Source organism: Draconibacterium orientale (genome assembly GCF_900111425.1).
Classification (GTDB): domain Bacteria; phylum Bacteroidota; class Bacteroidia; order Bacteroidales; family Prolixibacteraceae; genus Draconibacterium; species Draconibacterium orientale.
The window spans coordinates 115173-172843 of record NZ_FOHT01000004.1 but is presented as its reverse complement, the minus strand read 5'-3'; the positions used below and the strand labels follow the sequence as shown (position 1 = coordinate 172843).

The 57671-nt window shown below is 41.9% G+C and carries 46 protein-coding genes (1 of these 46 only partly in view); 24 read left to right on the top strand and 22 right to left on the bottom strand.

The window, feature by feature from the left end:
* Positions 1-1093, top strand: the 3' portion of a protein-coding gene (locus BMW53_RS04235; protein ID WP_038564704.1) for a UxaA family hydrolase. It extends 395 nt beyond the left edge of the window; only the last 1093 of its 1488 coding nucleotides appear in the window; its start codon lies beyond the left edge, outside the window; it ends in the stop codon at positions 1091-1093.
* A 216-nt stretch (positions 1094-1309) separates the two neighbouring features.
* Here the strand turns inward: BMW53_RS04235 and BMW53_RS04230 are convergent, their stop codons facing one another.
* Positions 1310-2977, bottom strand: coding sequence for an FAD-dependent oxidoreductase (locus BMW53_RS04230; RefSeq protein ID WP_038558690.1), 1668 nt, complete (start codon positions 2975-2977; stop codon positions 1310-1312).
* A gap of 327 nt (positions 2978-3304) precedes the next feature.
* On the opposite strand from BMW53_RS04230, the gene BMW53_RS04225 reads away from it, so the two are divergent.
* A complete protein-coding gene (locus tag BMW53_RS04225; protein ID WP_038558694.1) occupies positions 3305-5632 on the top strand; it encodes a sodium-translocating pyrophosphatase in 2328 nt (775 codons plus the stop codon).
* Between the two features lie 452 nt (positions 5633-6084).
* Entirely contained in the window at positions 6085-7098 is a 1014-nt protein-coding gene (locus BMW53_RS04215; RefSeq protein ID WP_038558703.1) for a dihydroorotate dehydrogenase-like protein, read from the top strand.
* Positions 7099-7171: 73 nt separating this feature from the next.
* Here BMW53_RS04215 and BMW53_RS04210 read toward each other — a convergent pair whose 3' ends face one another.
* Complete coding sequence (locus BMW53_RS04210; protein ID WP_038558706.1) at positions 7172-8491, bottom strand: TldD/PmbA family protein; 1320 nt, start codon at positions 8489-8491, stop codon at positions 7172-7174.
* Positions 8492-8568: 77 nt separating this feature from the next.
* On the bottom strand, positions 8569-10095 hold the full coding sequence (locus BMW53_RS04205) for a TldD/PmbA family protein (protein WP_038564706.1): 1527 nt from the start codon (positions 10093-10095) through the stop codon (positions 8569-8571).
* Between the two features lie 407 nt (positions 10096-10502).
* Here BMW53_RS04205 and BMW53_RS04200 point away from each other — a divergent pair, with 407 nt between their 5' ends.
* Both BMW53_RS04200 and BMW53_RS04195 read left to right on the top strand, forming a co-directional pair.
* Positions 10503-11516, top strand: a complete 1014-nt coding sequence (locus BMW53_RS04200) for a glutamine synthetase beta-grasp domain-containing protein (protein ID WP_217642882.1) — start codon at positions 10503-10505, stop codon at positions 11514-11516.
* 101 nt (positions 11517-11617) lie between these two features.
* Complete coding sequence (locus BMW53_RS04195) at positions 11618-12742, top strand: pyridoxal phosphate-dependent aminotransferase (protein ID WP_038558712.1); 1125 nt, start codon at positions 11618-11620, stop codon at positions 12740-12742.
* A 302-nt stretch (positions 12743-13044) separates the two neighbouring features.
* Here the strand turns inward: BMW53_RS04195 and BMW53_RS04190 are convergent, their stop codons facing one another.
* Genes BMW53_RS04190 through BMW53_RS04180 form a run of 3 tightly spaced genes read right to left on the bottom strand, consistent with a single transcriptional unit; the run spans position 13045 to position 16377 of the window.
* Positions 13045-13902: an HAD-IIA family hydrolase gene (locus BMW53_RS04190; protein WP_038558715.1), complete on the bottom strand. Its 858-nt coding sequence runs from the start codon at positions 13900-13902 to the stop codon at positions 13045-13047.
* A 12-nt stretch (positions 13903-13914) separates the two neighbouring features.
* A complete protein-coding gene (locus tag BMW53_RS04185) occupies positions 13915-14982 on the bottom strand; it encodes an aminoglycoside phosphotransferase/kinase family protein (RefSeq protein ID WP_217642881.1) in 1068 nt (355 codons plus the stop codon).
* Between the two features lie 36 nt (positions 14983-15018).
* Complete coding sequence (locus BMW53_RS04180; RefSeq protein WP_038558721.1) at positions 15019-16377, bottom strand: glutamine synthetase family protein; 1359 nt, start codon at positions 16375-16377, stop codon at positions 15019-15021.
* Between the two features lie 445 nt (positions 16378-16822).
* Between BMW53_RS04180 and BMW53_RS04175 the strand changes: the two genes are divergently transcribed.
* Positions 16823-19012, top strand: a complete 2190-nt coding sequence (locus BMW53_RS04175) for a glutamine synthetase III family protein (protein ID WP_038558724.1) — start codon at positions 16823-16825, stop codon at positions 19010-19012.
* Positions 19013-19177: 165 nt separating this feature from the next.
* A complete protein-coding gene (gene porE / locus BMW53_RS04170) occupies positions 19178-21169 on the top strand; it encodes a PorE family type IX secretion system protein (RefSeq protein ID WP_038564709.1) in 1992 nt (663 codons plus the stop codon).
* Here the strand turns inward: porE and BMW53_RS04165 are convergent.
* From BMW53_RS04165 to BMW53_RS04140, 6 genes are all read right to left on the bottom strand, one after another.
* Positions 21166-21801: a hypothetical protein gene (locus tag BMW53_RS04165; RefSeq protein WP_038558727.1), complete on the bottom strand. Its 636-nt coding sequence runs from the start codon at positions 21799-21801 to the stop codon at positions 21166-21168. The genes porE and BMW53_RS04165 overlap by 4 nt on opposite strands.
* Positions 21802-21900: 99 nt before the next feature.
* Positions 21901-22845 carry a sensor histidine kinase gene (locus BMW53_RS04160; protein ID WP_051567846.1) on the bottom strand — a complete coding sequence of 315 codons (945 nt, stop codon included), beginning with the start codon at positions 22843-22845 and terminating at the stop codon, positions 21901-21903.
* Positions 22846-23014: 169 nt separating this feature from the next.
* Entirely contained in the window at positions 23015-24064 is a 1050-nt protein-coding gene (locus BMW53_RS04155; protein ID WP_051567847.1) for a potassium channel family protein, read from the bottom strand.
* 16 nt (positions 24065-24080) lie between these two features.
* A complete protein-coding gene (locus tag BMW53_RS04150; RefSeq protein ID WP_081804835.1) occupies positions 24081-25373 on the bottom strand; it encodes a DUF2851 family protein in 1293 nt (430 codons plus the stop codon).
* 187 nt (positions 25374-25560) lie between these two features.
* Positions 25561-26091 carry an RNA methyltransferase gene (locus BMW53_RS04145; RefSeq protein ID WP_038558730.1) on the bottom strand — a complete coding sequence of 177 codons (531 nt, stop codon included), beginning with the start codon at positions 26089-26091 and terminating at the stop codon, positions 25561-25563.
* 24 nt (positions 26092-26115) lie between these two features.
* The gene (locus BMW53_RS04140) at positions 26116-27375 is read right to left on the bottom strand and encodes an arginine deiminase (RefSeq protein ID WP_038558733.1); all 1260 of its coding nucleotides are present in this window, start codon (positions 27373-27375) and stop codon (positions 26116-26118) included.
* A gap of 107 nt (positions 27376-27482) precedes the next feature.
* On the opposite strand from BMW53_RS04140, the gene BMW53_RS04135 reads away from it, so the two are divergent.
* Together BMW53_RS04135 and thpR are read left to right on the top strand one after the other, a co-directional pair.
* A complete protein-coding gene (locus BMW53_RS04135; protein ID WP_074780233.1) occupies positions 27483-28067 on the top strand; it encodes a DUF4294 domain-containing protein in 585 nt (194 codons plus the stop codon).
* Position 28068: 1 nt separating this feature from the next.
* A complete protein-coding gene (gene thpR / locus BMW53_RS04130; RefSeq protein WP_038558736.1) occupies positions 28069-28635 on the top strand; it encodes an RNA 2',3'-cyclic phosphodiesterase in 567 nt (188 codons plus the stop codon).
* Between the two features lie 112 nt (positions 28636-28747).
* On the opposite strand, the gene BMW53_RS04125 is transcribed toward thpR, so the two are convergent.
* Complete coding sequence (locus BMW53_RS04125; protein ID WP_038558739.1) at positions 28748-30166, bottom strand: sugar transferase; 1419 nt, start codon at positions 30164-30166, stop codon at positions 28748-28750.
* 91 nt (positions 30167-30257) lie between these two features.
* Positions 30258-31070, bottom strand: a complete 813-nt coding sequence (locus BMW53_RS04120) for a Gfo/Idh/MocA family oxidoreductase (protein ID WP_157470809.1) — start codon at positions 31068-31070, stop codon at positions 30258-30260.
* 216 nt (positions 31071-31286) lie between these two features.
* On the opposite strand from BMW53_RS04120, the gene BMW53_RS04115 reads away from it, so the two are divergent.
* From BMW53_RS04115 to BMW53_RS04090, 6 genes are all read left to right on the top strand, one after another.
* Positions 31287-31937: a protein-L-isoaspartate(D-aspartate) O-methyltransferase gene (locus tag BMW53_RS04115; protein WP_038558745.1), complete on the top strand. Its 651-nt coding sequence runs from the start codon at positions 31287-31289 to the stop codon at positions 31935-31937.
* A gap of 3 nt (positions 31938-31940) precedes the next feature.
* Positions 31941-32582 carry an MBL fold metallo-hydrolase gene (locus BMW53_RS04110; RefSeq protein WP_038558748.1) on the top strand — a complete coding sequence of 214 codons (642 nt, stop codon included), beginning with the start codon at positions 31941-31943 and terminating at the stop codon, positions 32580-32582.
* Positions 32583-32674: 92 nt separating this feature from the next.
* The gene (gcvP, locus tag BMW53_RS04105) at positions 32675-35551 is read left to right on the top strand and encodes an aminomethyl-transferring glycine dehydrogenase (RefSeq protein ID WP_038558751.1); all 2877 of its coding nucleotides are present in this window, start codon (positions 32675-32677) and stop codon (positions 35549-35551) included.
* A gap of 96 nt (positions 35552-35647) precedes the next feature.
* The gene (locus BMW53_RS04100) at positions 35648-35962 is read left to right on the top strand and encodes a hypothetical protein (RefSeq protein WP_139178018.1); all 315 of its coding nucleotides are present in this window, start codon (positions 35648-35650) and stop codon (positions 35960-35962) included.
* Positions 35959-36762 (top strand): 4-(cytidine 5'-diphospho)-2-C-methyl-D-erythritol kinase, encoded by an 804-nt coding sequence (ispE, locus tag BMW53_RS04095; protein WP_038558757.1) that lies wholly within the window; start codon positions 35959-35961, stop codon positions 36760-36762. Before BMW53_RS04100 ends, ispE begins: the two co-directional genes overlap by 4 nt.
* A gap of 181 nt (positions 36763-36943) precedes the next feature.
* A complete protein-coding gene (locus BMW53_RS04090; protein WP_139178017.1) occupies positions 36944-37360 on the top strand; it encodes a hypothetical protein in 417 nt (138 codons plus the stop codon).
* Between the two features lie 136 nt (positions 37361-37496).
* On the opposite strand, the gene BMW53_RS04085 is transcribed toward BMW53_RS04090, so the two are convergent.
* The 4 genes from BMW53_RS04085 to tgt all read right to left on the bottom strand — a co-directional run bounded on the left by BMW53_RS04085 (position 37497) and on the right by tgt (position 41865).
* Positions 37497-37823: a biotin/lipoyl-containing protein gene (locus BMW53_RS04085; protein WP_038558763.1), complete on the bottom strand. Its 327-nt coding sequence runs from the start codon at positions 37821-37823 to the stop codon at positions 37497-37499.
* A 20-nt stretch (positions 37824-37843) separates the two neighbouring features.
* Positions 37844-39388 (bottom strand): acyl-CoA carboxylase subunit beta, encoded by a 1545-nt coding sequence (locus BMW53_RS04080; RefSeq protein WP_038558766.1) that lies wholly within the window; start codon positions 39386-39388, stop codon positions 37844-37846.
* Positions 39389-39651: 263 nt separating this feature from the next.
* A complete protein-coding gene (locus tag BMW53_RS04075; RefSeq protein WP_038558769.1) occupies positions 39652-40731 on the bottom strand; it encodes an LptF/LptG family permease in 1080 nt (359 codons plus the stop codon).
* 6 nt (positions 40732-40737) lie between these two features.
* Positions 40738-41865 carry a tRNA guanosine(34) transglycosylase Tgt gene (tgt, locus tag BMW53_RS04070; RefSeq protein ID WP_038558772.1) on the bottom strand — a complete coding sequence of 376 codons (1128 nt, stop codon included), beginning with the start codon at positions 41863-41865 and terminating at the stop codon, positions 40738-40740.
* A gap of 177 nt (positions 41866-42042) precedes the next feature.
* Here tgt and BMW53_RS04065 point away from each other — a divergent pair, with 177 nt between their 5' ends.
* From BMW53_RS04065 to rsmG, 3 genes are read left to right on the top strand one after another with little or no spacing between them, the layout of a single operon-like run.
* A complete protein-coding gene (locus BMW53_RS04065) occupies positions 42043-43200 on the top strand; it encodes a glycosyltransferase (protein WP_038558775.1) in 1158 nt (385 codons plus the stop codon).
* A complete protein-coding gene (locus BMW53_RS04060) occupies positions 43182-43790 on the top strand; it encodes an RNA polymerase sigma factor (protein WP_038558778.1) in 609 nt (202 codons plus the stop codon). Before BMW53_RS04065 ends, BMW53_RS04060 begins: the two co-directional genes overlap by 19 nt.
* Positions 43791-43797: 7 nt before the next feature.
* Complete coding sequence (gene rsmG / locus BMW53_RS04055; RefSeq protein WP_038558780.1) at positions 43798-44418, top strand: 16S rRNA (guanine(527)-N(7))-methyltransferase RsmG; 621 nt, start codon at positions 43798-43800, stop codon at positions 44416-44418.
* 85 nt (positions 44419-44503) lie between these two features.
* Here rsmG and BMW53_RS04050 read toward each other — a convergent pair whose 3' ends face one another.
* Positions 44504-45550, bottom strand: coding sequence for an ATP-dependent 6-phosphofructokinase (locus tag BMW53_RS04050; protein WP_038558783.1), 1047 nt, complete (start codon positions 45548-45550; stop codon positions 44504-44506).
* Positions 45551-45754: 204 nt separating this feature from the next.
* Here BMW53_RS04050 and BMW53_RS04045 point away from each other — a divergent pair, with 204 nt between their 5' ends.
* Entirely contained in the window at positions 45755-46516 is a 762-nt protein-coding gene (locus BMW53_RS04045) for a 3-keto-disaccharide hydrolase (RefSeq protein ID WP_038558798.1), read from the top strand.
* Between the two features lie 337 nt (positions 46517-46853).
* On the opposite strand, the gene gldB is transcribed toward BMW53_RS04045, so the two are convergent.
* A complete protein-coding gene (gene gldB, locus BMW53_RS04040; protein WP_038558814.1) occupies positions 46854-47870 on the bottom strand; it encodes a gliding motility lipoprotein GldB in 1017 nt (338 codons plus the stop codon).
* Between the two features lie 149 nt (positions 47871-48019).
* Here gldB and BMW53_RS04035 point away from each other — a divergent pair, with 149 nt between their 5' ends.
* Both BMW53_RS04035 and BMW53_RS04030 read left to right on the top strand, forming a co-directional pair.
* Positions 48020-49663: an NAD+ synthase gene (locus BMW53_RS04035; RefSeq protein WP_038558817.1), complete on the top strand. Its 1644-nt coding sequence runs from the start codon at positions 48020-48022 to the stop codon at positions 49661-49663.
* Between the two features lie 140 nt (positions 49664-49803).
* Positions 49804-50505: a Crp/Fnr family transcriptional regulator gene (locus BMW53_RS04030; RefSeq protein ID WP_038558820.1), complete on the top strand. Its 702-nt coding sequence runs from the start codon at positions 49804-49806 to the stop codon at positions 50503-50505.
* A gap of 573 nt (positions 50506-51078) precedes the next feature.
* Here BMW53_RS04030 and BMW53_RS04025 read toward each other — a convergent pair.
* Both BMW53_RS04025 and BMW53_RS04020 read right to left on the bottom strand, forming a co-directional pair.
* A complete protein-coding gene (locus BMW53_RS04025; RefSeq protein ID WP_051567850.1) occupies positions 51079-53547 on the bottom strand; it encodes a bifunctional UDP-N-acetylmuramoyl-tripeptide:D-alanyl-D-alanine ligase/alanine racemase in 2469 nt (822 codons plus the stop codon).
* On the bottom strand, positions 53544-54125 hold the full coding sequence (locus BMW53_RS04020; protein WP_038558823.1) for a thymidine kinase: 582 nt from the start codon (positions 54123-54125) through the stop codon (positions 53544-53546). Before BMW53_RS04020 ends, BMW53_RS04025 begins: the two co-directional genes overlap by 4 nt.
* A 138-nt stretch (positions 54126-54263) precedes the next feature.
* Here BMW53_RS04020 and BMW53_RS04015 point away from each other — a divergent pair, with 138 nt between their 5' ends.
* Genes BMW53_RS04015 through BMW53_RS04005 form a run of 3 tightly spaced genes read left to right on the top strand, consistent with a single transcriptional unit; the run spans position 54264 to position 56572 of the window.
* Positions 54264-55160 (top strand): DUF8457 domain-containing protein, encoded by an 897-nt coding sequence (locus BMW53_RS04015; protein ID WP_038558826.1) that lies wholly within the window; start codon positions 54264-54266, stop codon positions 55158-55160.
* Positions 55153-55836 carry a 16S rRNA (cytidine(1402)-2'-O)-methyltransferase gene (gene rsmI / locus BMW53_RS04010; RefSeq protein WP_038558829.1) on the top strand — a complete coding sequence of 228 codons (684 nt, stop codon included), beginning with the start codon at positions 55153-55155 and terminating at the stop codon, positions 55834-55836. Before BMW53_RS04015 ends, rsmI begins: the two co-directional genes overlap by 8 nt.
* A 34-nt stretch (positions 55837-55870) precedes the next feature.
* On the top strand, positions 55871-56572 hold the full coding sequence (locus tag BMW53_RS04005) for a YjjG family noncanonical pyrimidine nucleotidase (RefSeq protein WP_038558832.1): 702 nt from the start codon (positions 55871-55873) through the stop codon (positions 56570-56572).
* Positions 56573-57671: the final 1099 nt, after the last annotated feature.

The following is a 57671-nucleotide window of genomic DNA, read 5'->3' as shown; positions in this document are numbered from 1 at the left end:
TTGTGTAAACGGACAGGCGCAGCAGATCATCGATTTGTTTAAGCAGGAAGTAAATCCTACCGATATTGATGCGGTAGAAGTATTTAAACACAGCTATGGTTGCTCGCAGTTGGGCGACGACCATGTAAATACCCAAAAAGCATTGGCTGATGTGATCAATCACCCGAATGCCGGTGGTGTTTTTGTGATGGGTTTGGGTTGCGAAAATAACCAGATCGATCACCTAAAAAAATTCATTGGCGATTACGACGAAAGCCGGGTGCGCTTTTTAGCATCGCAGGATGTTGAAGATGAGGTTGAAACCGGACTGGAGATTTTGAAAGAGATCTATGACGTGATGCACACTGACCAACGCGAAGCTGTTCCGTTATCGGAGTTGAATATCGGATTAAAATGTGGTGGCTCGGATGGTTTTTCAGGAATTACTGCCAATCCGCTGGTGGGTGCTTTCTCCGATTTTTTGGTGGCGCAGGGCGGAACAACAATTCTTACCGAAGTGCCCGAAATGTTTGGTGCTGAAACCTTGCTGATGGAGCGTGCTGAAAACAAAGAAGTGTTTGATAAAACGGTGAGCCTGATCAACGATTTTAAGGCTTATTACCTGCAACATAATTTGCCGGTGTACGAAAATCCGTCGCCGGGAAATAAAAAAGGAGGAATTTCTACCCTCGAAGACAAATCGCTGGGGTGCACGCAAAAAGGCGGAACTGCAACGGTAGTTGACGTGTTGAAATATGCCGAGCCTTTAAAAACAAAAGGTTTGAATTTATTGTCGGCACCGGGAAATGATTTGGTGGCTGCATCGGCACTGGGTTTTAGCGGTTGCCAGATGGTATTGTTTACAACAGGGCGCGGAACGCCGTTTGGCAGTTTTGTACCCACCATGAAAATTTCTACCAATTCCGATTTATTCAACAAAAAGAAAAACTGGATAGATTTTAACGCCGGCACTTTGCTCGAGGGCAAAACCATGGACGAGCTTTTGGAAGATTTTGTTCAGTTTATCATTGAAGTTGCCAGTGGCAAAAAGTTAAACCACGAAAAAACCGGGTTTAAAGAAATTGCCATTTTTAAAACAGGCGTAACACTTTAGCTACCATAATTGAGAAGTATTATTTTTAGTCCCTGCAGCCATTGATTGTGGGGATTTTTATTCAGTGAAACCCAAATAACAGGAGAGAAACGAACTATAATTTGATGGTCGAGCGAATCCCGATAGCGGAGCGTATCGGGATAAATCAAATTATACTCCGACGCTTTTTCTTAACTAAATTACTATTGATACCTCGTTCGCTTGCTAAGAGGTAGTTCATTCAATTTCCTGATGTTCCAGCACCTGTCCCGCAGCTTCAAGTTTTGTTTTTATTTCCTCATACTGAAGTTGATGTATCGGGGTTTCTTCTTCCAATGCCATTCCCGCTAAAAGGGCTGCACTTTGCCCAAGTATCATAAAAACCGGCTCCATCCGTATCGATCCAAAAGCAATGTGCGAACTCGAAACAGTCACCGGAACCAGTAAGTTTTTACATTCTTCCTGTTTTGGAAGTATCGATCCCAGTGCAATTTGATAAGGCTGATGCGGGTGAACACCAATGTCGCCTTCGTTTTGTACAAAACCTTCGGGTGTAATGAATCGTTGAGTATTGTGCGAGTCCATAGTGTATGACCCCATCCCAATAGAGTAGGGAACCTGCGATTTTCCCAGCACCTCATTTTCGGTCATTACAAATTCGCCAATCATACGTCGGGCTTCGCGCACATAAATCTGGTGAGGCCAGTTTCCGTTATCGGTGAATTCATCTTTTGCCAGGCCCCATTGTTGCATTTCAGTTTGTATTTCGGCAGGAATTCGCGGATCGGTTGCATAAAAATAGAGCAATCCTTTCTGGTAGTTTTCGTGTTCGCGAATAATCTCGGCCCGGCGCTCGTAAGTAGCTTCCGGATAGTCGTAGTTCATGCCAATATTATCGAAACTAAATGGCCCGTGGTTGTTTACATCGGTTTTGTGGTTCGGAATCGGATCGAATTTATTAAATGTTTCGCGCCATCCGTGGTTTAACACCCTAACCAGCAGTTCGTATTGTGCGGGATCGTAATTTTCAGGCTGCTCGATAGGAACACGGTTATCCGGAACTTTTGTTAGGCACATTCTGAAACAATAGGCCTGGATACGTTCATCGCCATCTCCTTTTTTCCCCGGATCGTCGGTTGAAATACGGGGCAAAACGCCACTCGCCGGATCACCGGGCACAACATAAGGACTAATATTCATACTGCCAAAATGATGCCCGTGATGAAGTACGCCTGTTTGTATGCCATTCCATTGTTCGTTATACACTTCATTGGCTTCGCGGCCAACATGGTAATTTATCCCCGCTGCAGCCATTAAATCACCTTCGTAGGTGGCATCGATAAATAGTTTTGCCTTGTACGTTTCGCCGTTCAACATGGTAATGAAAACGATTTTGCCGTTTTGTTTTTCCACGCCATTTTCACGGTCGAGCCAGCGATCTCTGAAAACACTGATGTTGTTCTCGCTGATAAAATCCTCGAAAACCTGCTCGGCCACATGAGGTTCAAAAATCCACATGGTGCGTTTGTCGCCGTCAATTGCCGGTGTGCCTTGCCCTGTATTGCCATATTCTTCGCGCTTTTCCCAAAGCCAGGCTTCCTCGGTTTGGTAATGCGAATACACGCGCTGGTAAAATCCCCGTGCCAGTCCGCCAATCACACTTTTATTTCCGGTGTCGGTAAAACCAAGTCCGCCCGATGTTAGTCCTCCAGGATGTTTATCAGGGCAAACAATTACAACCGATTTATTCATTTTTGCCAATTGAACAGCAGCTGTTACTGCCGCCGAGGTGCCACCGTATATTACAACATCGGCATTTGTTAGGGAAACCTCTTGTTTGTTTTGGCAACTAAAAAACAAAAATATAAAGCTTGCGAAAAAGGTGACGAGACGTTTAGTTTTCATTGTTAATTAGGTTTAGTTTAAAGCAGCAAACGGATGTAAATTTTTAATCTTTGGTAATACAATCCGTTTTACAGGTTGAATTTAAGTTTTGATTTTGAGGGAACAAAATGTTTAGAATAAAATATGAAATAGTCTGAATTTCAGATGTTAAAAAATATTCAACCTGTTGTCAAATACATAAGCTAAAATTCCTCATCTCGTTTAGAAATTTATCTTTGTCTATTGCAAAATCTTTTTTTTGTAAAACTGAACTTGAAACCGAAGGAAAAACAATTTTCAAATTAATACTAAACCGTAGCCAAAAGCTACACTAAAATTTATCAATTTATGAGCAGTATTTTTATCATAGTGCCAATTGCCTCTGTTTTGGCATTGGTATTTGCCTGGTTTTTCTTCAAATCAATGATGAAGAATTCAGAAGGTACTGACCGCATGAAAGAAATTGCACAATACGTTCGCGAAGGTGCAATGGCTTATCTGAAAAGACAGTACAAGGTTGTAGGAATTGTTTTTGTAATACTCTTTATCCTACTAACAATTATGGCATATTTTGGTGTTCAAAACCCATTTGTGCCCATCGCATTTCTTACTGGAGGATTTTTCTCCGGCCTTTGCGGATTTTTAGGAATGAAAACGGCAACATTTGCTTCAGCGCGTACAGCACACGGAGCATCTAAATCGTTGAACAAAGGTTTACAGGTTGCTTTCCGAAGCGGCGCAGTGATGGGGTTAATCGTTGTGGGATTTGCATTGTTAGATATTGCAGCCTGGTACTTTTTTCTAAGTGAAGTTGTATTTACGCCCGAGCACATGGCGAATGGTGCTGAATTCTTAGGGCTTCATTTTGTTCACGGAAGTGCAGATTACGTAACTAATGGTGTAATCAACGATGCAGGCCAACGAGTAAAATTAATTGAGATAACAGTTACCATGTTAACCTTTGGTATGGGTGCTTCTACACAAGCATTATTTGCTCGTGTTGGTGGCGGTATTTATACCAAAGCTGCTGATGTAGGTGCTGACCTTGTAGGCAAAGTGGAAGCCGGTATTCCGGAAGACGATCCGCGTAACCCTGCAACTATTGCCGATAACGTTGGTGATAATGTTGGTGACGTTGCCGGTATGGGAGCCGACCTTTACGAATCATACGCAGGCTCTATTTTGGCAACCGCTGCTCTTGGTGCCGCTCTTCCTGTAGTAGTTCTTTCTGATACAGGTATCGATCCTGTTAAAGCTGTTACAGCTCCTATGATTGTTGCTGCCATTGGAATTATTCTTTCCATCGTTGGAATCTTCATGGTTCGGACCAAAGAATCTGCGACACAGAAAAATTTATTAAATGCGCTATTAATTGGTACTGGAGGAAGTTCAGTATTGATTCTTATCGCAATGGCCGGAATGGCTTACCTTGGTTGGGTAACCTGGGGTGTTTTCTGGGCTGTTATTATTGGATTGGCTGCCGGTGTTATCATTGGTCAGGCTACTGAATATTTTACTTCTGATGAATATAAACCTACAAAAGGTATTGCTGAGCAAGCGCAACAAGGACCTGCAACTACTATTATTGACGGTTTAGCTGTTGGTATGTACTCAACCTGGATTCCGGTTGTAACCATTGTACTTGGTATTATGGGGTCTTTCTGGGCTGCAGGTGGTGCAGAACACTTTGCTATGGGTGTTTACGGAATTGGTTTTGCTGCAGTAGGTATGCTATCTACACTGGGAATTACATTGGCTACCGATGCATTCGGACCTATTGCTGATAACGCAGGTGGTAACGCCGAAATGGCTGAACTTCCACCGGAAGTGCGCGAAAGAACAGATGCGTTGGATATGCTCGGAAACACTACGGCCGCAACCGGTAAAGGATTTGCAATTGGTTCTGCCGCTTTAACAGCAATGGCGCTTATTTCTGCCTATATGGAAGAAATCAGATTGTGGTTTGGAAAAATAGCAACAGCCGGTGAAGGATTTGTTACCAAAGGATCATATATCTTTTATAATGATATTGCTCCGGCAGCACAGGATGGAATGCAGGCCATTAAGATTTCAACTGCTTCTGTAAAAGATTTTACGGCTGCTTACGACGTTACTCTTTTTAATCCCCTGTTTTTAGGTGGTCTATTCTTAGGTTCAATGATGGCATTTTTGTTTAGTGCGATGACGATGAAAGCTGTTGGTCGCGCAGCGGGTGCAATGGTTGATGAAGTTCGCCGCCAGTTCCGCGACATTAAGGGAATCCTTGAAGGAACAGCTACTCCTGAATATGCCAAATGTGTTGAAATTTCAACAAAAGGTGCACAGAAAGAAATGTTGGTGCCTTCATTGGTAGCAATTATAGTTCCTGTTATTGTTGGAGCAACAATGGGGGTTGCCGGTGTTATTGGTCTGTTGGCTGGTGGTTTAACTGCCGGTTTTACATTAGCCGTGTTTATGAATAATGCAGGTGGTGCCTGGGATAACGCTAAAAAGTACATCGAAAAAGGAAACTACGGTGGAAAAGGAAGTGAAGCGCACCACGCCGGTGTTGTTGGCGATACGGTTGGCGATCCTTTCAAAGATACTTCAGGTCCTTCGTTGAATATTTTGATTAAACTGATGACTATGGTATCGGTGGTAATGGCCGGTTTAACTGTAACATTGAGTTTGCTTTAAAATACTCACTCCTCTAAAGGGAAAGGAATACCATAAAGGGATATTTTACTATAAGGAAACCATCTGTCGGTAGGCAGGTGGTTTTTTTGTGTTTTGATTGGTTTGGAACGCAGACAACGCAGATTGTAGCTGAGCCTTTTCAGCTTGTGGAAGATGGAAAAATTTTAAATTGTTGCTATTGTGAAATTGTAAGTTTTTATCTTAAAGTCCCGCCCCCTAAAGGCTGTAATTCACAAGTGTCAGTAAAAAATCTCAGAAATCAGGTTTGCAATTCGGTAATTTTTCAGTTTAACAATTAATTTCAATCTCCATCAATTTTCTCATCCTCGCAGAGCTCATCGTCTTATTCCCTTTATCGCACATAAACAAAATTTAACTTCGTAATTGAACAAATTATTTGTAAATTCAGTTACACTTAAAAAACGTAAATTCTAATCATTAAAAATACTACCATGGCAAATCTTACCACAACTTATATGGGTGTAGAGCTAAAAAATCCACTCATACTGGGAGCAAGTAACTTAGTATCGAAACCCGAAGTAATTAAACAAATTGAAGAAGCCGGAATTGGGGCGATTGTGTATCGTTCGCTTTTCGAGGAACAAATTCAGCTGGAGAGTCTGCAAATGGACGAATTGCTCAGCGAATATGAAGAACGTAACGCAGAGATGACCGATCTTTTTCCGGGCTTAAAACATGCCGGGCCAAAAGAGCATTTATACAATGTGGAGAAACTGGTTAAAAGTGTTGATGTTCCTGTATTTGCCAGTTTAAACGCTATTTACGAACCAACCTGGGTTGAATATGCACAGGAGCTGGAGAAAACCGGTGTGGCAGGTTTGGAAATAAACCTTTATGCAGTGCCGGGTTATTTTGAAGTTACCGGCGAATCGATTGAAGACAAGCAGGTACAAATTGTAAAAGCCATTAAGCAAGTGGTTAAGATACCTGTAAGTGTAAAAATGAGTTTGTTTTACACCAATCCGTTGAACTTTATTAAAAAGGTTGATGAGGCCGGTGCCGATGGCTACGTGCTGTTTAACCGTTTTTTCCAACCTGAAATAGATATTGAAAAAGAAGAATATTTCTATCCCTGGGAATTAAGCAATCCAAAAGACCACATGGTCGGTTTACGTTATGCAGGTTTGTTGTATGGCAATGTGGAGGGAAGTGTTTGTATTAGTCGTGGTATTTACGATGCCAACGATGTAATTAAAATGCTGCTTGCCGGAGCCGATGTGGTTCAGATGGTAAGCACCATTTACCGTAATTCGCCATCAGTAGTTTCTGATATACTTATGGACATTAATAAGTGGATGGATGATAAAGGATACAAATCGCTTGATGATTTCAGAGGAAAACTGTCGCGTAAAAGCATGAAAGACCCGTTTGCATATCAGCGGGCACAATATGTTGATATACTTACGAAATCGGAGGATATTTTCAAAAAATATCCGATGGTTTAACAGGGTAATTTTTCGTAGCATAAAAAAACAGGAACCAAACGGCTCCTGTTTTTTTATGCTATTTATTTAATTTTTACAATCCACTAAAATCAACATCGTTGAAAAGAATCGATGGTGTTCGCCACGAAGAATCTTCGCGCACATCGTTGCCAATTTCGCCAATGTTGGCCCACAGGGTTTTCATGTTTCCGGTAATGTTCATTTCTGTAACCGGCTTCACAATCTCACCGTTCTCTACCAAAAATCCTTCAATACCATACGAGAAATCGCCGGTTGATCCGTTGCTGTTACCCCCGTTAAATCCGGTAACGAAAATACCTTTCTTAACCGATGCAATCAATGCGTCGAGGTCTTTATCGCCGGTTTCAAAAACAAGGTTGGTAGTTGCTCCGCTGTTCGGTTCCATTTCCAGTTTTTTACCGTAATAGGTGTCGATATAGTACCTTTTCAAAACGCCTTTTTCAAAAACCGTACGTTTTTTTGTGGCCATACCTTCGCCATCGAACAGGCGCGAACCACGGCCTCCGATTATAAACGGATCGTCGGTTAAGGTTAATTTATCAGAAGCTACTTTTTCGCCCAGTTTATCGATAAGGAATGAATTTTTCTGCTGAATAGCTGATCCGTCGAGTGCATTAATCAACGGACTGAAAATACGGCTAACCACGCGGTTTTCAACGATCATTGGCATGGTTCCCGATTCAATCTTTTTCGCACCTATTTTATCCAGCGCACGTTTTAGTGCGATTGTTCCGGTGCCTCTTTTTTTCAGTTCGTTGTATTTTATCGCAGTTTCTCCCCAGCCAGATTCAGGGCGGCCATCGCCATCACCTTTCACCGAAACGTTGGTGTATATTCCAAAGTACGAGTTGGCGGTGTCGCCCTCGAAACCATTGCTGTTAACCATTACCCGTTCGTTCAGTCCGTCGTAATAACTGCTGGATACCGATATAATGCGCTCGTTGCTTCCCAAAATTTCTTTCTCGGCAGCAAAAGCAAGCTTTATTTTTTCTTCCGGGTCAACGTTGCCAAAATTTTCGTCTAACGAACCCAAATCCGGGCCGTCGCCTTTGTAATACAATTCCGGATCGGGCAGTGTTCTGAATTCGTCTTCCGAAAGGTATTTTGTGCCTTCAATCGCTTCTTCAATAAACCGTGCCAGGTCTTCTTTATTTAAGCGGCTGGTAGAGTGCGATGAGTATTTTTTGTCGACAAACAAACGAATCGACAAGTTGCTTTGTAGCGCCTGTTCCAGTTTGTCAATTTTTTCTTCGCGCACTTCAACGCTGCTGCTTTGGTTGTTCGATATGTTTACGCTTACCTCCTGGGCTCCGTTCTCCAATGCATGATTCATCGCCCATTTTGCCAATGTATATTTTTCTTCTTTTGTCATTTTTTTAGTTTTTAGTTGCTAGCTTATAGCCACAAGCATTTTACTTTGAACTTTAAACTCTAAACTTTGAACCGAGGTTATGCATTTGTTCCTCCAACGGTCATTTTTTTCACTAAAACAGTGGGCAGGCCAAGTGTTACCGGAACCGATTGTCCGTCTTTTCCACAGGTCCAGGTACCGCTGTCGTTTTTGTAGTCGTTGGCGGCCATTGAAATATCGGCTAAAGCCTGCGGCCCGTTACCCACAATATTTATGTCCTTGATTGGAGTGGTGAGTTTTCCGTTTTCGATAATGTAACCCGATTTTACAAAGAAGGTAAAGTCGCCGGCACCGATTTTAACTTCGCCGTTGCTGAAATTATCGACATAAACGCCGTAATCAACTGCTGCAAAAATTTCTTCGGTGGTGTGCGGACCATTTTCCATGTAGGTTGATCGCATACGCGGAAGCGGCATGTGGCGGAACGATTCGCGACGTCCGTTACCGGTTGGTTCAACACCATAATATTTGGCACTGATCCGGTCGTGAAGGTAGCTGTTCAGAATACCGTCTTTTACCAGGTAAGTTTTTTGTACGTCGTTTCCTTCGTCGTCGATGTTAATGGCGCCGCGGTCGTTTGGCAACGTTCCATCATCGATGATATTGATAAAGTTTTCAGCAACTTTTTTATTCAGTTTGTCGCTGAAAATAGAAGTTCCTTTTCTGTTGAAGTCGGCTTCAAAGGTATGGCCAATGGCTTCGTGAAGCAAAATTCCCGAACCTCCGGCGCCTAAAACAACGGGCATTTCTCCAGCTTTTGGTTTCCCGGCTTTAAACAGCAGATTGGTTTTTTCAACGGCTTCGTTGGCCAGTTCATCAACCAAATCATCAGTTAGCCATTCAAAGCCGCGGCGAACCGATCGTGCCGAATAAGCATTTTCAATTTGCTCGCCATCCTGCATGATACAAACGGCATAAAAGCTGATCATGGGTCGGTAATCGTAGGTTAAGCGCCCTTCCGAGTTGTAAAACATTACATAGCTGCTTTCGTCGCTCATTCCGGCATTCACTTTAATTACCTTATCGTCGAGGCTAAAAATTTTATCGTTTACTTTTTGTACAAAAGGCACTTTGTCTTTTACCGAAACATCTTCCCACTTTTTCGAAATTTTGTAGTAGTTGGCTGGAAGTTTCTCGTTGTAGTCGGCAGCAGTAAAGCTGGCACTGCTGTTGGCAATGTTGGCAGCCATTTTTGCTGCATTCAGCATATCGTCGAGCGCAATATTTTCGGAGTAGGCAAAACCGGTTTGGTCGCCTTTTAGCACACGAATACCAACTCCGAAATCGATGTTGGAGTAGGCGCGGTTTACTTTCCCGTCTTCAAGCGCCAGGCTGTTGGAAATTTTGTGTTCAAAAAATAAGTCGGCATAATCGCCGCCTTTGCTCATGGCTGTTGCAATAACTTTTTGCAACATTTCGGTAGTCACTTCAAAATGATCTAAATAACTTTTCACGTCTGCTGAAATTTGTACGTTTTGGCACGATTGCACAAAGGGAGGTAAAACCATACTTCCCGCTGCAAACATACCACTTGTTTTAATAAAATCACGTCTGTCAACTTTCATAGTGCATGTATTGGTTTTTAATTTTTCAATTATTGTTTTTGTTTTCAATCTTTCAATTAGTAATGCTTGTGAGATTAAAATTACATTTCCTCAATAAAATCTACAATATGTACCGATGAAAAATAATAAAATGCGGGGTGTCTTAAAATTTTGGGGGTGTTGTGGCAAAAAAGATGTAAATATCGGGTAGGGGTATTCATTTATTGTGATCGATAATTGATAAAAATGCATAAATTTTGAGGGGGTGTCGTTGTTTTTTGGGTGCATGACAAAAATCTATTTTCAATGTAAATTTTGTATTAATTTATTACAAAATGTTAGCAAAATGGATTTATTAGTTTCATTTGCTTCTATTTTTGTGATCGACAGTTAGAAAAAATCTATATTTATATAAAATTTATTACATCATGAAATCAAAATTGGAATACATTTGGTTGGACGGTAGTGTACCAACTCAGCAGCTTAGAGCTAAAACGCGTGTAGCAGATAATTTTAGCGGTAAATTGGAAGATTGTCCAATATGGTCTTTCGATGGATCTTCAACTAACCAGGCCGGTGGTGGCGCTTCTGACCTTCTATTGAAGCCTGTTTTTATTTGTCCCGACCCGGACCGCAAAAATGCTTACCTTGTTTTAACTGAAGTTCTGAATCCTGATGGAAGTGCTCATGAAACTAATGGCCGTGCTCATATCGAAGAAGAAGATGAAGATTTCTGGTTCGGTTTCGAGCAGGAATATTTTCTGTACGATCCGCAAACTCGTTTACCTTTAGGTTTCCCCGCAGGAGGTTTCCCCCTTCCACAAGGACCTTATTACTGTGGTGTAGGTGGTTCTAAAGCATTCGGTCGTGCAATTGTTGAAGAGCATTTTGATCTTTGTTTGGAAGCAGGTTTGAATGTTGAAGGTATCAACGCCGAGGTAGCTGCCGGACAGTGGGAATTCCAGATTTTTGCCAAAGGGGCACACAGTGCGGGCGACCAAATTTGGATGGCTCGTTTCCTTTTGGAGCGTACAGCTGAAAAATATGGTGTAGATGTGGAGTGGCATCCAAAACCACTTGGAAAAGACCTTGACTGGAACGGTTCGGGTATGCACGCTAACTTCTCGAACGGATTAATGAGAACTTGTGGCGACGAAAAAGTATTTACTGCCATTTGCGAAGAGTTCGGTAAAAACATTAAAGAGCATATCGATGTTTACGGAGCCTACAACGACCAGCGCTTAACTGGTTTGCACGAAACGCAGTCAATTACTGAGTTTAGCTATGGTGTTTCAGACCGTGGCGCTTCTATCCGTATTCCTGTTGGAACTGTTGAAGATGGCTGGAAAGGTCGTTTGGAAGACCGTCGTCCTGCATCAAACGGCGACCCTTATAAAATTGGAGCACGAATTATTAAAACTGTTCATGCTGCAAAAATTTAAGACATAATTTGCAAAGTTAAAAAGAAACTGTCCTTATTGTGGGGCAGTTTTTTTTTGATCAAATTTGTCGTCGCAAATAGTAATGCCTAATAGTAAAAGCCATGTTGAGGAAACAAATTGAGATAAAACGTGAGTTATTTGATGAGACTTCGCATTCGCCGTCGTTGGTTGATATTGTTGGAGAAGAACAGCTGGCTGATGTGGTGGATTTTTGTTTCATTGAAAATCCTTATTTCCCCGGAGAGGCTTTGCTGCAAAAACTTCAGGATAAATTGCCCGAGGTAATAAAAGCCTATCCGTCGAGTAATCCGAAATTGGCGCAACAGGATTTGGCTGCCGTAGTGCACGTGAATCCCGAATACCTTGTTTTGGGGAACGGAGCCACCGAGCTGATTACGATTATTCAAAACAATTTTGTTGAAGATATGGGCATTCCTGTTCCTACTTTTAGCGAATACATCGAGAAGGTTCAGAATCAGCAAAAGGTAAGGCTGTTTCAGTTGCCGGCCGACAAACAATATCAGCTCGATTTGGAAGAATATGCCGATTGGCTGGTTGACGAAGAAATTTCATCGGCACTAATTATTAATCCCGGAAATCCTACGGGGCAGTTGCTTTCGGTTGAAAATATAACCGGTTTTTTAAACCGCATGAAGCATTTAAAACTGGTGTTGCTTGATGAGTCGTTTATTGATTTTGCCGGCGAAGAAATACCGACGCTTATGCCAAAAGTTGAGCAATTTCAGAACCTGGTAATTGTACGCAGCATGAGTAAACATTGTGGTGTGCCGGGCTTGCGTTTGGGTTACTGTTGCACCGCCAACGAATATTACCTGAGACAAATTAGAAATGCATTGCCCGTTTGGAATATAAATACACTGGCCGAGTATTTTTTAACGCAGCTAAAAGATACTGATGCTGAGTACCACCAGGCCCGCAAACATGTTATTTCCGATGTGCGGGAGCTGCATAAGGCACTAGCTGAAATTAATGGCTATGAAGTTTACCCCACCAATAGCAATTTTATTCTGCTGAAAATAAATTTTGCCATGAGCGCCTACGATTTGCAAATGAAATTACTGCAGGATTTTGGCGTGTACGTGCGCGATTGTTCCAACAAAACAGGGCTTGATGATAAGCACATCCGAATCGCTTCAAAAGGACGGGAAAAGGATCAATTGCTGATTCATGCATTGAAAACGGTGGCAGTAGAATTGTCAAGGTAAAAGGCAAAAGGTAAAAGTTGAGAATAGCTCTGCTGCTCGAATTGAAAATCGGCCAAAGCCAAATCCCGATCGCAGCATCGGGAGCAAAAGTGATAAAAGAGCTATGGGTTTTTGCATGCCAGCATTGAGTATCGAGTCTCAGTTTACAGTCTCAAGAATCCAGCATCCAGTAACTCAGGGATGTCATCTTTATGTCCGCTAAAAATAAAGATGACATCCTTTCTCCACGCAGTATCCAGTATCCAGTATCCAGTATCCAGCATCCAGTATCCAGCATCCAGTATCCAGCATCCAAACGTTCATTAGGGCTCAATAACTGCCGAGTCGCAAACGTAAGTTGGAATAATTCCCGAGCCAATTATTTTAATTTTTGCGTTATCGGGCAGGGTATTTCCCGAGAGTACGAGTACGGTGTCGAGTCCGAATTTGTTTCCGCCAATAATATCGGTAAAAAGCGTGTCGCCAACCATTAAAATCTCGTTTCTTTGAATGTTGGGTACATCCTGCATAGCACGTTCGTAAGCCAGTAAAAACATTTGGGCATCGGGTTTCCCGAAACGTATAAATTTCTTTCCTAAAATTTGTTCAACCAGATCGGCCAGTCCGCCAATGGCCACCGAAATATCGTTTTTATTTACCGGGTAGTTAATATCGGTATTGGCTACAATAACGGTCATGTTTTTGTGGCGCAGCAGGTTAATGGTTTTGTCGATATCCTTGTTCCAGTCGAATCCTTCGTCGTCGAGAAAAGCAAACGATTTAATATGGTCGAGATTATTGAGATCTACTTCGCTGATGGGTACTGTTTTTTGCCCTGCTGTTTCCAGGTAATGAGCCGAATCTTTAGTTCCAAGGTAAGCCACTGCTTTGCCATTCTCCAGTTTTGTTTTAAAAAACTCCATGGCCAGCATTCCCGACGATAAAATTTTATCGGTGGTAATGGTAGTCAGGCCTCTTTTCTGATACCAGTTCGATAGTTCTTCCGGACTTCTTGATGAGTCGTTTGTTAATACGTAGTACGGAATGCCCTTCGATTCCAGATAATTAAACGTATTTCCTACTCCCTCAATCAGTCCCGAATGATTTTTTAATACACCAAAGGCATCAAAAAATACGGCCCGGTAGTTTTTTACTACACTTCTAAAACTTTTTGTTCTCATAATCGTACAGCATCAGAGTTTTAATGTTTTCAAAATCTTCTCTACCCGGTAATTGGCTTCCATGGCAGGGAAATAAGTTTCGTAAGCTTCCTTAATCAGTTTCGTTGAATAGTATTTTCTGAAAAAGTATGGCCCGTCTTTAATAACATAGTTTAAAATAAAAAAGCGGTAAACTTCTTTAATTAAATGCACTTCGGGTGGTGTGAGCGGAAAAATTTTGTGGTATTCTTTCAAAAACAGCATAAAGCGATCTTCCATTAAGGTGTCAACCTTGTAACTAAAAACTGTGCGGTCGCCAACATCGGAAACCACGCGGCTAAAAAAGTAAAAGTCCATTACGCGCGACGACATTCGAAACCAGTCGTAATCCCAGCGCGAGTAAAACCTGCCGTCGCCGGTTATTGAAAAATTGCCAATGTTCCAGTCAACCAAAACAGGAATGGTTTCAATTTCGGTGTTGTAATTCACCCGGTCGGCATTCTCCAAAAAATGATCAGCATGGCGCAAAATCAAATCCTTGTGCGACTCTTGCATTTGTATTTCGCTTTTGTGAATCGAGCGTTTTAGTTTCTGAATATCAGTAATTACATTTTTCGATGAATGCGGCAACTGGTTCGAAACGTTGGTGCACGCTTTATGAAAACGTGCCAGCTCGCGGCCCAGTTTTTTTATGTGTTTTTCATCCAGACGGCGGGGCAGTTTGTGGCGAATTTGAATAGGATTGTAAAACACCACCCAGGCACTTCGCTCGCGTTCGTGGTAGCGGTAAATGTACAGCTCGTTGCGTTTAACCAGCGATTGCGCCAAAAACTGTTGATAAGGGTATTCGAGGTTGTTGGCCAGGTTGTTTATAATAATGTGGTCTTCCCTGAAGTCTTCAAAATTGCCGTATTCCGAGATTTTTGCAAAAACAGGTTCGCGTTGGTAAAACGATATCTTGTACACATGGTTGGTGGAAACCTTGGCGCTTACATCAAAAACACCTTTTATTTCGTGTCGTTCGCCATCAAATTCTTTCCAGGCAAGTTTTATTATCTCTCCATAATCCAGTTTCTGCATTTTCTTTTTTTGTTTTTTCAAAGTTAGTTGGTTTTGCCTTGCAGTCTTTGTGTTGTTTTAAATTATTTCGAAATACCTTTTCAGTTCCCACTGCTGATCGTTGTTGTCAATTTGTTGGCATTCCCATTCGCGGGTTAGGGTGAAATGTTTTACAAATGCTTTGCCGAACAATTCGTTGGCAATTTCCGATTCGGCCATTTTTTTTGTTGCTTTTTCCAGCGAATCGGGAAGCAAGCCATTGCCTGTTTCCAGGTAACCATTTCCCTTGGTGGGGGCAATTTTCAGTGGTAATTTGTTTTTTATGCCGTAGAGTCCGGCAGCCAGCGAAGCACCGAGTGCCAGGTAGGCGTTGGTATCTGATCCGGGAACGCGCAGTTCGATGCGGGTAGATTTTTCGCCTCCTGGAATAGCGCGAACAGCACAAGTACGGTTGTCGATTCCCCAGGTGAGTGTTCGGGGAGCCCAGTCGCCTCCACTCAGGCGTTTGTAGCTGTTTGGGTTAGGCGCAAATAATGGCAGTATTTCAGGAAGACATTTTAACAACCCGGCAATGTAGTGTTGCATGTTTGCACTCATTCCGTCTGCCGAATTCGCATTGAAAAACAAATTCTGCTTTTTGTCCAAATCCCATAAACTCTGGTGAATGTGGCCTCCACAGCCCGGCAGATTTTTATTCCATTTGGCCATAAACGTAGCCATGAAATTGTGTTTGTAGGCAATTTCTTTTACCGCCGATTTAAACAGCAGGGCCTTGTCGGCAGCAGCCAGAATGTCGTCGTAGATAACCGTAGCCTCCATAACTCCCGGGCCGGTTTCGGTGTGCATGCCTTCAATTGGTATGTCAAACTGCTGAAGCATTTCAAACAAGTCGTTAAAATACGGCTGGTTCAGCGAGGTCCTTAAAATAGAATAACCAAACATTCCAGGCGTAATGGGGCGCAAATCTTTATAACCGGCTTCGGCAATTTCGCTGGGTGTTCCCAAAAAATTAAACCACTCAAATTCTTGCGAAAATATGGGTTTAAAGCCCATTTCTTCGCTTTGGGCCGCAATGCGTTTCAACAAACTGCGCGAGCAAACTGCCTCGGCATATTTGGGGTCGTTGCTAAAATCGCCTAATAAAAATGGCGTGTTGTCGTCCCACGGAATTTGGCGGTAAGTTTCGGGGGCAATACTGGCTTTGGCATCGGGGTAACCAGAGTGCCAGCCCGTGAGCTCACTGTTTTCGTAGCACTTGTCGGCACAGTCCCAGCCAAAAATTACATCGCAAAATCCCAGCCCGTTTTCCAGTGCATTCAAAAACTTGTTTTTATGAATGTATTTGCCCCGTAAAATTCCGTCGATATCGGCTACGGCAAACTTTATTTTTGTAAAATTTCGTTCTTTTATTTTGGTTAGTATTTCTTGCTTATCCATTACTAGCGTAATATTTGATTTAACCTGTACTGATTACTAAAAATAAGTTAATTATCCACGAGTTGGCGAAATAATTCAATTTCGGTTGTTTGTCAGGCTTAACCTTAACATTTAAAATTATACAATTATTTTAATCCAATGCGGATCATTCTGATTGTCAGTCGTCAATACTTCGTGTGAAAATTTTCATAAATATTTCAGGTCAAAATAAACGATGTTTGAGGAAATAACAAATATAGAGAATGTAACTTTCGTTTGTGAGGGTGGGAAAATGGTGTGTTATTTTGTTGAAAAGTAGAAAAAAATTGAAATGACCCCTCTGTTTGTCGGGTTGAAATAAAAATAATCTTAAAAAACGAAGTTTAGGTGTGATAAATGTCAGTGCTGAAGATGAAAAATATTATTTTTGAATATAGACAAAAAACAGACTTAAATAAGATTAATCATGGCACAATTTAGATTTAAGGCACTCGACGAAGTGCTTAACCGGAAACCGGTGGAAATCGAACGCGAAGAGAACCTGGTTTCGGATTACTATGGCATGATGGTTTTCGATCAGGCAAAAATGAAAAAGTATTTGTCGCGCGAAGCCTATAAAGCAGTAACCGATGCCGTTGAACGAGGAACTACGGTTGACCGGAAAATGGCCGACCAGGTAGCTCAGGGAATGAAAGCCTGGGCCATTGAAAACGGTGCAACCCACTACACGCACTGGTTTCATCCCTTAACAGATGGTACAGCCGAAAAACACGATGCCTTTATTGTGCATGGTGCCGACGGAGGCGTGATCGAATCATTCTCCGGCCAATTACTGGCGCAGCAGGAACCCGATGCTTCGTCGTTTCCGAGTGGTGGAATTCGCCAGACTTTTGAAGCGCGTGGCTACACGGCCTGGGATCCATCGTCGCCGGCGTTTATCAGTGAAACTACGCTTACCATTCCTACCATTTTTATTTCGTTTACCGGTGAGGCGCTCGATTATAAAACACCTTTGCTGCGTGCGCTAAATACAATCGACAAAGCGGCTACCAGCGTGTGCCAGTATTTCGATAAAAATGTTACCCGGGTTCAGGCGAACCTGGGCTGGGAACAGGAATACTTCCTGATTGATGAAGCTTTGTATATGGCTCGTCCCGACCTGGTTTTAACCGGACGAACACTGATGGGCCACGCATCGTCGAAAGATCAGCAACTCGACGACCACTATTTTTCCTCTATTCCAACGCGTGTAAACCGATTTATGCAGGATGTTGAAAATGAGGCTTACAAATTGGGAATTCCGGTAAAAACGCGCCATAACGAGGTAGCGCCAAACCAGTTTGAGCTGGCACCGATTTACGAAGAGGCTAACCTGGCCAACGACCATAACCAGTTGTGTATGGACATTATGCAGAAAATTGCCCGTCGTCATAAATTCCGCATTCTTTTTCATGAAAAACCATTTGCAGGAATTAACGGATCGGGAAAACACAACAACTGGTCGTTATCAACCGACACGGGTGTGAATTTGTATTCGCCGGGAAAAAATCCGAAATCGAACCTGCAGTTTTTAACGTTTGTAATCAATACATTAAAAGCGGTTTACGATAATCAGGATTTGCTGCGAGCCAGTATTTTAACGGCATCGAACCAGCACCGCCTGGGAGCCAATGAAGCACCTCCTTCAATTATTTCGGTTTTCCTCGGATCGGAAGTTTCGGCGATGCTCGATTTAATGGAAGAGGCCGTGGTTGACCGCAAAATGACACCCGATGAAAAAACAGCACTAAAACTGAATATTGGCCGTATTCCGGAAATTATTCTCGACAATACCGACAGAAACCGCACATCGCCATTTGCCTTTACCGGAAACCGTTTTGAGTTCCGCGCTGTAGGATCGATGGCTAACAATGCTTCTGCCTTAATTGTGCTGAACACAGCAGTTGCCGATCAGCTGAAAAAGTTTAAAATTGAAGTAGATACCCTGATTGAAAAAGGGGTGAAGAAAGATGAGGCGATTTTCCAGGTATTGAAAACGTTAATTATTGCTACAAAACCCATTTGTTTTAACGGCGATGGTTACAGCGAAGATTGGGTAAAAGAAGCCGACAAAAGAGGTTTGACAAATATTGGAAATGTGCCGGAATCGCTGGCAGCCTACCTGCGCGAGGATTGTATCGACCTGTTCACCCGAAACGGCATTTTCAATAAATCCGAAATTGAAGGCAGGGTAGAGGTTGAATACGAGAAGTTCATTATGAAGGGGCAGATTGAATCGCGTGTTCTGGCCGATATTGCGATTAACCACATTGTGCCAACAGCAGTGGAGTATCAGACTATGCTGCTGGAAAATGTGAAAAACCTGAAAGAAGTATTCCCCGAGGAAGAATTTCTGTCGCTGGCAGGTGGCAGGTTAGAACTGATAAGGGAAGTGGGAGGCCATATCTCTGCGATTAAAGCAAAACGCAAAGATATGATTGCTGCGCGTGCCAAAGCAAATAAGGTGGAAGATGTGGTTGAAAGATCAAAAGAGTACGATAAAGAAGTTCGTCCTTTCCTGGATGAAATTCGCGACCATATCGACCGGCTTGAGCTGATTGTTGACAACGAAAAATGGCCGTTGCCAAAATACCGCGAGCTGCTTTTTGTTCGATAAAAAGAAGTTTACAACGCTACAAAAAGGACTTTCTGATTTTCGGAAAGTCTTTTTTTGCTGCCATATACTTAAGCAACTAATAATTCGTTAGATAAAAGACTAAACGATATTATTGGAAATAGTCGGTAAAAAAATTTTACTTTTATTCCCCGAAATTGAATGGGTATGAAGCAGGTTAAACTAGCTGTTTTTATTATTATAATCATATTTTTAAGTGGTTGCGGATCGGCCAGATACGGGCGCGATGCTACGCTGTCGCAGGATATTGGCGAATATTACAAAGCCATTGAAAAATACCGTAAGGCCAGAAAAAATGAAAAGAACCGCCAAAAGCGGATTGAATACGCATATCAGTTGGCAGAATGTTACCGCGCAATTGGATTGTATGATTATGCTGCCCAGAATTATAAATTTGCTATTCGGTTGGGATATGATGATACTGAAGCACTGTTGCATTATGCCGACATGTTGCGAATTACCCAAAAATACGAAGAGGCCTACGAAACCTACCGCACTTACCTTGATGCAGTTCCGGGCGACGAACGTGCTTTAGATGGTGTTGAAGCCATGCAAAAAACGCAGGAATGGGTGGCCAATCCTACGCGCCACATCATAAATCCGATAAAAGAAATCAACTCACGTGAGAGCGATTTTGCACCTGTTTTTGTTGGTGGCCGCGATAACGAAATCTATTTTACTTCATCGCGGGAAGCCTCTACCGGTAAAAAAGAAAGTATGATTACCGGGCAAAAATACACCGATATTTATCGTGCAACTTTTGGTATTCAGCGTCAGAAATGGGAAAAACCCCGATTGCTCGATGAGAATATGATTATTAATACCGGCGATGAAGAAGGGGCTGTTAGCTTAAGCTCAAGTGGCGAGGAAATGATATTTACACGTTGTCGTTACGATAAATCGCAGCCTATGGGAGCCGAATTATACTCCACTTCGCAGTCGCGCGGATCGTGGTCAAATCCGATAAAACTGCAAATTGTTGGCGACAGTATTATTGCAGCACATCCCGCTCTTAATCCCGATGGAACGGAGATCTATTTTGTTTCAGACATGCCCGGAGGTCAGGGCGGAAAAGATATCTGGAAAGCAACGGTTGACGGTGGGTCGTTTGGAAGACCGGTAAATCTTGGCCCAGCAGTAAATACTTCGGCCGACGAGATGTTCCCTTTTGTACGCGATAACGGAGATCTTTATTTTGCTTCGAACGGTCACATCGGGCAGGGAGGTTTCGATCTTTATCACGCCTTCAAAAACGACGATGGAATTTTGGTGGTTGAAAATATGGGATCGCCAATGAATTCGCCTTCCGACGATTTTGGAATTGCATTTGTAAGCGGTGAAAACAAAGGAATGTTCACCTCGAACCGTAAAGGATCGCGTGGCGACGATATCTACTCTTTTGTGGTCCCTCCGAAAGTTTACCAGATAGAAATTGATGTTTTCAATAAAGAAACGGCATCGCACCTGGATGGATCAACCATGCGTGTAATTGGCACCGACGGTACCAACCTGAAAATTCGTGCCCGTGGTGGTAAGTTTAAAATGAAACTAAAGCCTGAAACCGAATATGTTTTTGCGGCGTTCAAAGACGGTTTTCTGCGCGATAAAGCAGCAGTAAATACCATTGGCCTGGACGATAGTAAGGATTTTCGCTTTACCATGAACCTCACTCCAACCGATGCGCCTATAAAAGTTGATAATATTAACTACGAATTTGGCAGCTGGGAACTGTTGGAAAGCTCGAAATCGGCGCTCGATACCCTGGTTCAGATTTTGGTTTTTAACCCAACCATAACCATTGAGTTAATGGCGCATACCGACTATGTTGGCAGCGACCAGTTTAACTTCGACCTGTCGCAAAAACGTGCACAAAGTGTAGTGGATTACCTGATAGAAAAAGGAATAAACCCGGAACGTTTGGTGGCAAAAGGTTATGGCGAAACCTGGCCAAAAACAGTGAATCGGAAATTGGCCAATCAATACGATTTCCTGAAACGCGGCGATGAGCTAACGGAAGAGTTTATTCTGAAATTGCCCGAAGCGCAGCAGGAAATTGCCCGCGGAATTAACCGTAGAACGGAGTTTAGGGTGCTGTCAACCGACTTTATCCAGCGTTTTGATGCAGAGCCGGAAGGTTAATTGTCTTCGTCCGGTTCTTTATTCTTTATTGGTGGTTTTACTACTTTTCGGGTGGAATAATAATCTGTTTGGTACATTCTACGCCTTTTTCGTTTTTGAACGGCCTTGTCGATGGCTATCAGGGGAACACCCAAAATCGGCAAAAAACTTATGGAACCCGCCTCGGTTCGCATCAACCGGTTATGTTCAGTCATTATCGTTGTGGTTGGATCGCTTTCCGGTTTCATTTTGTTGTACTTGAGCGGTTTGTAATCATCTAAAAAATCAAGATTTTCTTGTGCGCGTTTTAAGTCGGTTTTTTGTTCCGGACTAACCACTACCTCGGGAATCTGCACATCTTCCGCTTCCATTGTAATGATCTGATTCTGCAGCAAATTCTGCACCTTAACCGCTATCCGAAAATAGGAGATGTGCGAGAAAATCAGCGAATCCTGCGCGCTTACCGAAAGCTTAAAAACTCCGTTGGCTCTTGTAATATCTTTTTCTAACGTTCGTGGATTAATAACATACACATCGGCAATTGGAAGTCCCTGGTTGTTTACCGTTCTTCCTTCAATGATAAAGGTGGGAGAATCCTGGGCATAAACATTTATGCAACAGGTAATGGTTAACAGAATGGTTAATGTTTTCATACTCGTTTAGTTTTCAGCACTAAGTTCGTGAATACTTGTTTTAAGGATGCTGAAAAAAAACTAAACTATGTTAATGTGTTTTGTGAGAAGGCAATCAGTTTACCGTGAAGCCGGCGTATAGGGAATGCGAAAATAGAACGTTGATCCTTCGCCTGTGGTCGATGTAAAGCCAATATCTCCTTTTAGCAGATCGATGTTGCCTTTGCAAATTGAAAGTCCGAGGCCCACACCATCGTAGAATTCTTTATGTTCGTTATGTGCCTTTTGAAAACGTTGAAAAATATACTGCTGTTGGTCGAAAGCAATGCCAATACCTGAGTCTTCGATTGTAAATCTCAGCATATTATTCTCAAGCGTATAGCCTAATTTTATGGTGCCTGCCGCCGTGTATTTATTGGCGTTGTTGAGCAAATTCATAATTATCTGCCGAAGTTTTCCGGCATCGGTAACAATGTAGCTTTCGTTATCGCTAAGCCCTTTTTCTGCCACAAATTTTATCGAATCCTTAACAAGGGGGCTAAAAGCTGCATTTATTTCATCAATCATTTTGTTCAGAGTAAAGGTGTTCCTGAATACTTTTACATTACCCGATTCAATCATGGAAATATCGAGCAGTTGATTGACGATATACAGCAATTGATTTGAGCTGTTTCGAATGATGGCCAGGTACTGGTTTAGTTCTTCTTCATTGAATTTCTGGGTGTTCAGAATGTCAGAAAAACCAACAATGCTATTCATCGGAGTTCTTATCTCGTGCGAAATATTTTGTAGAAATGCTGTTTTTAAGTCGTTGCTTTTTTTTGCTTCCGCTTCTGCCTTCCGTAATTTTTTAAGGTGCGACTTTAATAGCAAAAACAAGAGTACTGATGTTGCTACTACATAAAACCACCCTTTATAGGTTTGAAATTGCGTTAATAATTCCTGGTCCTGGGTGAGCGTTAATAAAAACCGATCAGAAAAAATGATCCAAAGCCCACCGATAAGCAGATAGAGAAAGGTGATTCGGTACTCAAATTTTATTTTTCTTTTAAAAGCTACGGGCATATTGATTGGCACGCTGTTTAAAATGGTAAAACAAACAAATGTAGTAAAAGTTGGCTTTGCTGTTATGGTCAGCTTTTTCCGGCAGCCAGTTTGTCATTTATTACTGTGCAATTAAGGAATTTTTTTTAGGAAGAAAGTAGTTTTTGTTTGAATGAAACAATCTTTCTGTTTATCCCTCGCTTGCCATTACTTCTTTCAGGCGTTTTATTTGGGTCGGATTTCCCAAAACAAAAAGCTGATCGTTGCGCGAAAGTATCATTTGCGGATCGGGGTTAAAAACGTAACGGGCGCCACTTATTTTTATTCCGATAATGTTGGCACCGGTTGTTTCGCGTACTTTCAGTTCGGCAATTGATTTGCCAACAAAGCGTTGCGCCAGATTTTTACACGAAACCTCTTCCAGGGTAACATCCTGCGATTTTTGCAGCAAAATATACTCGATAAACTCAACCACATCGGGTTGGTGAACCAGTTTTGCCATACGCTGCCCGCCAATACGTTCGGGCATAATTACGTTGGTAGCGCCGGCGCGTTTTAGTTTCATCTGGCTTTCCAGCTCTGATGCGCGGCTGATAACCGTAAGCCCCGGGTTCATACTTCGGGCGGTAAGCACTACAAAAACATTATCGGCATCGGTTGGGGTGGTGGCAATTAATGCTTTTGCCCGATGAATACCGGCTTGTTCCAGCGTTTCTTCGTGCGTTGCATCGCCTTTAATGTATAATAAGTTCGGGTTCTGTCGTATTCTCGAAATAACGTTATCGCGTTTGTCGAGAATAACAAACTCCACATTGTTTTCTTCCAGTTCCATGGCTGCCTGCTCGCCATTTCTGCCGTAGCCCACAATAATAACGTGGTCCTTTAGTTTTGCAATTTTCTTATCCACCCTGTACGTTTTTATATAGTTTGCTAACTCTCCGTCGAAAATAAACCGCGCCATATTCGAACCCACATATGCCAAACTTCCTAAACTAAAAATAATCAGAATAATGGTAAACAGCATTCCGGTTTCGGTGGGCTCGTGGCCTACATGCTTAAAGCCAACGGTTGATACGGTGATCACCGTCATGTACAAACTTTCCAGCAGCGTTAGGTCTTCAATGTAGTAATACCCGGCTGTTCCAAACGAAAGAATGGAAAGCAGCAGGGCAATACCCACCTTAAGTGTGCGGCTCGATACGGCTTGAAATTTATTATACTGTTGGCTACTTGTAGGCATGTTAGTCGTCCTGATTTTATATGGATGAAACTAATTTCACCCCTAATTGGCAATTTAAACATTTTTTTGATTCGCAGTAATAGTTTTTTAGTTGAAGTAAGGCTTGCGAATCGAAAGCAGAGCGCGCCTGAACGCCCAGTTTTGCCCATTTTGAAATGACGGAATTACTTTCGGCCGGAAGATTTTCGAGAAATCCGAGTGCGCGGTTTTTTAAGTGGGGTTTATTTTGTTTTTCGCCATACACAAATAAAAACGGAACAATAACATTGATAATCAGAATATGGGCTGCTGTATCGCCCAGTTCTTTCGCCTGGGTATTTTTCGATGCTTTATTAAAATTGTAGTGTGTATCCCAGTATTCGGATGCTTTTACCTTGAACAATTGCTTTAGTTTTTCGGTGGATTCAATGTCCATGATTTTTGAAAACAAACCTTCCGATTGGTAAATAAGTGCCGCCAGCTGCGAAATGCGGATCGTGGGAAAATTAGGCGGACGCAAACGCATAAATTTCCATAAATGGCCTTCAATTCCTTTTAAATTGTATTTTTTGTACAGAAAAGAATACTCATCGCGAAGCCGGAGATAATACTCGTCGCCTAACAATTGCTGGTTCAGTAATCCTGAATTACCGAACAACAAGGCTTCCAGCTGAAAAAGGCTGTTTTTGTGTTTTAGCAGCGTTTTTATGGAGAGCGATTTGGCCAGCAATTCAAAGGGAACGGCATTAACTTTAAACCCAAACATGCGTGCCAACAGTTGAAAAAAAGTCTCTTCCCAATTGTTGTTATTTTGCTCCAGCAGCTCAACAATGGCCTGTGTTTTGGTTTCCAGCCGATCAATCATCAGTCGGTTAAAACCCAGTTGCAGCAGTATCGGATCAATTTTATGAAACTGGTTTTCGCAGGCGATCCAGGTTTGGGCATTAATCAGATTCTGGTAATTGTGCTTTAGCTGTTCCGGGTAGCTCAGAATCAGTGTCGGAACTATTTCTCCGTTACTTCGGGCAATGGAAGTATCGGCCGTTTCAACCACGTGTAAAATAACATTGTCATAGGCTTTGTTGTTGGTGTGGTCGTGTTTGTGCCAATCGGATGCTGCTTTATGGATTTCGATATTTCCGGCCCAGGTTGTTTCGTTTAATTTGATCTTTGCATTAAAAAAATCGGGTCCGGAGTTGGTATTTTTACGTCCCTGGTCGATAATCTCCAGCCGGTCGCCTTCAACCGTTTGTAACTGATTTGTTGTGAAAAGCCGGTTTTGCCAAATGTATTGCAGAAACTCTTCGGGCATATTTTGTGAGATAGCCATTTGGGAATATTTAAGATTCCCTTAAAAATAAGGAAAATGTTTGAAAATCCACAAGTGATGGTCTGACTCGAAGTCAGGCTATCACTTCTTTCAGCGTAACATTTAAAAAAAATTACCACAAAGAATGATCAACTGCGAAGTTTGCAGCTCTTCTCTTTTTATATTTCGTGCCTTAGTGGCTTTATTTTTAATTTGAAATTTTCTGAAAAATATCCCACAGAACAATTCCTGCACTTACCGAAATGTTGAATGAATGTTTGGTGCCGTATTGCGGAATTTCAATGCTGCCATCACAAAGATTCACCACGCTTTGTTTTACACCTTTCACTTCGTTGCCAAAAACCAGCGCCACTTTTTCATCGTTGGCCGGTTGGTAATCGGGCAGCATAATACTGTTTTCCACCTGTTCAATGGCATAAACTTTAAATCCTTCTTCCTGAAGCTTTTTAACCACTTCTTCGGTGTGTTCAAAATATTGCCAGTCAACCGATTTTTCGGCATCAAGCGCTGTTTTCCTGATTTCGTTATTGGGAGGTGTGGCAGTAATTCCGCACAGGTAAATTTTATTAATCAGCAATGCGTCCGAAGTGCGAAACACCGAGCCAATGTTGTTGCAGCTTCTTATATTATCGAGCACCACAACAATAGGTGTTTTTGTCGATTGTTTGTATTCTTCAACGCTTAAGCGGCCAAGTTCTATATTTCTGAGTTTGCGCATAAATCTTTTCTTGTTAATAGCATTCTACCAGTTCACAGCTGCTCGTCGGAATGGTTGCGACATGCATCGGGCACCGCCTCCACCGCGCGCCAGCTCCGATCCGGCGATTGTTACTACACATTTTTTGTAATCATCAACCGAAGTTTTTCCCGAAATGATATCGGTAGCAGCAATTACCTCGTAGCCGTTTTTGTGCAGCTCTTCAATGGTGTGTACGTTGCGCTGATAGCCAATTATTTTTCCCGGTGCAAATGCCAGAAAGTTAGCCCCGCTGTGCCATTGTTCGCGTTCCTGAATCCACTCATCGCTGTTGCCACCGCACGAAATCGGTTTTAAATCCATGCCCAGCTTTTTCAGGGCTTTTGGCAGATTGGGCATTTCTTCAATGCGGCTAACTTCGCCATTTTTTATTTCAATGTGAATGGTTTTAAAACGGCTCATCCCGAAAATTACGGGCGGATAAACCATACATTCATCGGTGTTAAGAAAAGTAAAAACCATGTCGAGGTGAATAAACGACTCGGGTGTTTCGGGCAGTTCCTGAACGATAATATGTTGTTTCCCTTTTTTGTGCTTTTTGATATTTTCAATGATAAAGTCAATTCCCTGGGTGCTGGTTCGTACGCCGGTTCCGATAACAAAAATATCGTCGCGGGCAATTTGCACATCGCCGCCTTCTACCATCGATTTTCGGTTCACCATAATGTTCGCTTCCGGTTTGGCTGGGTTCAAAACATGGCTTTCAATACCAGGATGATATTTGTAAATGGCCTCCATAATCAGCGATTCCCGCTCGCGCACGGGATTGGCCATTTTCCCGATAAGCATATTGTCTTTCATTGCCATTGCCGAGTCGCGTGTGAAAAACAGGTTGTGCAATGGCCGCAGCAAAAAACGTTCGTTGCTCAGGTAATTGGTAAGGTTAGTTTTCTCCAGTACCACTCCTTCAATCAGCATTGTTGCCAGTGTCTTCGCATCGGTATCCTGCATTTGCTGGCACGAATCGATGTATTCGGTCATGCAGATCTCGTTCAGTAACTTTGTTTTTACTGCGTCAATCGCCAGTATATCGGCCAACAGGTCTTTCACCTGGAAAACCTTCGATACTTTTTTTAGCACGCCTTCAAACTGGGCATATTCGGTCGAGGCAATCGACAAATTTAAAATGTCGCTGTACAGTGCGCGCTCGGCATTTGCCGGAGTCATGTTTTCAACTTCCGAACCTGGGGTGTGGATAATAACACCTTCCAATTGGCCAATTTCTGAATGAACCGATGTTTGCATAATCGCGTATAATCTTTTGTTTTCGGCACCAAAGATATAAACTTTGTATGGTCCGTAATTGATTAACGATTATTTCGTTCTACATTTATGTTGTTAAAAATATTTTAATGAAGAGACTGTTGTTAATAATGGCTTTTTTGATGGGAACCTGGCTTGCCGGAGCTCAGGAGCAGGATACTTCCGGTGCAGTTATGGGCTATATCCAGGATGGCGATACCATTATTTTCAAGAACATAAAAGAGATACCGGTTTTCCCTGATCGTGAGTTTAAAAACAACAGGCAATATCGGCGCTACACCCGCTACATACAAAAAGTAAAAAAGGTATATCCGCTGGCTGTTGAAGCGCGGGAGCTGCTGAAAAAGTACGAGCCCGAATATTACGTTTTGGAAACACGAAAAGAACAGCGTAAACTGATGAAGCAGCTTGAAAAAGAGTTGCTGGACAAACACAAGGATGAATTGAAAAAGTGGTCGATTTCGGATGGGCGGATTTTGCTGAAACTGATCAATCGCGAAACGGAGCGAACGCCGTACAGTTTGATAAAAGATTTCAGGGGAGGATTTAGCGCCACCTTTTGGCAGGGAATTGCCAAACTTTTCCGAAACGATTTAAAAGCCGGTTACGATCCGGATGAGGAAGACCAGGTGCTGGAAGAAATTGTAACATTAATTGAATTAGGATATTTGTAGCATGCGCGATCATATCAGAACTTTTATTGCCATAAAAATTACTCCGAACGCGGAAGTGCAAAAGCTGCTGCAACATTTTAAAAACCGGTTCTCCAACGACCGGATAAATTGGGTTGATCCCAATAATTTTCATTTAACCCTGCGTTTTATCGGCAACACAACACGCGAGCAACTTTATGAACTGGTAGGTCGTTTAGAGGATTTATTTTCTGAGCAATCGAAATTTGAAATCACCTTAAAAGGTACCGGTTATTTTAAAAGTAAAAACCAGCCGCGTGTTTTGTTTATTAAGCTAAACAAATCGGAGGACTTGTTGCAATTAGTGCCGAAAATCGAGGAGCAGGTGGTAGCCTGTGGTTTTGATGGCGAGCAAAAAACATTCAGGGCACATTTAACCTTGGGCCGCATTAAATCGGTAGAAAACAGAAACCGGTTTTTCTCCGTCCTGGATGAAATGCCAACGAAAAAATACCAGAAAATCGATGTTAAAGAGCTAGTTCTGTTTCAGAGTATATTAAAACAAACCGGCCCGGAATACCGGTCAATAAGAACATTTCCGCTAGCCTGATTGCCAAAACGCCCAAACCACCTTGTTGTTTGATTCCGGATGCTGGATTCTGAATACTTGATACTCGATTCTGGATACTGTGACTGAAAACTGCGACTGAATACTGATGGTATTATTTCCCGTTGCCTTTCACGCTAACCAGAATGGTGTAGATCAGGATTTTAAAATCGATGTATAGCGAAATGTTTTTCAGGTACATCATGTCGTAGGTAAGGCGTTCCAGCATTTCATCAATATTCGATGCATAGCCACATTTTACCTGCCCCCACGAAGTAATTCCGGGTCGCAGCTTATGCAGGTGGGTGTAATGCGGTGCCCGTTTAATAATTTGTTTAATGTAGTATTCGCGCTCGGGACGCGGCCCCACCAATGACATACTTCCCGTTATTACATTAAAAAACTGGGGAATTTCATCGAGGTGGGTTTTTCGCAGAAACCGGCCAATAGGTGTAATTCGTGAATCGTTTTCCGACGACAGGGCAGGCGAGCCATTTTCCGCTCCGTCAACCATGCTGCGCAACTTGTAAATGTAAAATGGTTTGCCGTATCGGCCTATGCGTTCTTGCTTGTAAATGATTGGCCCTTTCGATGTTGTTTTAATGATAATGGCCAGCACAATAAATAGCGGTAAAAACATAATAATGGCAATTACAGAGAGCAATACATCCAGTAAACGTTTAGTGTTTTGCTGCCAACCGGGCATTAGTCCGTTGCTGATTTTTATCAGCGGACTCCCGAATATGGTATTGGTTTTTGTAATGCCCGATAGCAAATCATACAAATCGGGGATTCCCCAAATGGTAATCTGCCGGTTTTCAATAATCGTAAGTATTTCACTCAGTTTATTGTGCTCGCTTGTTTCAAGCGCCAGAATTACCTCTTCAATTTGCTCCTTATCCAGAACGTTAAGAATGTCTTTTAAGTGGCCCAGCATAGGCAGCTGCTCGCCTAAAACGGAGTCGCTGTTTTCTTCGAGTTCGATAAAACCAACAAACTTATTTCCGGCAGGCCATACCTGACTTGTCATTTCGTTGTAAAGTTTAACTGCCTTTTCGTTACTTCCGATAATAAGTGTGTTAAAACCAATTTTCCGATGGTGTATTTTATGAATGGTTTGTGTGGTAAGTATCAGGCGGGAAATATAGGTGAGCGAAAAATGCATGCTAAACAGCGTGAACACCAGGTTGTAGTAGTTTTTATACGATCCAATCCAGTCGTCCAATAAAAATACAAAGAAAATGACCACAACTCCAACCACCGAGGTAAAGAAGGTTTGCCCCAGTTCCAGCAGCCGCGACCGCCGATAAATATTGTTGTAAAACCCAACAATGTAGTAAAAGGTAATCCAAAAAGCAGGGATAATCAGTAAGCCTAAATAGAATTGCGGAGTAAGTTCAAACGGAACATCCCATCCGTTAAAATGCTGGGGTTCAATAATCTCTTTTCGGTACACAAAAAAAGCAGCCCAGGCAAGCGCTGCAGCAATAAAATCGAAAAATAAATAGTTGGCTGTTTGCCGCGATTTATTCATTAACAGGCAATTAAGTCAGGTCGTTTTACAATCAATATTAAAAACGCCTTGTAATACATATTGTTGCCGTAAAAGTAGTTTTTTGTTGGTATTAATGAATAGAAAACTGCGCTATCTTTTTGTTGATTTTTTGGGTTACGTGCATGGCAATTAAATAATCATCAAGCGTAGATGTCTTTTTAATCTTTCCTTCAATTGCCTGAATAAAAGTATCCAGTTCATTCACCAGGCAGTCATCTGCAAAATCAATGGTTTTATTATCCGACAAATACTTTTCTTTGCTGAAATTAAATGTAGCAAACTGGTTGTCGGAATAAATTCTGACTTTAAAATTCTTCAGCGATTCCAGTTTTCCAAAATTCAGGTTAACTACCGAAGCATCGCCAAACTCAAGGCGTACGTTGGTAAATTTCGAGTTGTTATAACCCGGGAAAGTTACCGCACCAATTTTCTTCGGAGAAATGCCCGTAAGCTTCAACAGCATTAACAGCATGTAATACATCGATTTCTTTTCGGTTACATCGTTTTCGAAATTGGAATAATCGATAAACGCCGGGGTTTTAATGTTTTTATTTGCCCACTGAATGGCCGGCGAGAAAAAATACGGATTGGTAACCTGCACCACCGAGCGCGATTCGTTGATCAATTTATTAAGCTCGGTGCACTCATCGATGGTGAGATCGGGATATTCAGCACAAAATATGTGTTTCGATTTTTTTACAATATCGCGCATAAACTTAAACGGCATGGGCGTTGAGTTGTCCATGATAATCAAATCGGCGCGTTCAATTAATTCAACCCGGTTAAATTCCGGAATGGAATAATGAAAACCGGTCAGCTCTTCGCTCGATCCAACAGATGCTTTCCCAATAATATTGATTTGGGCGTTTTTCTTGATTTCCATTACAAATGGTTCAAGAATTTTAGTGTTCCCGATTAATCCAACATTTAACATAGTGCGCTATTTAAAAAGAATTTAAATGCAAATATAGAATACAGCCCAACATCTTTAAAACGAACAGGTGTTAATTTATCAACGTTAAATGTTAATATTCATTAGGCGTAGCAACTGTTGTTGGTAAGTATATTCGATTAATTTTGTGGTTATAGCTACGTAAAAATGATAAACGAAACATCGCGACATAAAGGCCTGCGCAAGCGTTTGGTTGAAGGCCTGAAAGTGAAGGGGATTCGAAATCCTTCGGTTTTGGAGGCTATTGGCAATGTGCCGCGCCATTTGTTTATGGATAGTGGTTTTATAAATTTTGCCTACAAAGATCAGGCATTTCCAATTGGTGCCGGACAAACCATTTCGCAACCCTATACGGTAGGTTTTCAAACCCAGCTGCTTGATGTGCAAAAGGGCGAAAAAATATTGGAAGTTGGAACCGGATCGGGCTACCAGGCTGCTGTTTTGGTTGAAATGGGAGCAAAGGTCTTTACCATTGAACGACAAAAAGAGTTGTACACCAAAACACATAAGTTTTTGCCATCGATAGGGTATAAGCCGGCCTGCTTTTTTGGCGACGGTTATAAAGGATTGCCCGATTTTGCGCCTTTCGATAAAATATTGGTAACGGCAGGTGCGCCTTCTGTGCCTCCAGATTTAAAATCGCAGCTGAAAATAGGCGGAAAACTTGTTGTGCCGGTGGGTAATGATAAACACCAGGATATGTGCGAAATTATCCGCACCGGCGAAAATGATTACACCATGAAAAAACATGGAGGCTTTGTTTTTGTTCCTCTCTTAAAAGGAACCGTAAATTTCTGATAAATGATAAAAGTTGAAAAGTTTGTAGTAAACCCATTGAGCCAGAATAGCCTGGTTCTAACCGACGAAGAAACAAAAGAATGTGTGTTGATCGATCCCGGGTTTTACTACGGAGAAGAGCAGGATGAAGTAAAATATTACATTGAAAGAAACGAGTTGAAACCGGTAAAAATAATCAATACCCATTGCCATTTCGACCATATTATGGGGGTTGATTTTATTCGCGATGAATACAAAATTCCGTTTTTGGCACATGCCGACGATGCCTTTTGGGTAGAGCGGGCTATCGATCAGGGGAAAATGTATGGTTTCAACATGCATTCGGTAAAGCCTATCGACGAATTTATTGAAGAGGGACAAACGATTAAGTTTGGGGAAGCAAGTCTCGAAGTTATTCATGTTCCGGGACACGCTCCCGGCCATGTAGTTTTTTACAGCCCAACCGATAACCTTTTAATTGCCGGCGATGTACTATTTTATGGCAGTATTGGCAGAACCGATTTGCCCGGCGGCGATTTTGATACCTTGATAACCAACATTAAAGAAAAACTTTTCCCGCTGCCAAACGATACAAAAGTATATTGTGGGCACGGCCCGGAAACCACACTTGGCTTTGAAAAAGAGAATAATCCGTTTTTAACCTGAAAATAAACACTTTAAAATTGTTTAAAGTCATGTTTTAAAATCCGTTCAGTTTATATACTTGCAGAAAATTCACTACAAAATAAATATTGCAAATGTCTCAGGATAGATTCGTTACACGCCATATTGGGCCACGAGGAGTAGAAATTGCCGAAATGCTTGAATATGTTGGCGTTTCGTCGATGGAAGAATTACTGGAACAAACAGTACCTTCAAACATCAGGTTGCAACAGCCGTTAAAAATGAAGGAAGGATTGTCGGAAAGAAAGTACTTCCGCCGCATTCTTGAACTGGCATCAATGAATAAAGTATTTAATACCTATATTGGAATGGGTTATTACGATACCATTACTCCGGCAGTGGTTTTGCGTAATGTGCTCGAAAATCCGGTGTGGTACACTTCTTACACACCATACCAGGCCGAGATTTCGCAGGGACGACTGGAGGCACTGTTGAACTTCCAAACCATGGTTTGTGGTTTAACAGGTATGGACATTGCCAATGCATCGTTGCTCGACGAGGCTACCGCAGCAGCCGAGGCGATGGTAATGATGGCCAACCTGCGTTCACGTAAAATGGTGAAGGCCGGAATGAATACCATTTTGGTGGATGAAAAGATGTGGCCACAAACGCACGATGTATTAAAAACACGTGCACTGCCGCTGGGATTCGAATTAAAAATTCAGCCAAAAGACGAATTTAATTTCGATGAGAATGTGTTTGGCGTAATCGTTCAGTATCCGAACTCGGATGGCGAAATAACTGATTATGCTGAGCTGGTTGAAAAAGCACACGAAAAAGAGATAAAAGTGGCTGTTGCTGCCGATTTGATGTCACTCGCCATTCTAATGCCTCCGGGAGAATGGGGAGCTGATATCGTATTCGGTAACTCGCAACGTTTTGGTGTGCCAATGGGATACGGAGGACCTCACGCAGCATTTTTCGCAGCCCGCGAAGAATTTAAACGAAACATGCCGGGACGTATTATTGGAGTAACCAAAGACATACACGGAAACCGGGCGCTTCGTATGGCATTGCAAACCCGCGAGCAGCACATTAAACGCGAAAAAGCAACATCAAATATTTGTACTGCACAGGCGCTGCTGGCTATTATGGCCGGTTTCTTTGGTGTTTATCACGGCCCTGAAGGTGTTATCGGAATTGCTGAGCGCATTCACAATATCGCTGCATTTCTTGCCATTGAAATTGAAAAACTGGGATATACCCAAATCAATAAAAACTTTTTCGATACCATCCGTTTTGCATTGCCAAAACATGTAATGCGCGAAGACATTGAATGGTTGTCGCTCGAGCTGGAAATGAACTTCCGCTACTTCGAAAATGGCGATGTAGGTATCAGTATCGACGAAACCACCAACCCGCAGGATATTGGCTGGATTATAGAAGTATTTGCAAAAGCTGCCAACAAAAAATGGCAGGTGGCCGAAGAATATCCTGAAGGATTTGAAATTGATGCTGCGTTTAAAAGAACATCGAAATTTATGACCGAGGAAGTGTTTAATAAGTACCGCTCGGAAACAGAGATGGTTCGTTACATTAAACGCCTGGCCAAAAAAGATATTTCATTAACACAATCGATGATCTCGTTGGGGTCGTGCACGATGAAGCTGAATGCAGCTACTGAAATGTTGCCGTTAAGCTGGATTGAATTTAACGGTTTACATCCGTTTGTGCCGAAAAACCAGGCTCGCGGTTACCACGAAATGATGGAAGAACTGCGCCGCGATTTGTCGGAAATTACCGGAATGGCCGATGTCAGCTTACAACCCAACTCAGGTGCTGCAGGTGAATATGCAGGATTGATGGTGATTCAGGAATACCACAAAAGCAGAGGCGAGGGCCAGCGCGATGTGGTGATTATTCCTTCTTCGGCGCACGGAACTAACCCGGCAAGTGCGGTAATGGCAGGCACAAAAGTAGTTGTGGTAAAATGCGATGAAAAAGGTAACGTTGATATGGACGACCTTCGTGCCAAAGCTGAATTGCATAAAGACCGGCTTTCGGCGTTTATGGTAACTTATCCGTCAACGCACGGGGTTTTCGAAGCTTCGATTATTGAAATGTGCGAGGTGATTCACGAAAATGGCGGTCAGGTTTATATGGACGGTGCGAATATGAACGCCCAGGTTGGATTAACCAATCCCCGACTGATTGGTGCCGATGTGTGTCACCTGAACCTGCATAAAACATTTGCTATTCCACACGGTGGAGGAGGACCTGGTGTGGGCCCGATTGGCGTTGCCAGTCACTTGGTGGAGTTTTTACCATCGCACCCGATAATGAATAACGGCCACGTGGGAATTACAGCTGTTTCTGCAGCTCCGTGGGGAAGTGCGTCGGTATTGCCGATTACGTACGGTTACATTAAAATGATGGGAGCTGAAGGCCTGACAGAAGCTACAAAACTGGCGATTCTGAATGCCAATTATATTGCAACCGCCTTGAAAGATAATTACGGAATATTATATACCGGCGAAAACGGTCGTGTGGCACATGAACTGATTTTAGAATGTCGCCACTTGAAAGCTTCAGCCGGAATTACAGAAGAAGACATTGCAAAACGTTTGATGGATTATGGTTTCCATGCACCAACGCTGTCGTTTCCTGTTCACGGTACTTTAATGATCGAGCCAACAGAAAGTGAATCGAAAGATGAACTGGATCGTTTTATAAGCGCGTTAAACTCGATTTTCGAAGAGGTGAAAGAAGTGGAGAACGGAGTTGCCGACAAGGCTGATAACGTACTGAAAAATGCACCGCACACAGCCCAGAGCGTTTGTGCCGATGAATGGACACACGCTTATGGCCGCGAAAAAGCTGCCTATCCGTTGGATTGGGTGCGCGAGAACAAATACTGGGTGCCGGTTGGCCGTGTTGATAATGCATGGGGTGATCGTAACCTGATTTGCACCTGCGGTTCGCCGGAGGAATACGAAGCTTTTGCTGACTAAAAAATAAATCTTTAGATAAATATTGAAAGCCGTCTGATTTTTCAGGCGGCTTTTTTACTGTATCAGGCGTTTTGTATGTTCTCCGAAAAACCGGAGGTGAAAATCAGCCGTCAGGTTTTAGCTCCAGAAAACCAGAGGTCTGAAAAAACAATCAGATTTCATCTCCGGGAAACCGGAGCAAAAAAATTGCGGTCATTTTTGACTTCCGAAAAACCGAAGACGAAAATCAGCAGTCGGATTTTAACTCCAGAAAACCGGAGGCCTAATAAAATGATCAGATTTCATCTCCGAAAAACCGGAGCAGAAAAACAGCGGTTGGTTTTGAGCTCCGAAAAACCGGAGATGGTTTTTCATCTTTCCATCTTGGTGGCGATTGTCCGAACGAATGAAAATTATATTTTTGCTGCATGATCACATTTCCCAATGCGAAAATAAATATCGGGCTGAATGTTGTGGAGAAAAGACCGGATGGTTATCACAACCTGGAAACCATTTTCTACCCGGTAAAATTGTCGGATGCCCTGGAAGTGGTCGAAGCCGGAGAAACTGCTTTTTCTTCATCGGGAATTGAGATTGATGCCACCGCGGAAAATAACCTCGTTTATAAAGCTTATTCTTTGCTTGCGGGGGATTTTGATCTATCTCCGGTAAAAATGCATTTACACAAGGTAATTCCGTTTGGTGCGGGGCTTGGTGGTGGTTCGGCCGATGCAGCTTTTGCCTTAAAAATGCTGAACGATTATTTTGTGTTGGGATTAACAACCACGCAGTTGGAAGATTACGCTGCCCGGATTGGTGCCGATTGTCCGTTCTTCATCGAAAACAAACCCACTTTTGCGCACGGCATTGGCGATCAGTTTAAACCGGTAAACCTCGATTTGTCGGCTTTCGAGATTGTTATCGTAAAACCATCTTTTTCGGTGAGTACTCCACAGGCCTACCGAAATATCGTTCCAACAAAACCCGGTTTTAACCTGCTGGAAATTGACCAGCTTCCCATTGAAGATTGGAAAACGGTGGTGAAAAACGATTTCGAAAAAAGCGTATTTCCGCAATTCCCCGAAATTGAAAACCTGAAAAATAGGCTTTACGAAGCAGGTGCCGTTTACGCTTCCATGTCGGGAAGCGGCTCGGCAGTATTTGGTATTTTTCGCCATTCACCGACAAATTTAGATAAATACCTACCTAAAGGTATTTTTATTTACCGATAGCCCCGGACGTTTACCGACCTTAAGAACTCATTAACATTTTTTTTATTCTTTTTAACAAAACGAGATGTAACCTTTGTACTCGTTAATAGTCATATTAACTGAAAACAAGAAAACAAAAAAGTCCTTTACGAAGGCATTTGAAAACAAACAATTAGTTAGAAAACAATTAGAAACAGAAAACATGAAAACTAGATTTAATTTAAAAACAGTTGCACTTATAATAGCCGTCATTTTTACAGTAGGAACAGCTAATGCAACAGAGAAAGTAACAAAAGCCTCGGGCCATGAGAATAGTTTTGAAGCATCGTTAAACCTCGAAAGTTGGATGATAAACGATGCAATTTGGAGCACTTCGGATGTAACAAATTTTGTTGAAGTGCAGGAAGAATCGCTGAATTTTGAAAACTGGATGACAAACAGCGATGTGTGGTCAACCGCAATCGATTGGGCAGCGAATACCGCCGAAGCCAGCCTTGAGTTGGAAAACTGGATGACTAACAAAATTGCCTGGGAAGTTGCACCAACTGCAATTGCAGAAACAGAAGGACATTTAGGCCTTGAGGAATGGATGATTAACGAAAGAGTTTGGAATTTGTAGATAAATAGAAAACGCGATTAGTTTTATTTGGATTTTTGAGGGTTGCCGAAAGGCAGCCCTTTTTTGTTTAAAAAGTGAAACAAAAAAACCGCACAAATTAATTGCGCGGTTTCATTATCACTGAACTCGTTTCGAGTTATTTTGTCGGTTTAATTTCAATCATCAAATGGCGGTTAGGAATAACCTCGCCTTTTTTAACGTGAATTTTTACTATCTCTCCATCAAAAGGCATTCGTACCTGGTTTTCCATCTTCATTGCCTCTAGCAATAAAAGTGTTTCACCTTCTTTCACCTTTTGTTTTGTTTTTACAAACAGATCGATTATCGTTCCCGGAATGAATGAATAGAGTTCATTTGGATCGGGGGTTATGTATTTAACCCTGTTCTCAAATCTTTGGGTATAAGTTGTTTTGTATACAGCTCCTTGAATTACAAGGTTTTTAAGCTCTTTTTCTTCTGCCATAATGCAATTCTTTTAGTGGTTTAAAACGGAGGAATTCCATGTTTTTTAGCTGGCATTGAAGCACTTTTGTTTTCAGAAACCTGCAGGGCATGTAATATGCGCGCACGTGTTTCGCTAGGCTCGATTACCTCATCGATATAGCCTTGTGCAGCTGCAACATAAGGATTGGCAAACTTTTCTTTGTACTCCTCAATTTTTTGCTGGCGCATTTCTTCCGGATTTTCGGCTTCCGCAATTTCTTTACGGAAAACGATGTTAGCAGCACCTTCTGGTCCCATAACCGCAATTTCGGCTGTTGGCCATGCAAAAACAAAGTCGGCACGTAGGTGACGCGAATTCATGGCAATGTAACCACCACCATAGGCTTTACGCACAATTACAGTAATTTTGGGTACGGTAGCTTCGCTGTATGCATAAAGAATTTTTGCGCCGTGACGAATAACTCCGGCATGCTCCTGGTCAACTCCCGGCAAGTATCCCGGAAGATCTTCCATGGTAACAATAGGAATGTTAAAAGCATCGCAATAACGGATAAAACGGGCTGCTTTGTCCGAACTGTCAATGTCGAGTACGCCGGCAAGTACCATTGGCTGGTTGGCAACAAAACCAACAGTTTCGCCATTCATGCGACCAAAACCAACGATGATGTTTGGGGCAAAACGCTCCATAACCTCGAAAAATTCAGAACCGTCGGTGATGCTTTTTAATACATCGCGCATGTCGTATGGTATTCTTGGATCGGCAGGGACAATGTCTTCAACCTTAACTCCTTTTAGAGGATTTTTAGGTTTATGTGGCAATGCTTTTTTCAGGTTGCTACGTGGAATAAAGCTGATCAGTGTTTTTATCTGATCGAAACATTCCATTTCGGTTTCGGCATAGAAATGTGCATTTCCAGTAACTTCGGCATGTACTTTTGCACCGCCGAGTTCTTCCATCGAAACTTCTTCACCCAAAACTGATTTAACTACCGATGGTCCGGTGATAAACATTTTCGAAATGTTTTCTACCACAAAAACAAAGTCGGTAAGTGCAGGCGAATATACCGCTCCACCAGCGCAAGGGCCAAGAATTACAGAGATTTGTGGAATTACTCCTGATGCCAGTGTGTTGCGGAAGAAAATCTCTCCGTAGCCGGCCAGGGAGTTAACACCTTCCTGGATACGCGCACCCCCCGAGTCGTTGATACCAATTAATGGAACACGCATTTTCAGCGCATGATCCATAATTTTTGTGATTTTACGCGCATGCATTAAGCCCAGCGAACCACCGGCAACGGTAAAGTCCTGGGCAAAAATGCAAACCGGTTTGTCGTAGATGGTACCGGTACCGATAATAACACCGTCGCCATGTAAGGTTTTGCCTTCCATGCCAAAATCTTTGGCGGCGTGTTCTACAAATAAATCGTATTCGTGAAATGAGTTTTTATCTAACAAGGCCAGGATACGTTCACGGGCTGTGAGCTTACCCATTTTTACTTGTTTCTCAATGGCTTTATCTCCACCACCTTTTTGTACTTCTTTCTTTCTTTTACGAAGATCGAGTACGTTACTTCTTAGTGACATAAAGTATTTTTTTAGTTATAAATTTCCCGGTAGCTGACCGGTGTTATTTTTCTTTAGCGTGGGCAAAATTATAATTTTTTTTAATTGCCGTGGGCTTATGTATTCCTGTACTACGGAAATTAACCAACATAGGTTCAATGTCTTCGAATTATTGTATTGTATGTTTGAAAAATTACAGGATATGTGAGTTGGGATACCTGGTTAGGTTACGATATTCTGCATCCAGCATCCAGTATCCAGCATTCAGCATCCAGTATTTATTCCTACCGGGCCGCCCAGCGATAAACGAATAATGCGAGTATGGCATATATCAGATTCGGAAGCCAGATGGCAAAAATGATTGGAACAGTTCCGCTAACGGCAAATACGGTTGAAATTTGCATAAACAGGATGTAAGAGAAAGCCAGCAAAAGTCCCAGCCCAATGTGCAGCCCCAAGCCTCCTTTTACTTTTCGCGATGCCAATCCGGCGCCAATAAGTGTTAAAATGAAAGCTGCAAACGGATTTGCAATACGTTTATGTTTTTCAATTTCCCATTCAATGGTGTTTACACCACGCATCTTCATTAATTTAATTTCTTTTAAAAGTGCCGGTGTGGTAAAGGTTTCCATTTCGTTGCTCAGGCGTTGAAAATCGCCCGGAACCATATTAAGAGTGGTGTCCATGCGGTATCCTTTTTCGAAGGTTTCATGATCCTCAAAAATGTTTCTTTTCCAGTACGAATTTATTACCCACTTACCGGTTTCCTTGTCCCAGCGAATGTTTTGTGCCGTAAGTTTTTCCTTTAGTTCTGAGTCTTCAAAACGCTCTAAGGTAAAACGCATGCCTACATTGTTTGAATTGAAACTTTGCATGTAAATGTAAGTGCCGGGCTCAATTTGCCGGTGAATATTTCGTTCGGTACCAACCGATTTGCTTCTGATATAATTGTGCCTGAAATCGTTCATGGTTTTATTGGCGGGCGGAATAACATAGTTGCCCAGCATAAACGAAAACAGTGCAATTACAAGTGCCGAAACCAGGTAAGGCCGCATTAATCGGCTATAGGAAACACCGTTACTTAAAATGGCAATAATCTCGGTGTTGTAGGTCATTTTCGAGGTAAAGTAAATTACCGCGATAAAGGTAAACAGCGGGCTGAACAGGTTGGCAAAATAGGGGATAAAGTTCATGTAATAGTCAAAAACAATATCCTTAACCGGAATGTCCTTGGAAAGAAATTCGTCGAGGTTTTCCGAAATATCGAAAACAATAGCGATACTTAAAATCAGACCAATGGCATAAAAGAAAGTTCCCAGGAACTTTTTCGAAATGTAAAAATCTATTGTTTTATACCACTTCATATTTTTCTACAGTCTTTCTTTTAGTTTTAGTACCATTTCGTTTTTCCAGCTTACAAAATCGCCGCTCTGAATTTTTTGGCGGGCTGTTTTTACCAGCCACAGATAAAATGCCAGGTTGTGCTGGCTTGCAATTTGCGCGCCAAGCATTTCGTTCGAAATTATAAGATGGCGAAGATAAGCTTTTGAATAATGGTCAACAAACGATGTTCCGTTTTCATCGATGGGAGAGTGGTCGTTTTCCCATTTTTTATTGCGGATATTGATGATTCCTTCGCTGGTAAACAACATTCCGTTGCGCCCGTTTCGGGTAGGCATCACACAATCGAACATGTCAATTCCGCGGTGAATGCCTTCGAGTATATTTACAGGAGTTCCAACACCCATTAAATAGCGTGGTTTATTTTCAGGAAGATCGGCAGTGCATACTTCCGTCATTTCGTACATTTCCTGTTCTGTTTCACCAACCGATAATCCACCGATAGCATAACCATCGGCATCAAAAGTTTTTACGTGAGCCACGGCAGCTTTCCGCAAATCGGTAAATGTATTTCCCTGAACAATAGGGAACAGCGTTTGCGCATAACCATATTTTGGTTCGGTGCTGTTAAACTGTTTAAAACAGCGCTCCAGCCAGCGTTGCGTCAATTGCAGCGATCGTTTGGCATAGTTGTAATCGGCATCGCCCGGTGTGCACTCATCAAAGGCCATAATAATATCGGCGCCAATGGTACGCTGAATGTCCATTACATTTTCGGGCGTAAACATATGGTACGATCCATCGATATGCGACTGAAAACGCGCTCCCTCTTCACTTAGTTTACGAATATCGCCCAGCGAAAAAACCTGGAAACCACCGCTGTCGGTTAAAATAGGGCGGTTCCAGCGATTGAATTTGTGTAGGCCACCAGCTTTTTCAATCACATCAATTCCGGGGCGTAAATACAAATGGTAGGTATTCCCCAAAATAATTTGTGCATTAATATCCTCTTTTATATCGCGGGTGTGAATCCCTTTCACCGAGCCGGCTGTTCCAACCGGCATAAATATTGGCGTTTCAATTGTTCCGTGGTCGGTGGTAATTACACCGGCCCGGGCACGCGAGTTATCTGTTGTTTTCTGTAGTTCGAATTGCATTTGTGTAAAATTGCGTGGCAAATATAGCTATTTCGCCCGAATTCAACTTGGTTAAAACACGCCAGAGGCTGTTAATAAAAACTAATTACTGTAAACAATTTCGAACTGATAAAAGAAATTGGTATGGGTAATTTTGCTACTATTGCCTAGTTTTTAATACCGAATTTTCTTCTTTCTATGATCCGTGAGTTGTTGGATACTTTTAACACCTTAACAACAATACAGTTGTTGGTGCTTGTGGTGGCTGCTTTATTGTGGCTGTTACAGTTTTTGTATTTGCTTTTTTTTCCGCTGCGGGTACTTGTTAAAACAAAAGCAAAACCGGTTACTACCGAAATGGCCCCGTTATCGGTGTTAATGGTGGTACGGAACGAAGAAGAAAATTGCCGCGAAACTTTGCCCCGACTGCTGAATTTAGAAAATCAGGATATGGAAGTTGTGGTTGTGGATGATTATTCGCAGGACAATACATTGTCGGTACTCGGATTGTTAAAGCAACGCTACCAACGAATAAAACTCTCTTCGCTGAGCCAGGAAACACGGTATTCAGAAAAATTAGCACAAAATATTGCCTTAAAATCGGCCGAAAAGGATTGGGTATTGTTGTATCCGGTAAGCGCACAAAATCCAACGCAAGACTGGTTGAACGAAATGGATAAAGCAACCGCTGACCCGGTGTTGGTAAAACTGGCTTATACAACTGTTGCTGCAAACAATAACCGGTTTAATAAATTTTACCGCATCGAAAATTTCTTTCAGCAGGTAAGAAGCGCGTCGTACTCGCTTAACGGGTTAGCCTTTGTTTATAACGAGGAAAATGTTGCGTTTAAAAGAGCTGAATACTTTAAGCTGGGCGGTTTTGGCACCCAAGTACTGGAGCCATATGCAAACCTCGAACTGGTGATAAACCGTTTTATCCGAAAGGAAAATGTTGAGCTGTGTTTCAACGAAAAAAACATTCTTACCAAACAGGTTGTGGTTGATGGTTCGGCGTTTAAAGATATAGTTCGAAAAAGCATTCGGATTGAGAAGCATCTGAGCAAACCAAAACAGTTTGTATTGCTTCTCGACAGGTTAATACAGTTGCTGTATCCACTTTTTGTTGCACTTGTTTTACTGCTTGCGTTCAAGTTTTGGCCTGTTGTTGCAATTCTGGTGGCAGTTAAGTTGCTGGTTTTCATGGTTATCATAAAAATATTGCAGAATCGTTTGAATGAACGTAAATTATTCATAACTTCGTTAGTGTTCAGTTTTATAATGCCTTTTTATAAACTTTTTTTCAGGTGGAACTTTAATCGGCAAAGTAAAAATCACAAATGGAAAAACAAGGGGTAATACTATCGGAAAAAGCACGACAGGACTACGAGCTTGTAAAAGCTGCGTTAGCCGGCAACGATAAAGCTTTTGCCCGATTGTTAAACCGCTACAAAGATGCCATTTATTTTATGCTGCTAAAGATGGTGAATAACCGCAGCGATGCCGAAGACCTGACATTGGAAGCATTCGGTAAGGCATTTAAAAGTCTTCATCAATACTCGCCAACGTACGCATTCAGTACCTGGTTGTTTAAAATTGCATCGAACAATTGCATCGATTTTTTACGAAAGAAAAAGGGCGTGCACGTACCCATTGAAAACAACGGGCAGGATGACAACAGCGAAACGATAAAACTACGCTCGAAAGACCCTGACCCGGAAGAAAAGTTGATCCGTCAGCAAAAAGCTATTTTATTGCGGCTTGTTGTGCGAAAGTTAAAGCCGCGTTATCAAATCCTGGTCGAACTCCGTTATTTCAGGGAATTTTCGTACGAAGAAATTGCAAAAGAGTTAGATTTGCCCCTCGGAACAGTTAAAGCACAGCTTTTCAGAGCTCGCGAAATGCTGTTTAAAATGATTGAAAGCACCGAGATAGGCAGAAAAGATTAACTTTTGTATGGATTTAATTCTAAAGTATTTTCCCCACTTAACCGACACCCAGATTGAACAGTTTAAACAATTGGAACCGTTGTACGCCGATTGGAATGCCCAAATAAATGTAATCTCCAGAAAAGATTTTTCTGAATTTTACGAGCGCCATGTATTGCACTCATTGGGTATTGCAAAGTTTATCCGTTTCAACGATAAAACGAAAGTGCTGGATGTGGGAACCGGTGGTGGTTTTCCCGGAATACCGCTGGCTATAATGTTTCCCGGGGTACAGTTTCATTTGGTTGATTCGATTGGGAAGAAAATTAAAGTGGTAAACGGCGTTGCCCAATCGCTGGGATTAAAAAATGTACGTGCCGATCAGGTTCGTGCCGAGGAGTTAAAAGAAAAGTACGATTTTGTTGTGAGCCGCGCGGTTACACGTTTGCCCGATTTTGTGAAGTGGATTAGAACAAACATTTCGAAGAAACAACAAAATGCACTGCCCAACGGAGTTATTTATTTAAAGGGAGGCGATCTTACCGCAGAAGTAAAGCCTTTCGGAAAACGAATATTTCTGCAGGACCTGTCGCAATTTTTCGAAGAACCATTTTTCGAAACCAAAAAGGTATTGCATTTGCCACTGTAGAAACATTATTTTAAAAGAAAGCCGGCTTGACTCAACAAACCGGCTTTCTTCCTATTAATCCTTAATCGATAATCCTTTATCCTTTCTATTGGTATTCGTCGCCAAACGAAACACCCATTTTTCGTGCTTTATCAATCAGCCCCAAATCGGGTTCTACCAGGCGTAGTTTACCACCAACCTCTTCCAAAGGCACAGTGGTAAGTTGGTTGTCTTTAATAGCCACCATAGTTCCAAAGTTTTCGTTGGCAATACATTGGGCTGCAAAAGCTCCGTAACGTGTTGCCAGAATCCGATCCATTGGCGTTGGCGATCCACCACGCTGAATGTAACCCAAAACTGTTTCGCGGGTTTCAATATTGGTGTAGGTTTGAATAGCCTGTGCAATATGTGTTGCTGCCGATACCTCTTTCGGGTGGTCGATACCTTCGGCAACTACAACAATTGAGTAGGGTTTATTGCTTTCGTAACGGCTTTCAATTTTCTTGCAAACCGAGCGGATATTATAGTTCAGTTCAGGTAACAAAATAATATCGCCGCCACCGGCAAGCCCCGAATACAGTGCCAGCCAACCGGCGTGGTGCCCCATAATTTCAATAATCATTACGCGCTGGTGCGAGTTGGCAGTGGTGTGCAGCCGGTCGATGGCATCGGTAGCAATTTGCACGGCCGAATCAAAACCGAAAGTTACATCGGTGCCCCACACATCGTTGTCAATGGTTTTCGGAATTCCAACCACATTCATCCCTTCCTGAGCCAGAAGGCTTGCGGTTTTCATGGTTCCGTTACCACCAATGCAAACTACGGCATCAAGCCCCAGTTTCTTATAATTCTTTAATATTTTGTGCGGTTTGTCCTCTACATCTTTGCCGTTTTTCTTCCCTTTGTAAGGCTTTTCGCGCGAGGTGCCCAGAATGGTTCCACCAAGCGTAAGTATGCCCGAGAGTGCCGATTCTTTCAGTTCGATGTAGTCGCCGTTAATTAAGCCCGAATAGCCGGCGTTAAACCCCAGCACTTCCATGCCGTATTCAACTATCGCTGTTTTTCCAACGCCCCTGATTGCTGCATTCAGTCCCGGACAATCGCCCCCTGCAGTCAAAATACCAATTCTTTTTGGCTTTGCTGAAGTACTCATAGTATCTGTTTTAAATTCCTCTATTTTCTAATTATCTACCGAATTTACAAAAGAACTTTCTAAAACCGATGCTCAGGCCTGCTAAATACTGTAATTTCTGATTTCTTTTTTTAGCCAGATAAAAACCCTCTAACTATTTTTGTACATTCGCACGTCGTTTGAAAAAATGGCATTTTAATCTTTAACCAATTAAATGTAATAGAAATGAGAAAGTTTTTTTCACTTTTAATGGCTACTGCCTTGGTGTTTTCTATCTCGTGTAAGAGTACAAAAACAGGAGGTTCGGCCGGTTTAAATCAATTAACAAAAAAAGAAAAAGAAGAGGGCTGGGTATTGCTTTTCGATGGCAAAACCAGCGAAGGATGGCGTGGTAACAACAAAGATCATTTTCCAACAGGATGGCAAGTTGTTGACGGAACGTTACACTGCAAAAAATCAGGTCAGGGTGAAGCCGGAGCACGCGATGGTGGCGATATTATTACTACCAAAGAATACTCGAATTTTCACCTGAAACTGGAATGGAAAATTGCAGAAGGCGGTAACTCCGGTATTTTCTACTTAGGAAAAGAGCACGAAGGATGGCCAATTTACAAAACGGCTCCTGAAATGCAGGTGTTGGATAACGAGCGTCACCCTGATGCATTGTTAGGAAAAGACGGTAACCGCAAAGCCGGTTCGTTATACGACCTGATTCCTGCAAAACCACAAAATGCAAAACCTGCAGGCGGATGGAATACCGTTGAAATTATTTGCTACAACGGAACAGTTGTGCACAAACAAAATGGCGAAACAGTTGTAGAATACCACTTGTGGACCGACGACTGGAAAGAGCTGGTTGCCGGCTCGAAATTCCCGGGATTAAACCCTGACTGGGCAAACGTGGCCAAAGAAGGTGTTATTGCCTTGCAAGACCATGGCGACGATGTGTGGTTTCGCAACATCAAAATTAAAGAAATGAATTATTAAGCTTTTTAGCTAATAAACACAGGCCCGGTAGTTTTTCTGCCGGGCTTTTTTTGTTTCAGACCTTCAAGGTTTTCAAAACCTTGAAGGTCTCTCATTTTGATGCAATTCAGGGATGTCATCTTTATGTGCGCTAAAATTAAAATGACATCCTTCCTGCAAAGCATCCTTTGTCAATGCTCAAATATCCAATAATCAATTTTGAATAACCAATATCCAATATCCAATATCTAGTGACCAATGACCAGTGTCCAGTGACCAACGCCTAACAGAACCATCCTTCGACTTCGCTCAGGATGACTGAGATCTGCGAATCTAGTGGCTGGCAGCTCGTAGCTAATCACTCCGGATTATACCCCGAATCGTTAAGTATTTGCTGAAAATCATAATTCGCCATCAGTTCGGGCAAAGTAATTTCCGGGTGTTTTTTCATGTATTGGCGTACAATCTGCCAGCCGATCCATACACCGGTTCGTCCGGGCGAATCGAGCGGAAAACCACTGGTTGACGGTGCCGGGTTAATGTAGCGGATAATGTTCATCCGCTTGCTGTTGTACAACAACTCGTGCTCAATAAGGTAAGTCCACATTTGCGGTTCATTCATCTGGCACCACTCCAGTTGCTGTGTGGTGTAGCCAATTTTTAACGAGTCTTCCATACCGGGAAGCATCGCATCAACCAGGTACATCAGTTTGCCTTTTTCAACCATATTGCCCAGCAGGTTGGTGGCGCGGTCTTCGTGCTCAAATTCGGTAATCGCCCACGCAAATGCCACGTCCGACAAAATCTTGTTTTTGTGCATGTTTTGTACTTTATACTGAGGCGTAGTTTGTAATTGCTCGTAGTACTTACAATCGCGCCCCAGGTATTTGTCTAGGCTGATACCGATACTGTTTTCGGCCGTAACCACCGATTGGTTAAATCCCGAAATATAAGTGTAAATGGTTGGCAGTTCTTTTTCGGGGAAATGATAGCTGTAATACTTAAATGCTTTGGTCAGGCCTTTTTCCAGTTTTTTTAGGTTGGGGAATACCGAGTCGGTTTTTAGTTTTACGTCTTTAATCAGCGAGTCGTTTAAAAACAGGCTAATCATTGCTGGAAAATCATCGTCGCCAATTCCGCCTACCTGAATTACGCGATAAGTGTACAGATTAAAAAAATCGGGGTAGGCGTTGCTCAGTTCCGTAAGTGTTTCCAGCGTGTCTTTTCCTTCCAGATTAAAAAGCTGCTCGCCAAAGCGCACTACTTCAACTTCTTTCTCAATATCCGAGATATTTACTTTTAACGGATTTCGTTTACATGAAAAGAAAATCAGGGCAATTGCGCCCATAAAAACCACTGCTTTTGTCCACTTCATTTTACAAGAAATTTAAATCATTACGCTTACACTTCTTATTTATTGCAAAACTGAACTAAAAATTGGAGATTTGCAATCGTCATTCTTATAAAACAAACTTCGGTCTTCTCCCGATTGTATTCGGGACGACTTCCGTCTAATTTTGAAAAATGAAAGTTGCACTGGCACAGTTAAATTATACCATCGGCGATTTTGAAGGAAATGCGTCGAAGATTATTGCAGAGATCAATCGCCTAAAACAAGAGGACGTTGATTTGGTTGTTTTTTCCGAATTGTCGGTATGCGGTTATTACCCGCACGATTTGCTGGAGAAAAAGGAGTTTATTGCAAAAGCCGATGATGCTGTTGCCGAAATAGCAAAGCATTGCCACGGAATTGCGGCTTTGGTTGGCGCGCCTCGAATAAACCAGCATGAACGAGGTAAAACACTTTTTAACGCGGCACTGTTTCTGGCCGATGGCGAAATAAAAAGCAGCCATAACAAAACGCTGCTGCCTACCTACGATATTTTTGATGAATACCGTCATTTTGAGCCGAACCGCGAGTTTAGTTTGGTAGAATACAAAGGCGAAAAAATTGCCGTTACCATTTGCGAAGACCTGTGGGATGAACAGCCAACGGCCAACGAATTTGGAAAGGATAAGCTCTACTCCATATCGCCAATGGAAGAACTGGCAAAGCTGAATCCCGATTTTGTGGTGAATCTTTCGGCGTCGCCATTTTCGTACAATCAGGAAGGCTGGCGCAAAAATGTACTGATTACAAAAGCAAAAAAATACGGCCTGCCCATTTTGTATTGCAACCAGGTGGGAGCACAAACCGAGCTGGTTTTTGATGGCGGATCGGTGTATATCGATGCTACCGGCGAAATTGTAAAGGAGTTGAAATATTTCGAAGAGGATTGTCTGGTGCTTGATACCACGGCTTTGGGCGAAAAAGAACTGCAACCAAAAGTTGATTACATCGAGAAAATACATGATGCGCTGGTACTGGGCATCCGCGATTATTTTAAAAAGATGGGTTTTAAGCAGGCTACACTTGGATTGTCGGGCGGAATTGATTCGGCAGTTACCGTTGTTCTGGCGGTTCGCGCATTGGGTGCCGAAAATGTGCGCGTGTTGTTAATGCCATCGAAATATTCTTCGGACCACAGCGTGAATGATGCCCGCGAGCTGGCCGAAAACCTGGGCATTCGTTACGATGTGGTGAATATTCAGTCGGCAGTCGATCAGTTTGAAACGGCGCTGGCTCCACTATTCGAAGGCTGCTCGCCTGATGTTACCGAAGAAAATATTCAGGCACGTGCCCGTGGAATTTACATGATGGCGATTTCGAATAAATTCGGCCACATTCTGCTAAATACCACCAATAAAAGTGAGTGTGCGGTGGGTTACGGTACGCTGTACGGCGACATGAACGGTGGTTTGGCCGTGCTGGGCGATGTTTACAAGCTGGATGTGTTTAAACTGTCGCGGTTTATGAATAAAGACGGCGAAGTTATTCCGGAGAATACCATTGTAAAACCACCGTCGGCCGAGTTGCGCCCCGACCAGAAAGATACCGACTCGTTGCCTGAGTACGAAGATCTGGATACCATGCTTTTTAACTACATTGAATTAAATAAATCGCCAAAAGAAATTGCTGCTTTAGGTTATGATGAAGCAGTAGTCCGACGAGTTATTAGAATGGTAAATACCAATGAATACAAGCGTTTTCAGGCCGCTCCTATTTTAAGAGTAAGTTCAAAAGCTTTTGGCTTCGGACGAAAAATGCCGCTGGTTGCCCGTTATTAGCCAGGTAAATTTTTTATCCACCATTTTTAAGGGTTGTTGTTAATGGTATTATTGCGGTTTGAGGTAAAATAACTGTTAAAAAAGAGTCAATTTTAACATTTTTTTTTAGCTTTGATGCTGTAAAACATACAGACGGGTATATGTTAAATTCAGATATTGGGCTTCGAGACCTGGTTGACAATCAGAAATCAATTTTTTATTTGTTGGGGCAGGAAGATAAAGACGAACTGCAACACCATATTTCTCTTTCGCAGTACAAGAAGAATGAATTTATTTACAAAGAAGGAGATAAGCCAAATGGATTTTTGGTTTTGATTGACGGAAAGGTTAAGATTTTTAAAGAAGGAGTAGGGGGCAGAGAGCAGATTATTCGGATGACAAAACCACTTGGGCTGATCGGTTACCGCGCATTGCTTGCCGAGGAAACCCACAACGGTTCGGCGGTAACTCTTGAAGAGTCGCTTGTTTGTACTATCGATCCTGAGTTTATTTTTGAACGCGCCTTAAAAAATTCTGATTTCTCGTTTAAAATAATCAGTAAACTTTCGAAAGAATTGGGTTTCTCCAATGCCCGTACCGTTACATTAACACAAAAACATATTCGTGGTCGTTTGGCCGAATCGCTTATTCTGTTGAAAGATAAATATGGTTATGAAAACGATGGTACAACGTTAAAAGCCTTCTTATCGCGCGAGGATATTGCTAACCTGTCGAATATGACCACTTCGAATGCCATTCGTACCTTGTCGACTTTTGCCAGCGAAAAAGTAATTGCTATCGATGGTAGAAAGATTCGGATTCTGGATGCGGTTCGTTTAGAGCGAATCAGTAAATTAGGATAATTGTTTCAAATAAAAATATAGAGAGTGCCACTTGAGAAATCAGGTGGCATTTTTTTATTTCGCAGAATTCAATGTAAAGTTCCTTGAACTATTTTTTGCGCCGTTCTTCAGAGCGGTGTTCTGTGGTAGAAAAAAGGATCACATGAAATTTCTGATGGAGCATAAATTTTTGTCATTTTCACTTTTTAACGATAAATGAACTTATAAGGAAGTCAATATATGGAATTAATAGGGCTTCATAACTCTTTCTACCCTTTTGTTCCCGACGTAAAGTACGGGATTTCGCAAGCTCAACTGTAGACATTTTCCCTTATAAAGGGAAAACAGTTTTTTAGTAACTGGAAGAGGATTTGGTGCTGCTATTACATTTTCCTAACAACAGGCTCTCCTCGTGAGGGGAGCTCCCGCCAGGGTGAGGGGTAATGCATATATTATACTGTTGCCCGAATTACAATGGTTAATGCCGATACTACAACACCGGAGCGTTCTGAATGAAATGAAAAAATGCGACACTTTGTTGTTAAATCGGTATAACACCTCAATTTGTAATCGATTTTATGTCTCAAACATACATTATTCCTGCAAATACACCCGTTTCACCCGCTGCGATATTCCTGTTAAAATCTCGTAAGGTATCGTCTCAAGTAGTTGAGCCACTTTTGAAATGGAAATATTTGGCCCAAAGATTTCAACGCTGTCGCCGGGGTTTACCTCCAGGTTTGTAACATCAAGCATTAGCATGTCCATACAAATGTTTCCGATTATTCTGGCCTCTTGTCCGTTAACCAAAGCGCTGCCTAAACCGTTACCGAGTCGGCGGTTAATTCCATCGGCATAACCCATTGGCACAACGGCTACCCGGCTTTGGTACTTTATTTTCCCCTTGCGGTTGTACCCAACGGTTTCGTTTGTATTGACCGTTTTTACTTGCGAAACAGTGGTTTTTAATGTGCTGATTTGTTGCAATGATAATCCGGTTTGCGAAATGCCGTAAAGGCCAATTCCCAGTCGTACCATATCCATCTGGTGTTGCGGGAACCGTTCAATACCGGCCGAGTTCAGAATGTGCTTGTTAATTTTGTAAGGAAAAGCATTTTCAATTAAAGCCGATAAATCTGCATATCGCAGGAATTGTTCCTGGGTAAAATCATCCAGCTCCGCTTCGTCGCTTCCGGCAAGGTGCGAAAAAACCGATTGTATTTTTAAATGCTTATTGTTTTTCGTAAATGCGATTACTTCCTCAATCTCTTTTTTTGTTTTCAGGCCCAGGCGGTTCATCCCCGTATCAATTTTTATGTGGATGGGGAAGTTGTTTATGCCAAATTCAATAACCACTTTTGAAAACTGTTGCAAGAGTTGGAGGCTGTAAATGTTGGGTTCCAGGTTAAAATCGATGATGTTCTGAAAACTGTCGTGTTCCGGATTCATCACTAAAATTGGAATGTTGATGCCTGCATTTCGCAGTTGAACCCCTTCGTCGGCCACAGCCACAGCCAGGTAATCCACATTTTGGTGTTGTAAAAGCATTGCAATTTCCACATCACCGCTACCATACGAAAAAGCTTTTACCATCACCATTATTTTAGTCTCAGGTTTTAGCAGTTTGCGGAAAGTATTAAGGTTATGAATCAGTGCATTCAGGTTGATCTCAAGCACCGTTTGATGTGCTTTTTGTTGCAATAATGCCGATATTTTCTCCAGCTCAAATTGCCGGGCACCTTTTATTAAAATTGCCGACGATGAATAGTTGCTTCGAACAAATTGTTTCTCAAACTCGCTGCGATTGGCATAAAACTCGCATTCCATTTCAAAAATATGCTGGTGTTGGTAAAGATCTTTGCCAATTCCGGTGAGTTTGTTAATTCCCCATTCCTGCAAAAGCTGGTTTACTTTCGAATACAGTTCCTCAGTTTCGATACCTGTTTGCTGGATGTCAGATAAAATTACGTGTTTAAACAAATGGCTTATAGCCGCTTGCTGTTTGAGTACCGAGAGCGCGATACTTAGCGAATTTAAATCCGAATTGTAATAGTCGTTTATCAGCAGGCAGTTGTTTATGCCTTGTTTAATCTCGAGGCGCATAGCCACCGGTTGCAGTTTGCTGAATTGCGCCGGAAAATCTTTTGGATTTTTCTTCAAAGCAATTAGCGTAGCAAAACAATGACAGGCATTTTCAATCGCCGAATCATCGGTGAATGGTATTGAAAATGAATAATTCACATCGTTAATCCTTGCCTCAATTTCGGTAGTAGTCGTTTTTATTTTGCATTTAAACCGGATAGCTGCATCATTGTTTTTTAACGACCAGTTTATTGGTTCAATATCATTTTGCAAGCAAAATTCTGCGATGTTTTCGGAGTAGAAGCGATCGGAACGAAATACCAACTTTTTTGCACCTGTAAACAGTTTTAATTTTTCGCTCAGTTTTTCCTCCATCGAGCGGAAATTTTCCTGATGAGCATCGCCAATGTTGGTTAAAATTCCAATGTTGGGCCGAACGATTGGTGCAAGCTTTTCCATTTCATTGGGTTCCGAAATTCCTGCCTCTAACAGGGCCAGGTCGTATTGGTTGTCGATTAACAAAGCCGATAAAGGAACACCTACCTGCGAGTTGTAGCTTTTGGGGCTTCGTACAATTTTAAACTCCGTGGAAAGTAAATCGTACAACCACTCTTTTACAATGGTTTTGCCATTGCTTCCGGTAATTCCGATAACAGGCTGCGAAAACCGGTTTCGGTTATAAGCGGCTAGTTGCTGAAGTGCGACAATGGTGTCTTTTACCAGAATGTAGCCGGCTTTGTTGTCAATAAAATTCTTGTTGGAAACGATAAATAGCTGAACACCTTTTTTGCGCAGTTGAGCGATGTAATTGTGCCCGTTAAAAACGGGGCCGCTTAAGGCAAAAAAAGCAGCGTTCGTTCCGCCGAAGAAAGTACGGCTGTCGGTAATAATTTCTGAAACAGTAAAATCCTGTAAGGATGAGGACGCGAAAAGCTCGCCATTTATTGCGGCGCTTATTTGTTTTGCCGTCAGTTTGATCATTGTTCCTTATGTGCTTTGTTGTAACAGCGTCGGCAAAGTGGTTCATAAATGTCTTTTTCGCCCAGCAAAACCACTTGCTCTTTTTCCGAAATACGATGAGAGAATTGAGCAATGCTTCCGCACCGAACGCAAATCGCGTGTACTTTGGTAATGTAATCGGCAACCGCCATCAGCCCCGGAATCGGGCCAAAAGGTTCGCCTTTAAAATCCATATCCAACCCGGCAACAATAACGCGAATACCCATGTTAGCCAGTTGGTTTACCACATTTATCAGGCCTTTGTCGAAAAACTGGGCTTCGTCAATTCCAATTACATCAACATCTCCGGCCAGTAACAGAATATTGGCCGAGTTTTCAACCGGAGTGGAGTGGATTGCATTTTCGTCGTGCGAAACCACTTCCGTTTCCGAGTAACGAACATCAACCATTGGCTTGTAAATTTCCACCTTTTGTTTGGCAATTTTGGCACGTTTCAGCCGCCGTATCAATTCTTCCGTCTTCCCGGAAAACATCGATCCGGCAACAACTTCAATGGTGCCAACTTTTTTATGGCTGTTTACATCTCTTTCAATAAACATCTGTCGTTACTCTTTTTAGTAATACTTTTCTTACAGGGTATTTTTATTTACTACTTTTACAAAAATAAAATTTACGGGCTTGTTTGGGCACTGTAAAGCACGATTAATTTACCAACATCGCGTTAAAAGCTTGGATGAATGGATAATAAAAAGTTATTTAAATTTCTGCTTAAAGATATTTCGGAGATAGAGGAATTGTTTGCCGAAAAAGGCACTGATGGATTTGATGAATTGGAGATGGAATTTATCCGCACTCGTTTCAATGGGGCCAAACACATTATTCAGCTCTTGAGCCAAAAAGATGTGCCGGCACAAAGAGTAATGGTATCGGCACCCGATAAATCGGCAGTGGCTACTGAACCTGAGCCAGCGGAGACTAAAAATTCAGTTAATCCACAAGCTACTTTTTCGGATGAAGAAAAGGAGAGCTTAGCCGCTTTGTCGGATTTTGAAGAGGAGTTAAAGCAGGAAGAAAGTAAGCCGGAACCGGTTGTGCAGGAAGAGGAAGTTGCAGCGACTGAACAGGAACATAAAATAGAAAAAGAAATTGCATCAGAAGGAGAGAGCGAAGTTATAGCTGAACAAGAGGAGGAGAGTGCTCCCGAAGTGGAAGAAGAAATTACGGAGGAAGAACCAAAAACTGAAGAAGTAAAAGAAGAACCTGTTAGAGAAATAGAGCCGGAAGAAGAGCCGGAAGCCGTTGCAATAAGTAACCGGATTGGCGATCGTATTATTACCGAAAAGTCGGTTAACGATTTGCTTAGTGGCAACGGTGATAAAAAGCTGGAGTATAAAATATCGAACAGCCCGGTACAAAGCATTCAGGCTGCTATTGGAATAAACGACCGTTACCAGTACATTCGGGAACTGTTTAGCGGCAACGCCGAAACCTTTGCAAAAACAGTTGTCGATCTCGATAATTTAGGTAATATTCAGGAGGCTGTTGCTTATTTGCACGAGAACTTTAAATGGAAAAAGAATGAAACCAGCCTGAAATTTGTAAACCTTGTAAAGCGCCGGTTCCCAAATGGATAACGAAGCAAAATTAATACTCGTTCCAACGCCCATTGGTAATCTGCAGGATATAACTTTGCGGGCAGTTGAAGTTTTAAAAACGGCCGATATTATTCTGGCAGAAGATACCCGGGTATCGTCAAAACTTTTAAAACATCTTGAGATAGATAAGAAACTGCTTGCGCACCATAAGTTTAACGAGCATAAAACTACGGGTTCAATTGTTTCTAAAATTGAGCAGGGAAATACCGTAGCTTTAATTTCTGATGCCGGCACACCTGCCATTTCCGATCCCGGTTTTCTGTTGGTACGGGCTTGCGTGGAGAAAAACGTGAAAGTAGAATGTTTACCGGGAGCTACCGCATTAATTCCTGCGTTGGCGGTATCGGGGCTGCCAACCGATAAATTTGTTTTCGAAGGATTTTTACCTCAGAAAAAAGGCCGTCAGACGCGATTGAAAATTTTGGCAGAAGAGCCACGGACAATAGTGCTTTATGAATCACCCTATCGATTGGTAAAGGCGTTGGGGCAGTTTTCAGAATTTTTTGGCCCCGAACGAAAAGCCTGTGTTTGCCGCGAGCTAAGTAAAATGTTCGAGGAGGTAAAACGGGGAACAGTAACCGAACTACAAGAATATTACACAGAACATCCTCCCAAAGGCGAAATAGTGATTGTTGTTGAGGGAAAAAATGATTAACCGTTTTGCCTCAGCATAAACTTGCCCAAAAGAAATGAGAAAAAAATACACGCATCTTTTTTTTGATCTGGATAACACTTTGTGGGATTTTAAAACCAACTCGAGGTATGCCATGCAGGAAACCTTTAAAATGCTGGCGCTGGAAAAGAGAGGGGCAAAATTCGATGCCTTCTTTGATGTTTATTGCGGGCATAACGATAGTTTGTGGCAGGCTTATCGTAAAAAAGAAGTCACAAAGAAAGAGCTTACCCGTCAGCGTTTTCAATTAACTTTCAATACGTTTTCCATAACAGATGTTGATGCACTTGAGATGAATGATTTGTATCTGAAGGTAATGCCAAAACAGTCGCATTTAATCGAAGGTGCTATAGAAATACTGGATTATGTCAAGTCAAAAGGCTATCGTTTGTTTATTATTACCAACGGATTTAAAGAGGTTCAACACGAAAAGCTAAAACAATCGGGGCTGCAAAGCTATTTCGAAAAGGTATTTATCTCTGAGGAAATAAAAATGCCAAAACCGGGTCGCGAAATATTTGAATACGCCATTAAATCATCCAATGCCCAAAAGAAAAACAGTTTAATGATTGGCGATGATTGGGAGGTTGATATCTACGGAGCAGCTAACTTTGGTATTGATGCTGTTTATTATAATCGTTTAAAACAGCCGGTTGAAAAGTTGATGGGTGACACCAATGTCATTGAGTCATTATCGGAGTTGCGCTTGTTTTTGTAATTAGCAAAAGGGTGTTGTTAATCCTCGTATTGTATTGTTGGGTCAAAAACTTCACCGGTGTTAACCAGGAGCTATAGGTGTATTTTTAGAAAATTGGGCGAAGTTTGTGGTAAAAAGAGCAAAGCCTGAAAGGAAAGTTCTTCTCACTCCATCTTTACATTTTAAATCACTTGATTTAACGCTTTATTTCTACAGAATTTTAACCACATATCTGATGCGATTGTCAATTTCGGCGAACCATTATAAAACCGAGTTCATGTTAATATAGAAATCTGATACCAAAATGAGAAGGATGGCACAGAAGCATTGGGGAAAGTACCTGCCTGTATTATACATAAAGCACGTAAGACCGGAACATGGAGAATGTGAAAGCTGCCTTTGTTCGTTAAGGTGATGAGGTTGTGGAAACCCGCATTTGATGGGGTAAATAGCATTTGAAACCCTTATGGATCCTGTTAAAGAGTTATAGGTTAATAATTAATGCTCACTTGGTAGGTTTTCATACCGGCTTTTCTTTTGTATGTTAATTATGTGATAATTATCATGTATTGATAAAATAGAACATATGTGACGATGCCTATTTTGTAATAGGCAGAAAAACAGGGGTGTGGGCGTGTTTGTGTGGTGGTTTTATCTATTGGAGTGCAATTCGATTATTATCTATTTGACAGTTAATTTTAAAAAAAACTTACACTTTCTTTAAAAAATCAAATCTTATTTTAATATTTGTAATTGTCAAAAAGAATTAAAAGTTCTGTTTTGTGAGGGGTAATGATGAGTATAAGGATTTGGGGGAATCCTTTCAGAAATTACAAAATTAAATGCTGTTTAATTATTACTTAAAAATGTTTCTATGAAGGGGGGTATCATTCACTTGATCTTAAATCAAAATTTTAGGTTCCATATAAATCGGTTTAAAATTTAGTTGCCGATTGATGTTCTGCATTGACATTGCTCGCTAGGGGGGATGAATAATGTTGATGGATAGGTCTGTAAAATTGGCTAACTGTTAAAAAAATTAACAATTAGTAAGGTTTTTCAGTTAGCAAACAGAGCTAAATAAACTAGAAAAGAGATTTTACTTTCTAATTCATAAAAA

Excerpts from the sequence above, each read along its gene's own strand:
- BMW53_RS04230 (WP_038558690.1), bottom strand. The coding sequence starts at position 2,977 with ATGAAAACTAAACGTCTCGTCACCTTTTTCGCAAGCTTTATATTTTTG.
- BMW53_RS04225 (WP_038558694.1), top strand. The coding sequence starts at position 3,305 with ATGAGCAGTATTTTTATCATAGTGCCAATTGCCTCTGTTTTGGCATTG.
- BMW53_RS04215 (WP_038558703.1), top strand. The coding sequence starts at position 6,085 with ATGGCAAATCTTACCACAACTTATATGGGTGTAGAGCTAAAAAATCCA.
- BMW53_RS04210 (WP_038558706.1), bottom strand. The coding sequence starts at position 8,491 with ATGACAAAAGAAGAAAAATATACATTGGCAAAATGGGCGATGAATCAT.
- BMW53_RS04205 (WP_038564706.1), bottom strand. The coding sequence starts at position 10,095 with ATGAAAGTTGACAGACGTGATTTTATTAAAACAAGTGGTATGTTTGCA.
- BMW53_RS04200 (WP_217642882.1), top strand. The coding sequence starts at position 10,503 with ATGAAATCAAAATTGGAATACATTTGGTTGGACGGTAGTGTACCAACT.
- BMW53_RS04195 (WP_038558712.1), top strand. The coding sequence starts at position 11,618 with ATGTTGAGGAAACAAATTGAGATAAAACGTGAGTTATTTGATGAGACT.
- BMW53_RS04190 (WP_038558715.1), bottom strand. The coding sequence starts at position 13,902 with ATGAGAACAAAAAGTTTTAGAAGTGTAGTAAAAAACTACCGGGCCGTA.
- BMW53_RS04180 (WP_038558721.1), bottom strand. The coding sequence starts at position 16,377 with ATGGATAAGCAAGAAATACTAACCAAAATAAAAGAACGAAATTTTACA.
- BMW53_RS04175 (WP_038558724.1), top strand. The coding sequence starts at position 16,823 with ATGGCACAATTTAGATTTAAGGCACTCGACGAAGTGCTTAACCGGAAA.
- porE (WP_038564709.1), top strand. The coding sequence starts at position 19,178 with ATGAAGCAGGTTAAACTAGCTGTTTTTATTATTATAATCATATTTTTA.
- BMW53_RS04165 (WP_038558727.1), bottom strand. The coding sequence starts at position 21,801 with ATGAAAACATTAACCATTCTGTTAACCATTACCTGTTGCATAAATGTT.
- BMW53_RS04160 (WP_051567846.1), bottom strand. The coding sequence starts at position 22,845 with ATGCCCGTAGCTTTTAAAAGAAAAATAAAATTTGAGTACCGAATCACC.
- BMW53_RS04155 (WP_051567847.1), bottom strand. The coding sequence starts at position 24,064 with ATGCCTACAAGTAGCCAACAGTATAATAAATTTCAAGCCGTATCGAGC.
- BMW53_RS04150 (WP_081804835.1), bottom strand. The coding sequence starts at position 25,373 with ATGGCTATCTCACAAAATATGCCCGAAGAGTTTCTGCAATACATTTGG.
- BMW53_RS04145 (WP_038558730.1), bottom strand. The coding sequence starts at position 26,091 with ATGCGCAAACTCAGAAATATAGAACTTGGCCGCTTAAGCGTTGAAGAA.
- BMW53_RS04140 (WP_038558733.1), bottom strand. The coding sequence starts at position 27,375 with ATGCAAACATCGGTTCATTCAGAAATTGGCCAATTGGAAGGTGTTATT.
- BMW53_RS04135 (WP_074780233.1), top strand. The coding sequence starts at position 27,483 with ATGAAGAGACTGTTGTTAATAATGGCTTTTTTGATGGGAACCTGGCTT.
- thpR (WP_038558736.1), top strand. The coding sequence starts at position 28,069 with ATGCGCGATCATATCAGAACTTTTATTGCCATAAAAATTACTCCGAAC.
- BMW53_RS04125 (WP_038558739.1), bottom strand. The coding sequence starts at position 30,166 with ATGAATAAATCGCGGCAAACAGCCAACTATTTATTTTTCGATTTTATT.
- BMW53_RS04120 (WP_157470809.1), bottom strand. The coding sequence starts at position 31,070 with ATGGAAATCAAGAAAAACGCCCAAATCAATATTATTGGGAAAGCATCT.
- BMW53_RS04115 (WP_038558745.1), top strand. The coding sequence starts at position 31,287 with ATGATAAACGAAACATCGCGACATAAAGGCCTGCGCAAGCGTTTGGTT.
- BMW53_RS04110 (WP_038558748.1), top strand. The coding sequence starts at position 31,941 with ATGATAAAAGTTGAAAAGTTTGTAGTAAACCCATTGAGCCAGAATAGC.
- gcvP (WP_038558751.1), top strand. The coding sequence starts at position 32,675 with ATGTCTCAGGATAGATTCGTTACACGCCATATTGGGCCACGAGGAGTA.
- ispE (WP_038558757.1), top strand. The coding sequence starts at position 35,959 with ATGATCACATTTCCCAATGCGAAAATAAATATCGGGCTGAATGTTGTG.
- BMW53_RS04090 (WP_139178017.1), top strand. The coding sequence starts at position 36,944 with ATGAAAACTAGATTTAATTTAAAAACAGTTGCACTTATAATAGCCGTC.
- BMW53_RS04085 (WP_038558763.1), bottom strand. The coding sequence starts at position 37,823 with ATGGCAGAAGAAAAAGAGCTTAAAAACCTTGTAATTCAAGGAGCTGTA.
- BMW53_RS04080 (WP_038558766.1), bottom strand. The coding sequence starts at position 39,388 with ATGTCACTAAGAAGTAACGTACTCGATCTTCGTAAAAGAAAGAAAGAA.
- BMW53_RS04075 (WP_038558769.1), bottom strand. The coding sequence starts at position 40,731 with ATGAAGTGGTATAAAACAATAGATTTTTACATTTCGAAAAAGTTCCTG.
- tgt (WP_038558772.1), bottom strand. The coding sequence starts at position 41,865 with ATGCAATTCGAACTACAGAAAACAACAGATAACTCGCGTGCCCGGGCC.
- BMW53_RS04065 (WP_038558775.1), top strand. The coding sequence starts at position 42,043 with ATGATCCGTGAGTTGTTGGATACTTTTAACACCTTAACAACAATACAG.
- BMW53_RS04060 (WP_038558778.1), top strand. The coding sequence starts at position 43,182 with ATGGAAAAACAAGGGGTAATACTATCGGAAAAAGCACGACAGGACTAC.
- rsmG (WP_038558780.1), top strand. The coding sequence starts at position 43,798 with ATGGATTTAATTCTAAAGTATTTTCCCCACTTAACCGACACCCAGATT.
- BMW53_RS04050 (WP_038558783.1), bottom strand. The coding sequence starts at position 45,550 with ATGAGTACTTCAGCAAAGCCAAAAAGAATTGGTATTTTGACTGCAGGG.
- BMW53_RS04045 (WP_038558798.1), top strand. The coding sequence starts at position 45,755 with ATGAGAAAGTTTTTTTCACTTTTAATGGCTACTGCCTTGGTGTTTTCT.
- gldB (WP_038558814.1), bottom strand. The coding sequence starts at position 47,870 with ATGAAGTGGACAAAAGCAGTGGTTTTTATGGGCGCAATTGCCCTGATT.
- BMW53_RS04035 (WP_038558817.1), top strand. The coding sequence starts at position 48,020 with ATGAAAGTTGCACTGGCACAGTTAAATTATACCATCGGCGATTTTGAA.
- BMW53_RS04030 (WP_038558820.1), top strand. The coding sequence starts at position 49,804 with ATGTTAAATTCAGATATTGGGCTTCGAGACCTGGTTGACAATCAGAAA.
- BMW53_RS04025 (WP_051567850.1), bottom strand. The coding sequence starts at position 53,547 with ATGATCAAACTGACGGCAAAACAAATAAGCGCCGCAATAAATGGCGAG.
- BMW53_RS04020 (WP_038558823.1), bottom strand. The coding sequence starts at position 54,125 with ATGTTTATTGAAAGAGATGTAAACAGCCATAAAAAAGTTGGCACCATT.
- BMW53_RS04015 (WP_038558826.1), top strand. The coding sequence starts at position 54,264 with ATGGATAATAAAAAGTTATTTAAATTTCTGCTTAAAGATATTTCGGAG.
- rsmI (WP_038558829.1), top strand. The coding sequence starts at position 55,153 with ATGGATAACGAAGCAAAATTAATACTCGTTCCAACGCCCATTGGTAAT.
- BMW53_RS04005 (WP_038558832.1), top strand. The coding sequence starts at position 55,871 with ATGAGAAAAAAATACACGCATCTTTTTTTTGATCTGGATAACACTTTG.